Annotated in this window: 49 protein-coding genes (1 of these 49 running past the window's edge); 31 read left to right on the forward strand and 18 right to left on the reverse strand. The window is 60.6% G+C overall.

What is annotated here, in order from left to right; all coding sequences use genetic code 11:
• The first annotated feature begins 299 nt into the window (after positions 1-299).
• Positions 300-1,355: a LysR family transcriptional regulator gene (locus ACFDR6_RS07555; RefSeq protein WP_375857928.1), complete on the forward strand. Its 1,056-nt coding sequence runs from the start codon at positions 300-302 to the stop codon at positions 1,353-1,355.
• 75 nt (positions 1,356-1,430) lie between these two features.
• Here the strand turns inward: ACFDR6_RS07555 and ACFDR6_RS07560 are convergent, their stop codons facing one another.
• The 3 genes from ACFDR6_RS07560 to ACFDR6_RS07570 form a co-directional block, all read right to left on the reverse strand.
• A complete protein-coding gene (locus ACFDR6_RS07560; RefSeq protein WP_212092631.1) occupies positions 1,431-2,018 on the reverse strand; it encodes a TetR/AcrR family transcriptional regulator in 588 nt (195 codons plus the stop codon).
• A 276-nt stretch (positions 2,019-2,294) separates the two neighbouring features.
• Entirely contained in the window at positions 2,295-3,554 is a 1,260-nt protein-coding gene (gene fabF / locus ACFDR6_RS07565; protein WP_375857929.1) for a beta-ketoacyl-ACP synthase II, read from the reverse strand.
• 134 nt (positions 3,555-3,688) lie between these two features.
• Complete coding sequence (locus ACFDR6_RS07570) at positions 3,689-4,426, reverse strand: SDR family NAD(P)-dependent oxidoreductase (protein WP_375857930.1); 738 nt, start codon at positions 4,424-4,426, stop codon at positions 3,689-3,691.
• Positions 4,427-4,560: 134 nt separating this feature from the next.
• On the opposite strand from ACFDR6_RS07570, the gene ACFDR6_RS07575 reads away from it, so the two are divergent.
• Positions 4,561-5,133 carry a TetR/AcrR family transcriptional regulator gene (locus tag ACFDR6_RS07575; RefSeq protein ID WP_375857931.1) on the forward strand — a complete coding sequence of 191 codons (573 nt, stop codon included), beginning with the start codon at positions 4,561-4,563 and terminating at the stop codon, positions 5,131-5,133.
• Positions 5,134-5,478: 345 nt separating this feature from the next.
• Here ACFDR6_RS07575 and ACFDR6_RS07580 read toward each other — a convergent pair whose 3' ends face one another.
• Entirely contained in the window at positions 5,479-6,807 is a 1,329-nt protein-coding gene (locus ACFDR6_RS07580) for an SCP2 sterol-binding domain-containing protein (RefSeq protein WP_375857932.1), read from the reverse strand.
• 177 nt (positions 6,808-6,984) lie between these two features.
• On the opposite strand from ACFDR6_RS07580, the gene ACFDR6_RS07585 reads away from it, so the two are divergent.
• The 5 genes from ACFDR6_RS07585 (at position 6,985) to ACFDR6_RS07605 (ending at position 14,429) form a co-directional block, all read left to right on the forward strand.
• Positions 6,985-7,491, forward strand: a complete 507-nt coding sequence (locus tag ACFDR6_RS07585; protein ID WP_375857933.1) for a MarR family winged helix-turn-helix transcriptional regulator — start codon at positions 6,985-6,987, stop codon at positions 7,489-7,491.
• 332 nt (positions 7,492-7,823) lie between these two features.
• Positions 7,824-8,282 (forward strand): (2Fe-2S)-binding protein, encoded by a 459-nt coding sequence (locus ACFDR6_RS07590; protein ID WP_375857934.1) that lies wholly within the window; start codon positions 7,824-7,826, stop codon positions 8,280-8,282.
• A 1-nt stretch (position 8,283) separates the two neighbouring features.
• The gene (locus tag ACFDR6_RS07595) at positions 8,284-10,533 is read left to right on the forward strand and encodes a xanthine dehydrogenase family protein molybdopterin-binding subunit (protein ID WP_375857935.1); all 2,250 of its coding nucleotides are present in this window, start codon (positions 8,284-8,286) and stop codon (positions 10,531-10,533) included.
• Between the two features lie 727 nt (positions 10,534-11,260).
• Positions 11,261-12,460 (forward strand): ABC transporter substrate-binding protein, encoded by a 1,200-nt coding sequence (locus tag ACFDR6_RS07600; protein ID WP_375857936.1) that lies wholly within the window; start codon positions 11,261-11,263, stop codon positions 12,458-12,460.
• Positions 12,461-12,623: 163 nt separating this feature from the next.
• Positions 12,624-14,429 carry an AMP-binding protein gene (locus ACFDR6_RS07605; protein ID WP_375857937.1) on the forward strand — a complete coding sequence of 602 codons (1,806 nt, stop codon included), beginning with the start codon at positions 12,624-12,626 and terminating at the stop codon, positions 14,427-14,429.
• 117 nt (positions 14,430-14,546) lie between these two features.
• On the opposite strand, the gene ACFDR6_RS07610 is transcribed toward ACFDR6_RS07605, so the two are convergent.
• Positions 14,547-15,065, reverse strand: a complete 519-nt coding sequence (locus ACFDR6_RS07610) for a winged helix-turn-helix transcriptional regulator (RefSeq protein ID WP_375857938.1) — start codon at positions 15,063-15,065, stop codon at positions 14,547-14,549.
• Between the two features lie 200 nt (positions 15,066-15,265).
• Between ACFDR6_RS07610 and ACFDR6_RS07615 the strand changes: the two genes are divergently transcribed.
• The 11 genes from ACFDR6_RS07615 (at position 15,266) to ACFDR6_RS07665 (ending at position 27,400) form a co-directional block, all read left to right on the forward strand.
• Positions 15,266-15,895, forward strand: coding sequence for a 2-hydroxychromene-2-carboxylate isomerase (locus tag ACFDR6_RS07615; RefSeq protein WP_375857939.1), 630 nt, complete (start codon positions 15,266-15,268; stop codon positions 15,893-15,895).
• Positions 15,896-16,273: 378 nt separating this feature from the next.
• Positions 16,274-17,011, forward strand: coding sequence for an SDR family oxidoreductase (locus tag ACFDR6_RS07620; protein WP_375857940.1), 738 nt, complete (start codon positions 16,274-16,276; stop codon positions 17,009-17,011).
• A 12-nt stretch (positions 17,012-17,023) separates the two neighbouring features.
• Entirely contained in the window at positions 17,024-18,205 is a 1,182-nt protein-coding gene (locus tag ACFDR6_RS07625; RefSeq protein ID WP_317240118.1) for an acyl-CoA dehydrogenase family protein, read from the forward strand.
• 23 nt (positions 18,206-18,228) lie between these two features.
• Positions 18,229-19,359 (forward strand): acyl-CoA dehydrogenase family protein, encoded by a 1,131-nt coding sequence (locus ACFDR6_RS07630; protein ID WP_375857941.1) that lies wholly within the window; start codon positions 18,229-18,231, stop codon positions 19,357-19,359.
• A 13-nt stretch (positions 19,360-19,372) separates the two neighbouring features.
• On the forward strand, positions 19,373-20,560 hold the full coding sequence (locus tag ACFDR6_RS07635; RefSeq protein WP_375857942.1) for an acetyl-CoA C-acyltransferase: 1,188 nt from the start codon (positions 19,373-19,375) through the stop codon (positions 20,558-20,560).
• A gap of 21 nt (positions 20,561-20,581) precedes the next feature.
• A complete protein-coding gene (locus ACFDR6_RS07640) occupies positions 20,582-21,595 on the forward strand; it encodes an NAD(P)H-dependent flavin oxidoreductase (protein WP_375857943.1) in 1,014 nt (337 codons plus the stop codon).
• Positions 21,596-22,201: 606 nt separating this feature from the next.
• Positions 22,202-23,191 (forward strand): fumarylacetoacetate hydrolase family protein, encoded by a 990-nt coding sequence (locus ACFDR6_RS07645; protein WP_375857944.1) that lies wholly within the window; start codon positions 22,202-22,204, stop codon positions 23,189-23,191.
• Between the two features lie 85 nt (positions 23,192-23,276).
• On the forward strand, positions 23,277-24,074 hold the full coding sequence (locus ACFDR6_RS07650; RefSeq protein ID WP_212092614.1) for an enoyl-CoA hydratase/isomerase family protein: 798 nt from the start codon (positions 23,277-23,279) through the stop codon (positions 24,072-24,074).
• A 1-nt stretch (position 24,075) separates the two neighbouring features.
• Positions 24,076-25,302, forward strand: coding sequence for a CaiB/BaiF CoA transferase family protein (locus ACFDR6_RS07655; RefSeq protein ID WP_317240113.1), 1,227 nt, complete (start codon positions 24,076-24,078; stop codon positions 25,300-25,302).
• Between the two features lie 283 nt (positions 25,303-25,585).
• A complete protein-coding gene (locus ACFDR6_RS07660) occupies positions 25,586-26,572 on the forward strand; it encodes a Bug family tripartite tricarboxylate transporter substrate binding protein (protein WP_375857945.1) in 987 nt (328 codons plus the stop codon).
• Between the two features lie 279 nt (positions 26,573-26,851).
• Positions 26,852-27,400: a winged helix-turn-helix transcriptional regulator gene (locus ACFDR6_RS07665; protein ID WP_317240111.1), complete on the forward strand. Its 549-nt coding sequence runs from the start codon at positions 26,852-26,854 to the stop codon at positions 27,398-27,400.
• Here the strand turns inward: ACFDR6_RS07665 and ACFDR6_RS07670 are convergent.
• From ACFDR6_RS07670 to ACFDR6_RS07680, 3 genes are read right to left on the reverse strand one after another with little or no spacing between them, the layout of a single operon-like run.
• Complete coding sequence (locus tag ACFDR6_RS07670; RefSeq protein ID WP_375857946.1) at positions 27,380-28,234, reverse strand: FAD binding domain-containing protein; 855 nt, start codon at positions 28,232-28,234, stop codon at positions 27,380-27,382. The two genes, ACFDR6_RS07665 and ACFDR6_RS07670, sit on opposite strands and share 21 nt — an antisense overlap.
• Entirely contained in the window at positions 28,234-30,603 is a 2,370-nt protein-coding gene (locus ACFDR6_RS07675; RefSeq protein ID WP_375857947.1) for a xanthine dehydrogenase family protein molybdopterin-binding subunit, read from the reverse strand. The genes ACFDR6_RS07670 and ACFDR6_RS07675 overlap by 1 nt, the downstream gene beginning before the upstream one ends.
• The gene (locus ACFDR6_RS07680) at positions 30,600-31,091 is read right to left on the reverse strand and encodes a (2Fe-2S)-binding protein (RefSeq protein ID WP_375858537.1); all 492 of its coding nucleotides are present in this window, start codon (positions 31,089-31,091) and stop codon (positions 30,600-30,602) included. Before ACFDR6_RS07680 ends, ACFDR6_RS07675 begins: the two co-directional genes overlap by 4 nt.
• Positions 31,092-31,242: 151 nt before the next feature.
• Here ACFDR6_RS07680 and ACFDR6_RS07685 point away from each other — a divergent pair, with 151 nt between their 5' ends.
• The 3 genes from ACFDR6_RS07685 (at position 31,243) to ACFDR6_RS07695 (ending at position 34,303) form a co-directional block, all read left to right on the forward strand.
• Complete coding sequence (locus ACFDR6_RS07685) at positions 31,243-31,734, forward strand: winged helix-turn-helix transcriptional regulator (protein WP_212092609.1); 492 nt, start codon at positions 31,243-31,245, stop codon at positions 31,732-31,734.
• 135 nt (positions 31,735-31,869) lie between these two features.
• Positions 31,870-33,555: a long-chain-fatty-acid--CoA ligase gene (locus ACFDR6_RS07690; RefSeq protein ID WP_375857948.1), complete on the forward strand. Its 1,686-nt coding sequence runs from the start codon at positions 31,870-31,872 to the stop codon at positions 33,553-33,555.
• A gap of 304 nt (positions 33,556-33,859) precedes the next feature.
• Positions 33,860-34,303: a winged helix-turn-helix transcriptional regulator gene (locus tag ACFDR6_RS07695; RefSeq protein WP_212092607.1), complete on the forward strand. Its 444-nt coding sequence runs from the start codon at positions 33,860-33,862 to the stop codon at positions 34,301-34,303.
• A 50-nt stretch (positions 34,304-34,353) separates the two neighbouring features.
• Here ACFDR6_RS07695 and ACFDR6_RS07700 read toward each other — a convergent pair whose 3' ends face one another.
• Positions 34,354-35,337: an NAD(P)H-binding protein gene (locus tag ACFDR6_RS07700; protein ID WP_375858538.1), complete on the reverse strand. Its 984-nt coding sequence runs from the start codon at positions 35,335-35,337 to the stop codon at positions 34,354-34,356.
• 85 nt (positions 35,338-35,422) lie between these two features.
• Entirely contained in the window at positions 35,423-36,397 is a 975-nt protein-coding gene (locus ACFDR6_RS07705) for an alpha/beta fold hydrolase (RefSeq protein ID WP_375857949.1), read from the reverse strand.
• 182 nt (positions 36,398-36,579) lie between these two features.
• Between ACFDR6_RS07705 and ACFDR6_RS07710 the strand changes: the two genes are divergently transcribed.
• Positions 36,580-37,248: a TetR/AcrR family transcriptional regulator gene (locus tag ACFDR6_RS07710; protein WP_375857950.1), complete on the forward strand. Its 669-nt coding sequence runs from the start codon at positions 36,580-36,582 to the stop codon at positions 37,246-37,248.
• A 44-nt stretch (positions 37,249-37,292) separates the two neighbouring features.
• Here ACFDR6_RS07710 and ACFDR6_RS07715 read toward each other — a convergent pair whose 3' ends face one another.
• Entirely contained in the window at positions 37,293-38,285 is a 993-nt protein-coding gene (locus tag ACFDR6_RS07715; protein WP_375857951.1) for a LysR substrate-binding domain-containing protein, read from the reverse strand.
• 118 nt (positions 38,286-38,403) lie between these two features.
• On the opposite strand from ACFDR6_RS07715, the gene ACFDR6_RS07720 reads away from it, so the two are divergent.
• From ACFDR6_RS07720 to ACFDR6_RS07740, 5 genes are all read left to right on the forward strand, one after another.
• The gene (locus ACFDR6_RS07720; RefSeq protein WP_317240105.1) at positions 38,404-39,225 is read left to right on the forward strand and encodes a class II aldolase/adducin family protein; all 822 of its coding nucleotides are present in this window, start codon (positions 38,404-38,406) and stop codon (positions 39,223-39,225) included.
• A 37-nt stretch (positions 39,226-39,262) separates the two neighbouring features.
• On the forward strand, positions 39,263-40,054 hold the full coding sequence (locus ACFDR6_RS07725; RefSeq protein WP_375857952.1) for a class II aldolase/adducin family protein: 792 nt from the start codon (positions 39,263-39,265) through the stop codon (positions 40,052-40,054).
• 259 nt (positions 40,055-40,313) lie between these two features.
• The gene (locus ACFDR6_RS07730; protein ID WP_375857953.1) at positions 40,314-41,504 is read left to right on the forward strand and encodes an ABC transporter substrate-binding protein; all 1,191 of its coding nucleotides are present in this window, start codon (positions 40,314-40,316) and stop codon (positions 41,502-41,504) included.
• Between the two features lie 120 nt (positions 41,505-41,624).
• The gene (panE, locus tag ACFDR6_RS07735; protein ID WP_375857954.1) at positions 41,625-42,554 is read left to right on the forward strand and encodes a 2-dehydropantoate 2-reductase; all 930 of its coding nucleotides are present in this window, start codon (positions 41,625-41,627) and stop codon (positions 42,552-42,554) included.
• Between the two features lie 160 nt (positions 42,555-42,714).
• On the forward strand, positions 42,715-43,878 hold the full coding sequence (locus ACFDR6_RS07740; protein ID WP_375857955.1) for a lactate 2-monooxygenase: 1,164 nt from the start codon (positions 42,715-42,717) through the stop codon (positions 43,876-43,878).
• Here the strand turns inward: ACFDR6_RS07740 and ACFDR6_RS07745 are convergent, their stop codons facing one another.
• From ACFDR6_RS07745 to ACFDR6_RS07765, 5 genes are all read right to left on the reverse strand, one after another.
• Positions 43,879-44,757 (reverse strand): alpha/beta fold hydrolase, encoded by an 879-nt coding sequence (locus tag ACFDR6_RS07745; protein ID WP_375857956.1) that lies wholly within the window; start codon positions 44,755-44,757, stop codon positions 43,879-43,881. It lies immediately after the preceding gene.
• 131 nt (positions 44,758-44,888) lie between these two features.
• Positions 44,889-46,049, reverse strand: a complete 1,161-nt coding sequence (locus ACFDR6_RS07750) for an iron-containing alcohol dehydrogenase (protein ID WP_212092598.1) — start codon at positions 46,047-46,049, stop codon at positions 44,889-44,891.
• Positions 46,050-46,216: 167 nt separating this feature from the next.
• Entirely contained in the window at positions 46,217-46,486 is a 270-nt protein-coding gene (locus tag ACFDR6_RS07755; RefSeq protein ID WP_375848938.1) for a DUF3551 domain-containing protein, read from the reverse strand.
• Complete coding sequence (locus tag ACFDR6_RS07760; RefSeq protein ID WP_375857957.1) at positions 46,487-49,597, reverse strand: efflux RND transporter permease subunit; 3,111 nt, start codon at positions 49,595-49,597, stop codon at positions 46,487-46,489.
• Positions 49,597-50,700 carry an efflux RND transporter periplasmic adaptor subunit gene (locus ACFDR6_RS07765; RefSeq protein ID WP_375857958.1) on the reverse strand — a complete coding sequence of 368 codons (1,104 nt, stop codon included), beginning with the start codon at positions 50,698-50,700 and terminating at the stop codon, positions 49,597-49,599. Before ACFDR6_RS07765 ends, ACFDR6_RS07760 begins: the two co-directional genes overlap by 1 nt.
• 204 nt (positions 50,701-50,904) lie before the next feature.
• Here ACFDR6_RS07765 and ACFDR6_RS07770 point away from each other — a divergent pair, with 204 nt between their 5' ends.
• Complete coding sequence (locus ACFDR6_RS07770; protein ID WP_375857959.1) at positions 50,905-51,483, forward strand: TetR/AcrR family transcriptional regulator; 579 nt, start codon at positions 50,905-50,907, stop codon at positions 51,481-51,483.
• Positions 51,484-51,551: 68 nt separating this feature from the next.
• Positions 51,552-52,352: an SDR family NAD(P)-dependent oxidoreductase gene (locus ACFDR6_RS07775; protein WP_375857960.1), complete on the forward strand. Its 801-nt coding sequence runs from the start codon at positions 51,552-51,554 to the stop codon at positions 52,350-52,352.
• A 68-nt stretch (positions 52,353-52,420) separates the two neighbouring features.
• Here ACFDR6_RS07775 and glgX read toward each other — a convergent pair whose 3' ends face one another.
• Together glgX and ACFDR6_RS07785 are read right to left on the reverse strand one after the other, a co-directional pair.
• Positions 52,421-54,658 carry a glycogen debranching protein GlgX gene (gene glgX, locus ACFDR6_RS07780; protein WP_212092592.1) on the reverse strand — a complete coding sequence of 746 codons (2,238 nt, stop codon included), beginning with the start codon at positions 54,656-54,658 and terminating at the stop codon, positions 52,421-52,423.
• 78 nt (positions 54,659-54,736) lie between these two features.
• A complete protein-coding gene (locus ACFDR6_RS07785) occupies positions 54,737-54,964 on the reverse strand; it encodes a DUF3606 domain-containing protein (RefSeq protein WP_212092591.1) in 228 nt (75 codons plus the stop codon).
• Between the two features lie 439 nt (positions 54,965-55,403).
• Between ACFDR6_RS07785 and treZ the strand changes: the two genes are divergently transcribed.
• Complete coding sequence (gene treZ, locus ACFDR6_RS07790) at positions 55,404-57,194, forward strand: malto-oligosyltrehalose trehalohydrolase (RefSeq protein WP_375858539.1); 1,791 nt, start codon at positions 55,404-55,406, stop codon at positions 57,192-57,194.
• Positions 57,195-57,468: 274 nt separating this feature from the next.
• A protein-coding gene (locus tag ACFDR6_RS07795) for a TonB-dependent receptor (protein WP_375857961.1) crosses the window boundary here: on the forward strand, positions 57,469-57,671 show its 5' end (the start). It continues 2,137 nt past the right edge of the window; the window shows 203 of its 2,340 coding nt (coding positions 1-203); it begins with the start codon at positions 57,469-57,471; its stop codon lies off the right edge, out of view.

Below are 57,671 nucleotides of genomic sequence, written 5' to 3' on the forward strand. Positions count from 1 at the left end.
ACGCAAGCAAAGCTCGGGCGAAGTCTGTCGCGAGATCGAGAGCTCATGTCCGCGGCTTGAATGGGTGGTCGCTTCACACCCCGGATATGCCCAACGTCGCTCTCGATCTCCACCTGCGCGAAGCGTCGAGCCGTCAAGTCACCGGCTAACGGGACCGCTTCTACGCCGGTTCGGGATTGGTGTTCAGGTCTTCTTGAGGCTGATTCAGAACTTGACGTTCTGCATGATAGGCATCATTCTGTTGGAAAGATGACGAGCATCATTTCAGTTCCGCTCGGACGTTCATGGTGGGGATGGAAATGGAGAACGTGGTGGGCGTCGAACTTGCGCGTGGTGGCCCGTTCTCCGAAGCTGGGCCCCGCGATGTGGGGCCAGAGCCGGCCGGTGGAAACCAGCATAGATCTCGCGTGACGGAAACCAACTGGGATCTGTTCAGGCTCTTCTTTTCGGTGGCGCGAACCGGAAGCGTCAATAGGGCGGCCCGCGAGTTGGGCATGAGCCAGCCGACCCTCAGCAGGCGCCTGAAGGAGCTGGAGCGCAATATCGGCGCGCCGCTGTTCTTTCGCGTATCGTCGGGGGTGAAGCTTACCCAGGAGGGGCAGGACCTGCTCCGCTCGGCGGAAGAGATGGTTCGCTCTTTCGAGGAGTTTCAGCGGGATTTATCCCTGCGCGTCGGCCAGCGTTCGACGGCGGTCAAGATTTCCGCGACTGAAGGTCTGACCAAGCATTGGCTGCTGCCTCGCGTCAAGAAGTTGCGTGCGCTGAGTTCTCAGATCCGCCTCGAAATCAATTCGACGGTTGAGCAGCAGAACCTGGCCACCAGCGATCTCGATCTCGTCATCCGGATCGGGCATCCGGGTGACGGTGAACTGATCGGTCGCCGCGTTGGATCCATCGCCTTTGGTCTGTTTGCATCCGATAGCTATCTGGCGGAGCACGCTGCACCGAAGACGCTGAAAGAGTTGGTCGACCACGAACTGATCGGATGCTCGGTCGAGTACGGGGCAGCCGATAGCGAGCGCACCAGTCAGATTTCGTTGTTGGCGGCTTTCAATTCGGCGGCAAACGCCCATAGCACGCTGAAGCTCATGCCGGTCGTCAATCATTTCGCGGCGACGGCGGAAGGGCTCGGCTTGGCGTTTCTGCCGGTGCCGTTTGCCCTGGCTGAAGGCTTGGTACGTGTGCTCCCGGGCGACACGGCCATGCTGGATTTGTGGTTGCTCCGCCGCCGCGAGAGCGACCTCAGAAAGATGACCAAGCAGGTCTGGCGCTTCCTGGAAGCGGAGTTTGCGAACACCAAGTCGTGGCTGGTCGGTCAGCAGGGGGCTCAGAAGCGCCTGCAGCAGGTTGCATGATCCGTACGCTGCCGGCGAAGATCGACGCAGCATTTCGCGTGGTATGCAGCATGGGTCATGGTCGTTTCTCACCACTCATTCGAGAGCCGACCGGCGGGTTTCGACGAGTTCGAGAATGCTTCGCTGCGCCGCGCGCAATATCTTGTCGGACATCGAGATATCCCTCGTCACCCGTGCAAGAGCGACCGCTCCGACCATCGTGCAAACGATGGCAACCGCCGACTCGTCGGGATGGTCGCCTTCCACCAGGTCAGCCACGTTGTCGAAGTAATGCGAAAGAAATTCCGTCATGACGGCGCGCGTCTTTCGATCGCTTCGTGCGACATCGCCGGCCAGGGCCGCCACCCCACATCCCACGCTCGGATCGTCCCGATGTGCCTTGCTCAGGTAAGTGTTCAGCAGCGCTTTGAGGGTACGCGGACCGTTCGCGCTTCCCGGGCGCACCGCTTCCGGGCCTCCTTCCGAGAGAGCTTTCGCCAAAGCCTCGGAGATCAACTGGTCGCGCGAGTCGAAATGTCCGTAGAATCCGCCATGGGTCAATTTCGCGGACTTCATGAGCTCGGCGATACTGAGGCCGTCCAATCCCAGCTCGCGGATCTGCACTGCGGCCGCATCCAGTATGCGCTGCCGGCTCTTTGCCTTGTCTGCCTGGGAGTGGCCCATCCAGTCGACTCCAGTCCAATAGCTCCGGGAAACGGCATATCAAAGACCGGGGATGACAGCCAACATCCAATCGTCGGGTCACCCCTTCGTGGCTGTCCCGAAACTCCGCCATTCGCGCTTTTTGCCAGTTGGATTGTGGGTGCGAAGGCCGGATCTGAATTGCGGCATCGCAGGAAAGAAATCGAGCTCTCCGCCGCCCTGCCGACGTTCCACCGTCGCGCTTCCTGTTTGTCGATCGCGCGCGGTGAGATCCGGGATACTTTGCGCGCAGGCCTTCTACCAGCGTTTGAAGATGACGCTGGCGTTCACGCCGCCGAAGCCGAAACCATTCGAGATCACATGGTCCATCGCCATGCTTCTGGCCTTTGGACCGACGAGATCGACGCCCTCGGCAGCTTCATCCGGAGTCTCAAGATTCAGAGTGGGTGGGGCCACCTGGTCTCGAAGAGCAAGGACTGCGAAGATGGCCTCGGCCCCCCCTGCGGCACCGAGCAAATGACCGGTCGCGGACTTCGTCGCGCTCACGGCGATGCCGCCATGGGCTCCGAAAACCGATTTGATGGCCGCCAGCTCCGAGATGTCGCCGACCGGGGTCGAGGTCGAGTGAGCATTGAGATGCTGCACGTTGCGCGGATCGAGCTCTGCCTGGCGCAGGGCCGCTTCCATGGCCCGCCGGGCGCCCGAACCGTCTTCGGGGCCCGAGGTGATATGATGGGCGTCAGCGGAAGTTCCGTAGCCGACGAGTTCGGCGATCGGCCGGGCGCCACGGGCGTGAGCGTGCTCGAGGTCTTCGATCACCAGGATCCCGGCCCCTTCACCCATGACGAAGCCGTCCCGGTCCCGATCGAACGGGCGAGACGCCTGCGAGGGCCGGTCGTTGAAGCGGGTGGAGATTGCGCGAGCCGCCGCGAAGCCTCCAAGACTAACAAGATCAATGCAGGCTTCGGCACCGCCGCATACGGCCACATCGGCTTCCCCCGAGCGGATCAACCGAGCGGCATCGCCGATCGCCTGTACGCTGGCGGCGCAGGCCGTCACGGGGGCACCGAGAGGTCCTTTGAAGCCATACTGGATCGAGACGTGTCCGGCGGCGAGATTTGCCAGAAAGGACGGGACGGTGAACGGCGAGAGGCGGCGGATGCCGCGTTGATCGACGGTCCGCACCGCTTCGACGATCGCCGGAAAACCGCCAATTCCAGAAGCGATGATCGTGGCGGTTCGCTCGAGAGCGCGCTCATCGGCCGGAGTCCAGCCAGCTTGCTTGATTGCCTCCGCGGCTGCGACCAATGCGAACTGAATGAACCGATCCATCTTCCGCTGTTCCTTGGGCGGAATCGTCAGGTCGGGGTCGAACCCACCATCGAGGTCGTCGGCTTTGGTCGGCACGAGTCCGGCAACTCTCCCCGGCAACGAGGCGGCCCAGTCGGGCAGGATCGTCAGCCCGGACCGGCCAGCCAGCAGTCTCGACCAGGCCAGCTCTCTGCCGCAGCCGAGCGGAGACACCAGCCCCATTCCCGTAACCACTATTCGGCGCATGCGAGAACCCGATTTCCTGGAGATGAGAGGGTCGATTGCCGAAGCTGACTGCCAGAGTAGATACAGAAATTCAAGTAACTCTTGATAAGAAAGTAGCGACCGAGGTCGACTGGCAACCTCGGCCGCTCTGCGGTCTAATCGATGGCGTGGACCATGGCGGCCAACTTCGCCTGCAACCCCGCCGGGTCCGCTTTGAACGCTGCCGCGGCACCTTCGGAAAGGGCCCCCGGAAAGACCTCGTCCTTTCCGGCTTCGAGGGCATCCAAGGTATGGATCGCAACTTCGCTGGGTTTCAGCTTGGGATCCGGCATCGCCTTTCCAAGCGGAGTATCAACCTGCACCGGCAGTACAGCCAAGACCTGCGATCCGCGTGCCTTCAATTCTGCTCGCAGGACGCGCGTCAGCGACAGTGCCGCCGCCTTGGAAGCCGAATAGGTTCCAGCTTGCGGAATGGTCACGAGCGACAGGAAGCTGAGGATATTGATCATCGCCCCGCCTTTCAGCGCCGGGGTGTTCCTGAATGCCTGCGCAAGAGCCAAAGGTCCAAAATAGTTCACTTCCATCTCCTGGCGCGCCGCCGCAAGATCGCTGACGGACAGTGCGCCGTGGCCGCCGATGAATCCCGCATTGTTCACGAGCAGGGTCACATCGGATGCCGTCACGGCTGCCTTGGCGACCTGGTCGGGCCTACTTACGTCCAGCTGGAGCGCGATCACTCGCGATTGGTCCTCGAAAAGCGATTGCACCGAGCCCGAGCCGCGCACGCCCGCGTAGATCTTCGCTGCGCCTCGCTTGAGCAATTCCTCGACGAGCGCTCTCCCGATCCCACCGTTCGCTCCGGTGACGAGGGCGACTGAACCTTCAACCTTCATCTCGATCTCCAATCCGTGCACGGCCGGCGGCCCGCGTTGGCGTCTCAATATTCATTGCGGTTGCAATGAATATGTTAATTGCGTACGTAATCTATGAATGTCAAGGAGCCCATGAGCATCCGAGCGAGCAAAATATGAAGGTGTCGAAAGCTCAGGCGGCTCAGAACCGATCTTCAATCCTCGAGGTCGCGTCCAGACGGATGCGCAAGGGCGGTTTCGGAGCCATGACGGTGGGGGAGGTCGCCAAGGCCGCAGGACTTACCCACGGTGCGCTCTATAGTCATTTTCCTTCGAAGGAGGCGCTCTCGTCGCAAGCGCTGGCAGAGAGCTTCCGCCAATGTCATTCGGAGTTTTCCCAGCTGCCCCTTGCGGAGCTACTGAGCCAATATCTATCGCTGCAACACCGGGATGTTCCGGAGAGCGGCTGCCCCATGGCCGCGCTGGTCTCGCAGGTCCCTCACGAAGAGGGCGCGATCCAGGAGGAGTTCGCCGCCGGGTTCGACAGATTCGCCGGCTTGATCAAGAATGGGCTGAAAGCTACCGGCAGATCGAATACGGAATCCCGAGATCTGTCGCTTTTTGCCGCCGCAGCGATGGTCGGAGCGCTGGCCATTTCGCGAGCCTTGAAAGACGCAAAGCCGGCCGCTTCTGAAACGATGCTTGGCGCGGTCCGTCGGCAACTGCAACGGCTCCTGAAAACGCCGTAGCAAGAAAGCGACGATCCTGCTCCCGCAGGAGTTTCGCGGATCATCGTCGACAGACCCGGAATCGGAAGCGTTCGAGAAGTTCTGAACTCGATTTTCGATCGAGCACATTGGAGTTGGGGTCTCGTCAAAAAAGAACCGGCTGCTTTCGCAACCGGTTTAGTAGTCCACGTCCATTGCCTCGTCGTGCTGGACCGGACTGGGAGGTCCCAGGATAGAAGACCGCTGCCGCAGGTTAGTCAATTCAAAAAAAGAACTAATCGGGCGGAGCCGCCAGCAAGCGGCTATCGCAGCGAGGTTTGCGCCGCGCCGTGAATGCCAAACCTGAGAGAGTGGTCAGTGAAGCAGCTATCTCGGAAAACAAGCGCCGAATGCCTTGAGCAGTTTCAGGGGCCCCTTGAGTCGGATCTTCCGTTGAGCGAGTGCCAGGATGATGGAGAGCCGTCCCGTGAGCGTCTGTAACCATGCCGTCGAGTCGGCTTGGATCCGCAGGTCGGCAGTCCCGGTCAGGCCAGGGGTGACGGTCAGCTTCTGATTCCTTATGACCACCGTGGCTTCTGCAGGCTGTTCTCCCGTGAACACGAAGTGGTAAGTGGCGTTGAGGCCCTTGGACTTGCCCCGCTGGAAGCTAAGTCCCATCCCGAAAAGAAACGCACCGATGCTCGTCGCACGGGCGCTGCTGCGCACGAACCGAAGCGTCTTGTGCGGGAACATTTTCGCAGCATGACTGGCTGCGTCCGAGTCTCGGACGACGTAGAGAGGCTCGATTTTCTCCTGGAGCGGTTTGAGGATGGTCTCAACGTGGGCCTTCCGATCCGCCAGGTAGTCCGCCATGACATGCTCGCCGGCGGGGCAGACCGCGACGCAATAGGCGGCGTTGTAGTTGGGGCCGTAGGAGAGGCTCTGCCAGCGCTTTACGGTTTCCGCGAGCGGCTGACGGCTCCGGTAATCCTTGGCCGATTTGGCATCGGCGATATCCTCGATCCAGTGTGCGAACCCGCCCATGAACTGCTGATAATTGTGGTTCAGACAAGACGAGAAATCGAAGTATCCGTCCGGTTTGAGTGCGCCGACCGGACAGGCCACGACACACAGCTTGCACTCGAAGCACGGGTTGTAGTCGAGCGCCGTCGCAGGTGCTTCGATTTCGAGGTCGACCAGGACCGTGCCCAACAGGATGAAGCTGCCGAACTTGGGATGAATGACGCTGCGATGGATACCGCGCTTCCCCATGCCGGCTGCCTCGGCCACGAGCTTGTGTGAGACGACCCAGGCCCGTTCAGGATAGCGATCGAACTCCATCGGGAAAGCCATCGGCGGGTTCATCGCCGAGATTCCCATATCCTCGAGCCGACCAACCAATTCACGCGCGATGTCGTCCACGTCGTGGCTGACTTGATGGAATTCGTTGTTGGCCGCCGAACGGGTGGGCGAGCGAATTGGGGCGCGATGCGTTCGGCTCACGATGCTCACCGCCAGCCGAGCTCCCGCGAAGGCGCGGCGGGCATGAACGGCTTCGTCCCGCAGAAGCGGATCGTCAAGGCTCACGACGCCGCAATCGTCGGCACCGCACTCCATGACCAGCGCCTTCAAAGCTTCAAGGCTGAGCGATGCAGGCGGTGCCGGCGGGTTGAGCCGTATGCGGTCGGCGATCGGGTGATCTTTGAGTCCCGCCATGCTGGTCTCCTGATCGAAGGCTGCGTGAGCCCTTGTGCGGTGTATCGTGCAATTACGGGCATATGAGACTATCATTAGACATCAATGCAGGCAAACTGCCATTTCAATTGAAGTCTGCCTCGCGATTTGGTGCTAAGGATCTGGCGCACCGACCCAAACGACCGAGGAAGCCTGAACTTGGCACGACGTTCGATTGCGATGAGTGATCTTCCTCAGAACTGCACTTGCAGCCAGCTCAGGCGGGCGGCCCGGCGCATATCGCGCTATTACGATCTCTGTCTTGCCGGCACCGGGCTCAAGTCAACCCAGTATAGCCTGCTGGGCTTCCTCGCCTCGGAAGGCCCGATGACGATGGCCAGCCTGGCGAACATCATGACGATGGATCGAGCGACCGTTGGCCATAATCTCCGGCCTCTGGAACGCGATGGCCTCCTCAAGATCGAGGTGAGCGAGGAGGATCGGCGGGTGCGGGAGGTTGCCATCACGGATCGCGGGCAGGAAATGTTGCTCGCGGCCTATCCGGCCTGGCAAAAGGCGAGAGCTGGATTCGAAACGGCGTTCGGGGTGCGTGAGGCGGGCCATCTCCGCGAGCTCATGAAGCGGGTCATCGATGCGCCATTGCCCAAAGTCGGGTCGGAGCAGGCCGCCACTTCTGGGCGAGGAGGGCGGCGGAAACTCAGGTAGCTCTGAGTTGCTTTCCGACAATCCATGGCATGGATCGGCTTCGCCGACACGCACCTCGCGGCTATTCAGCGGTAAAGCAAGGTTATTCGATTCTGAATTGGCCGAGGCCGCCGTAACGTCCTAATCATTAAGGATGAAATCAATGGGCGGACGAGGAAAGCAATGCCGCCTTCTCGAAGCCCTGCCGATCTCTGCGCGGCCGTTCATTCATCAACGAAGCGAGAGTGCAGGGATGTGTGCCAAGTCCAGCGCACCGGAACCGGCCGGCCCCAGCCCTCGGGAAGGCCGGTGATCGTTGTTCGCCGTCTTTCGCAGCTACAGGAGCATTCCCAATGCAATTGACCGTCAATGGTAAGCGCCACGACCTGGACGTTGAACCGGAAATGCCGCTCCTTTGGGTGCTGCGCGACGAGCTTGGTATCCCGGGATCGAAGTACGGCTGCGGTGCGGGCCTTTGCGGCGCGTGCACCGTTCATATCGACGGCGAGGTGGTTCGCTCCTGCTCGATCAACGCTGGCGAGGTCCGCGGCAGCATCACGACAATCGAGGGTCTGGGGACTCCGGCAAACCTGCATGTGGTTCAGCAGGCCTGGATCGAGCACCAGGTCGCGCAGTGCGGTTATTGTCAGTCCGGCCAGATGATGACTGCAGCGGCCCTGCTGTCCAAAACCCCCGATCCTTCGGACGCCGAGATCGCCGAAGCCATGGACGGAAATCTCTGTCGATGCGGAACTTACACGCGCATCCACAGCGCCGTCAAAACTGCAGCCCAGATGATGAAGGGGAAATAGCGTGGCTCGGCTCAAGACGATTGCAAGACGCACGTTTTTGATCGGCTCCGCGGCGATCGCCGGCGGCGTCGCGTTCGGCTATTACCAATTGCGCAAGGAGCCTCTCAATCCGCTGCTCGAGGACCTCAAGCCGGGCGAGGCCGCGATCACGCCGTATGTCCGCATCGACGCAAAGGGTGTCACGCTCATCACTCCGCGAGCCGATAAGGGGCAAGGCTCGTATTCCATCCAAGCTCATCTGATCGCCGAAGAGCTCGACGTCGATCCGCACAAGGTTCGCATCCATCCCGGTCCGCCAAGTCCGGCCTACTTCAACAGCCGGGTGATGGACGACAGCCTGCCGTTCTCTACGATCGACGATGGCATGATGGCGCGTGGGGCGCGGGGAGGCGGCGAAGTGTTGAGCCGTCTGCTGGGTATGCAGATCACCGGCGGATCGTCCACCGTACCCGACGGTTATCATAAACTCCGTCTGGCTGGAGCGGTCGCGCGAGAGACTTTGAAGGAGGCGGCCGCCAAGAGGGCGGGAGTGTCCCGATCGCAACTGAAAACCAAGGACGGTCAGGTCATCCTGCCCGACGGCAAGTCTATCAGCTACGCGGAGCTGGCCGTCGAGGCCGCGCAGCTTGCGCCCATTACCGATGTCACGCTCCGACCGGAACAGGAGTGGCGCTACATCGGCAAGAAGATGCGCCGGATCGATATGGTCGCGAAGTCCACGGGTACCCAGCAGTATGGGATTGATGTTCGTCTGGACCGAATGGTGTACGCCACCGTCAGGGCCAATCCGGGCATGGGAGGCACGATCAAACGATATGATGCCTCCAGCGCGGAGAAGATGAGGGGCGTCAAGAAGATCGTCCCGATCAAAGACGGTGTAGGCGTCATCGCCGACAACACGTGGAGAGCTTTTCAGGCCGCTGCCGCCATTAAGATCGAATGGAACGATCCTCCTTATCCAGCCGATTCGGCCGGAATGTGGAAGGTGCTGGAGAATTCGTTCTCCAAAGACCTGCAGGACAGCCGGCTCCGCAATGACGGCGACGTCGAGAAGGCGTTCGCCGGCGCGTCCAAGCCCGTTGAGGCGGAGTATCGGACGCCGTACTTGGCCCACGCCCCACTCGAGCCGATGAATGCGGTTGTACTCTATACGAAGGAACGGCTCGACATCTGGACGGGAACGCAGATCCCGGTGTTCCTCCAGGGGCATGCGGCGAAGCTGACCCAACTGCCGGAAGAGAAAGTTTACGTGCACGCTCAGTCGATCGGCGGCAGCTTCGGAGCACGACTCGACGACACCTACGCGCTACAGGCGATCGAACTCGCGATGGGCATGGAAGGCGTTCCGGTCAAGATGATCTGGAGTCGCGAGGAGAACATGGCGCACGACTATCCGCGCCCGATCCAGCTCTCGCGCGCGAAAGGTACGGTTCGCGACGGCAAGGTCGAGAGCATGGACATCGATGTCGCCGGGCAATCGATGGGCGCCTCCTGGTTCAACCGTCTGCAGGCGCCCGTTCCTCCCGGCCCCGATGTTTCCAGCGTCAACGGTATTTGGGACCAACCTTTCGCAATACCGAACTGCCGCGTGACTGGTTACAAGGCGAAGGAAATGGTGCCAGTCAGCCCGTGGCGATCGGTTGGAGCGTCCGCCAACGGCTTCCACCATGCTTCCTTTCTGGACGAGCTGATCTATGCCGCGGGCGCGGATCCGATGGCAGAGCTCATTCGTCTCTGCAATCATGAGCCGTCTCAGAAGGTGCTGCATACCTTGCGTGATATTTCCGCCTGGAAAGGCTCGCGGATCGACGATCGGCGAGCCCGCGGCGTGGCGCTAACTTTGTCCTTCGGCGTGCCAATGGCTCAAGTCGTCGACGTCAGCGATACGCCTCAGGGCATCAAGATCGACAAGGTGTACGCCGTTTGCGATGTGGGGCGCATTCTGGACCCGGTCAACTTCGAAGCGCAGGTGCGGGGTGGCATCATTTGGGCCTTGGGCCATGCCATGAACTGCGAGCTGACCTACGAAAACTTTGCGCCGGTCCAGACCAATTTTCATCTGTTCGAGGCCATGAGATTTCATCAGGCACCCGAAATCGTCGTCAAGGGATTGGAGCTTGGGGGGGAAGTGCGAGGAATTGGCGAACCGCCGGTCCCGCCAGCCGCACCTGCTCTCGCGAACGCAATCTTCGCTCTTACCGGAAAGCGTGTGCGCGAACTGCCGTTGAACAAGAGCGTCACGTTCGCGTGACGCCTCGAGGCATGAGCAAACCTGCGAGGCGTCCCAGATCGCCTCGATGCTCATTTCGCACGCCGTGGACGTGCTGAATGGTTTGAAGTGAATTCCCGAAATTGCGCCCGGTCGCCGAGCCGGGGACGAAATGGTGGTCGGCGGCTGGGATATGCGTGCGCTCCCATGGGGCGTGCGATGCGAAAAGGGTCGCGCGGCAGGCGCGGGGGCGGGCATTCATCTCTGAATAAGGGCGGCACAAGATTGTTGTAGCCGGCTCCCGAAGCTCATTGTCCACTCGCCCGGGAGAAGGTGCGCTTCCGCGACACGTTCACTGTCTTGCCAGGAGGACGCAACTGGGACCGTGCTCCCTCCAGTTGTTCGTCGGCGGCGCGTAAGTTGGACGTGAGTTCGTCATGCGGGCACGTCAATTCGGCCGGAGCAGGACTCGCTGTCTGAAGAAGTAAGTTCGGTAATAGAAGTGATAAGGGTGACGCACGGGACCCAGTTGTCGAGTGCAAGAATTCCAATGATTCGGCATATCTCTGCTGCATCGAAGAAGATCTCCTAACAGAATAGATTGACGAGTTCTAAAAAAGAACGGTAGGTTGAAGAAAAGCCAATCACGACAAAAAGGGCTGCTTCGGCCTGCTATCCTGAACGACGATGTCGTTCAGGAGATCGCACAGCGGAAGATAAACAAGAGACAGTTCCGTGCCAGGTATGGCGCGCATGGGGAGGACGGTTGATGATGTCCAAATGGAAAATTGCGATAGCCCTCGCTGTACTTCTGAGCGGTTCGGCCTCCGCTGCGGAAGAGCCGGGCATTTCCGATACCGAGATCAAGATTGGTGGGGTTTTTCCCTTCAGCGGACCGGCGTCATCGATCGGGCTCATTGGCAAGGGTCTTATCGCCTATATCCAATCGCTGAACGAGCGAGGCGGCGTCAACGGGCGCAAGATCAACTACATCGCCTACGATGACTCATACAGCCCACCCAAGGCGGTGGAGCACGTGCGCAAGCTGGTCGAGAGCGACGAAATCTCCTTCATGTACGGCCAGCTAGGTACGCCCGGCGTCTCGGCCACGGCGAAGTATCTCAGGGCAAAGGGAGTGCCCAGCATCGCAATCGTCAGTGGTGCATCCAAGTTCACGGACGTCGAGAACTATCCCCTGATGACGACCGGTATCGTGAGTTACGATACCGAAGGGAAGATCTACGCCAAGTATCTGACCAAGGTGCTTCCCAACGCGAAATACGCAATTCTCTATCAGAACGACGATCTCGGCAAAGACTACGTCAATGCGTTCAAGGCGTATCTCGGCAGCGATTTCGACCGAAAGGTCGTGACTGCCGCTTACGAGGTGACCGAGCCGACGATCGACTCGCAGATCACGAACCTGAAGAGTTCAGGAGCCGAGGCTCTCGTGATCGCTGGGACACCGAAGTTTGCGGCGCAGGCGATCAGGCAGGCTTCGGTGATCGGATGGAAGGCGACCATCATCATCAACTTTCCTTCCGCATCTGTTGGCGGGACGCTCGCGCCGGCCGGTCTCGACAAGTCGATCGGCGTGATCGCAGGCACGATCACCAAGGACGTTGGGGACGAGGCTTGGAAGGACGATCCCGGTCTGCGGGATTATCGAAACTTCTTCGAGAAGTATCTACCCGGCGCCGACATCAGCAATGGGACCTACGCGGTCGGATATCAGCAGGGCATTCTGCTCGAGCAAATACTGAAACAATGCGGCAACGATCTGTCCCGCAAGAACATCCTGGCGCAAGCAAAGAATCTGAAGAGCGTCATCGTCCCTGTCGCGCTGCCGGGGATCGAGGTCAATACCAGCGAAAACGTGAACATGATGTGGACTCAAATGAGGCTGCAGCGCTGGACCGGCACGAGCTACAAATTGTTCGGAGACGTGCTCGACGCGAAGTCCGAGTAGCGGTTTCGGGCAGGAAACTGCAAGGCAGCGCGTGATCAAATGCGCTGCCGGAGCTCCTTAGGCAAGTCGCCCGCACGAGTTTCGTGAGGTTGGCGGCAATCAGAAGCCGGATCACACGCGAGCGTGCCGGGACGGCCTGCGGTAAATCATGGGATCATCTTCAATGTCAACGAACACACCTGTCTTCGCGCCCAAAGAGGTCTCACTGCAGCGTCGCGACGACGGTACGCTCATCCTGAGTTCGCCGATCGAGCTCGGAGATTGCGATTGGCGCATTACGGATTTCCTCCCGACCTGGGCGAAAGCGGCTCCGAATCGTATCTTCCTGGCTCAACGCAACTCCAGCGGCGAGTGGGAGGAGATCACCTATGGCCGGGCGTGGGCTCTGGTTCGGGCGGTTGGTCAAAGCCTGATCGAAATGGGGGCCAAGCCTGGGGACAGCCTCGCCATCCTGTCCGGAAACTCGATCGAGAACGCGGTGATTTCCTTCGCCACAATGTCGATCGGCCTGATCCTTGCGCCGGTATCGCCGAACTACACCTTGATGCCCGGCGGCCTTTCTCGCCTGAAGGACATCGCAGAGGTGCTGCGTCCCAAGTTCGTCTTCGTGCAGAGCGGGCAGGCCTTCTCCGCTGGCCGCTCCATTCCCGAACTCGGGGCCGCCACCTGGATCAGCGTCGACGGTGCACCGGACACGGTACCGTATTCGGACCTGACGAAAGAGCGGGACGGCTACGAGGGCTTCGAACGCGCGTCGAACGCGGTATCTTGCGATGCTGTCGCAAAAATTCTCTTCACGTCAGGCTCGACAGGCCTTCCGAAGGGGGTCTTGAACACCCACCGCATGATGGCAAGTTCTCTGCAAATGGGGAGCCTGCTCGTAGCGCCGTCCGAGGCACCGGTCCAGGTTGAGTGGATGCCCTGGCACCACACGATGGGAAGCAACGTCATTCTGCACGGCATACTGAAGAACGGCGGAACGCTCTACATCGATGATGGCCGGCCGCTACCTCAGCTCTTCCACAAAACGCTCCTGAATCTGAAGGAGATTTCACCGACTGCCATGTTCAATGTGCCTGCCGGATATAATTTCCTATGCGATGCGATCGAGAAGGATCCCGAGTTGGGCGCAAGCATACTGAAGCGGTTGGACCGGCTGAGTTACGCGGGCGCGGCCATCTCGCAGAACACGCTCGAGCGGCTTTATCGGTTGATGTCGTCGATCACGGGCCGGCAGATCCCCGTCATGTCGGGATACGGCACGACGGAAACCGCTCCAACGATCAGTACGACCCATTGGGCCACAGACCGTCCCGGGGAGATCGGCCTTCCGGCTCCCGGTTTACAGCTCAAGCTGCTCCCCGTTTCCGATACTTACGAGGTCAGAGTCAAAGGTCCCAACGTCACGCCGGGTTACCTCGGAAGACCGGATTTGACGAAGATGGCCTTCGATGAAGAGGGCTTCTATCGTATCGGCGATACTGTCTCCTTCATGGACCCGGAAAAACCGGAAGCCGGGCTTCGCTTCACAGGCAGGATCTCCGAAAACTTCAAGCTCGCCAACGGGACTTGGGTATCGATTGGAAACATGCGAGCTGCGATCCTGGCGGCGGCGCGCGGCGTGCTGTCAGACATCGTGGTTGCAGGCGCGAACCGCGAATGGTGCGGCCTGCTTTGCTGGCTTAACCCGACGGAAGCCGCCCGGATCGCGGCGCAGCCGTCTGCAGACCTCAACCGCGATGACCGCGTCGTGCAGTTCCTGAAGGACCGCTTCCAGGAATACAACCAAACCGTCGGTAGCAGCGAGAACGTCGGCGCATTCTTGCTGCTCAACGACCCGCCCTCGATGGCTGCGGGAGAAATTACCGACAAGGCGTACGTCAACCAACGTGCCGTTCTGAAACACCGGTCGGACCAGGTCGAAGCTCTCTACAGCTCCGACCCGAGCCGAGGCGTAATCCGGGTTTGAACGTGTTGCTGCTTGATCGCTTCATGGAAGACCAAGACGAAGGGCTCATCGTAGACGCGGAGAGCCGACTACGCCGCAACCTCTCGCAGAACGGCAGAGCTGCCGCGCGGAGCGCTCTCAGGCCGCCTTGCGTCGCGGCTTGGCTTTCGGCGCAGGCCCTTCCGCTGCGTTCCCCGCGAGGGGCCGTCTGGCGCCAGGGCCCGCATGCGTGTGAACCTCTTTGGCTAGAACCGGTTCGCCGCACTCGGAGCACACCATGACGGGATCGAAGTCCTTCCCGCAGTTGCGGTGCTGGTGCAGCAGGGGCCGGCCGCGTTCGTCCACCATGTGAGTATCTCCCCAATGCACGATCGCCATCATGATGGGATAGAGATCCAACCCCTTCTGCGTCAGGATGTACTCGTGACGTTTAGGCGACTCTTGATAGGGAATCCGACGAAGAATGCCTTGCCGCACGAGCTTCTTCAACCGTTCGGCGAGCAGATGGCGCGTAATTCCCAGTGCAGACTGAAAACCTTCGAAGCGGCGTGTGCGCAGAAAACATTCGCGCAGGATAAGCAGGGTCCATCGATCGCCAATGACCCCAATGGTTCGGGCCATTGAGCATGGCTCTTCCTCAAGTTCTTTCCATTTCATCGCGGTCTCCAAATACCGACCGTTCTCCCGAATCCGGGGGATAACGATAGTTTGTCGCATTCTAGATAGGTACTGAACTTCGAACAATACCCTCAGGGAAACTGGCCCGGTATGCGCATGGTCGGTTTGACAGTTCGAAAAAGGAACTATAATCTCATGGGCCAGCTCAACCATCATTAAGTTGTCCGGAGAACGCCGATATGACCCCGAAAGCAGAGTTCATGTTCGATTTCGGCAGCCCGAACGCTTATCTGGCCGAGATCGCCATCCCTGGCATCGAGCAGCGCACCGGCGTCAAGTTCGAGTACGTTCCGGTTCTTCTTGGCGGCATCTACAAGGCGACCGGCAACATGTCGCCCTTCGACTCCCTTCGTGGCATCAAGAACAAGCCCGAGTACCAGGCGCTCGAGACGGAGCGGTTCATCCGCCGGCATAACGTAACCAAATTTCGTTCGAACCCCTTTTTTCCGGTCAATACCCTCATGTTGATGCGGTGCGCCGTCGCCGCGCAATTGGAGGGGATGTTCGAGCCCTATTTCAGGGCGGCCTATCATCATATGTGGGAAGAGCCGAAGAAGATGGACGATCCGGAGGTGTTCCGCACCGCGTTCGTCGCCTCCGGCGTCGATATTGACAGGTTGGCGAAGCGTGCCCAGCAAGACGACGTGAAGAAGAGGCTGATCGATCTGACGAACGACGCGGTAAGCCGCGGAGCGTTTGGCTCGCCGACGTTCTTTGTCGGGAAGGAGATGTTTTTCGGAAAGGACCAGCTTCGGGACGTGGAGGAATCGATTGTCGAGCAATCGAAACTCCATGCTGCGACAGCCTAAGATCCACCAGAAGACCGGCTTGGCCCAAGGTGGCCGCTGATGACCGCGAGCGGTCTCCTCGCTCGCTCATTGAAACTGCAATATGTGCGCTCTGCTTCGTCGAACTGCGTTGCTAAGCGGTCCATCGGTGCGATTGCGGTCGACGGCAAAGCCGCGACTCGCGCGGACGTGTGACTGCGCCTCTCGGTGCTCGTGAGCGAGGCTGTCGTGCGTCGCGGGTAAGCGTCGTTTCGAGAGGGGCCGGTCCAAATATCGATTGACGAGTTCTAAAAAAGAACGTTATGTGCAGGGAAGGTAAGGCGGCCGTTGGCGAGATGATCCAGCGGTTCGCGGCAGAATACTCAGCAAGCGAGATGTAATCTCACAGGGAGCACGCCCGTGCAGAAGAGAAACGCAACCGTGGCCGTGATCGGCGCGGGTGACTTCATCGGCGGCGAGATCGCAAAGAAGTTCGCCTCGGAAGGGTTCACGGTTTTCGCGGGTCGCCGTAACGGCGACAAGCTGGCGCCGCTCGGCAAGGAGATCGAGGCTTCCGGCGGCGAGATCCATGCCCGCTCGCTCGATGCGCGGAAGGAAGATGAGATCATCTCCTTCCTCGGCGATGCCGACAAGCACGCGCCTCTGGAAGTGTGCATCTTCAACATCGGCGCTAACGTCAATTTTCCGATCCTCGAAACGACGGAGCGCGTCTTCCGCAAGGTTTGGGAGATGGCTTGCTACTCCGGATTCCTGGCCGGCCGCGAGGCGGCGAAGCTGATGTTGCCGCGCGGAGGCGGCAATATCTTCTTCACAGGCGCGACGGCGTCACTCCGCGGCGGCTCCGGCTACGCGGCCTTTGCAAGCGCGAAGTTCGGCTTGCGCGCGGTGGCGCAGGCCATGGCGCGTGAGTTGGGGCCCCAGAACATCCACGTCGCTCATCTCATCATCGATTCGGGCGTGGACACCGAGTGGGTGCGGCAACGCCGGCTGGAAGCGCTCGGCCCCACCGCACTCGACGATCCGGATGCCTTGATGCCTCCGTCCTCCGTGGCAACGTCCTACTGGCAGCTCTACCAGCAGCCCAGGAGCGCGTGGACGTTCGAACTGGAAATCCGTCCCTTCGGCGAGAAGTGGTAAGGAGAGCCTTTCATGGAGCTCGCGCTTTCGCCGGAGGACGCCGCATTCCGAGATGAGGTCCGCTCCTTTATCGCGGACAATTATCCGGCGGAGATGCGCGTCCCAAATCCGGAGACCGATTTAACGAAGGAGCAGTCGCTGCTCTGGCACCGCATCCTGCACAAGAAAGGCTGGATCGCGCCGCTCTGGCCCAAGGAATACGGCGGCCCCGGCTGGTCGGTGACACGGCGCTTCGTCTTCGAGCAGGAGACGACCCGTGCAGGTACGTTGCCTCCGCTCGCGTTCAGCGTGACCATGGTCGGGCCGGTGATCTACACCTTCGGCAACGAGGCGCAGAAAAAACGCTTCCTGCCTCGGATTCTGTCGGGTGAGGATTGGTGGTGCCAGGGTTATTCGGAGCCCGGCTCGGGCTCGGACCTCGCGACCGTCAGAACCAAGGCCGTGCGCGACGGCGACCACTACATCGTGAATGGTCACAAGACGTGGACGACGCTTGCGCAGCACGCCGACTGGATCTTCTGCCTGGTGCGGACCGACCCGAATGCGAAGCCGCAATCCGGCATCTCGTTTCTGCTGATCGACATGAAGTCGCCTGGCGTGACGGTGCGGCCGATCATCACGATCGACGGCAGCCATGAGGTCAATGACGTCTTCCTCGAGAACGTCCGCGTGCCCGTCGAGAATCTGGTCGGCGAGGAGAACAAGGGCTGGACCTACGCCAAGTTCCTGCTTGGCAACGAGCGCACCAGCATGGCGGGCATCGGCCGGTCGACCCGTTACATCCAGAAGCTCAAGCAGATCGTGAAGGCCGAGATTCCCGCCGATGATCCGGCGCATGTGGAGTTTCTGCGGGACATCGCCCGCATCGAGCTCGATGTGCTGGCGCTGGAGGCGACCGAACTGCGTGTCGTCGCCCAGATGGCGCGCGGCATCGATCCTGGTCCGGCGGCCTCGCTGTTCAAGATCCGCGGAACCGAGATTTTCCAGAACATTACCGAGCTCACCCATCGCGCGATCGGCAATTATGGCCTTGCGATCCGGGAGCATCCGGTCAGTGCCAACCGCTTCATGCCGGGTCCCGATTACGGTCATACGGCATCGGAGAAATACCTGAACTCGCGCAAGCTCAGCATCTACGGCGGCTCGAACGAGATCCAGCGAAACATCATCGCCAAAGCCGTTCTTGGCCTCTAGCCGCGGCATATCGGGAGGACCGGATGGACATCCAGTTCACGGAAGAGCAGGAATTGCTGCGATCCAGCGTCCAGCGCGTGCTGCGCGATCAGTACGATTTCGATAAGCGGCGCAAGATCCTGGGGAGTGAAGAGGGGCTCAGCCGGACTCAGTGGGAGGCTTTCGCCGAACTCGGTCTGCTCGCTGCGCCATTCTCCGAGGATGCAGGCGGTCTCGGCGGCGGTCCCTTGTCGACCATGATCATCATGCAGGAGTTCGGCCGTCACCTCGTCGTCGAGCCCTTCGTCGAGACGGTGGTGCTGGCAGGCGGCCTGATCGAATCCACGGGCACCGCCGAGCAAAAGCAGGAGTTCATCCCTGGCATTATCGACGGCACGAAGATCTGGGCGCTGGCCTGGACGGAGAAGAAGTCCCGTTTCGATCTTGCCAATGTCACGACGACGGCACGGCGAGACGGAAGCGACTACGTTCTGAGCGGCGGGAAGACCGCAGTGATCGCCGCGCCCTGGGCGGATTATCTGATCGTGTCGGCGCGGACCTCCGGCCGCGACAACGACCGGCCCGGCGTCAGCCTTTTCGTGGTCGACCGTCGCGTCGCCGGTGTCGATCTTCAAAGCTTCAAGACGATCGACGGCCGACGCGCCGCGGAGATCCGCATGCGCGAGGTCCGCGGACAACTGCTGGGAAAGGAAGGCGAGGGCGTTGCGGCACTTGAAGCGTGTCGCGACCGCGCCATCGGGGCGCTCTGCGCGGAGGCCGTCGGCGCCATTGGCGAGCTGAATTCCGCCACGCTGGAATATTCCAAGACCCGCAAGCAGTTTGGCACGACCATCGGTTCCTTCCAGGTGCTGCAGCATAGGATGGTCGATATGTTCATCGCGCATCAGGAGGCGCTCTCCCTGATGCAACATCTCAACCTCAGCCTCGCCGCCGGCGATGCGGGGCTTCCGCGGCTTGCCTCGGGCGCCAAGTCGAAGATTGGTTATGCCGGCAAGTTCGTCGCCGACCAGGCGGTGCAGCTTCACGGCGGCATGGGAATGACCGACGAGCTGAACGTCGGACATTATTTCAAGCGTATCTCCTCCATCAACATCCAGTTCGGCGATCCCGCGTTCCATGTGCTGCGTTACGCGCAGCTCGACGCGGCAGCGTAAGCAGAGAGGCAATATGACGACTGAAGCAGTAATCGTTTCCACCGCTCGCACGGCGGTCGGCAAAGCTTACCGTGGGTCCCTCAACAATACCGAGGGGCCGACCCTGGCCGGTCACGTCATGGCCGAGGCAGTGAAGCGCGCCGGCATCGCCCCTGGTGAAGTCGAAGACGTGGTGATGGGCTGCGCCATGCAGCAAGGCACCATGGTGATGAACGTGGCCCGCAAGGGGGCGATCCGTGCGGGCATGCCGGTGAGCGTCGCCGGGACGACGATCGATCGGCAATGCGCCTCTGGCCTGCAGGCGATCGCGGTGGCGGCACGTGCCGTGATGCTGGACGGCGTGGACGTCGCGATCGGAGGCGGCATCGAGTCGATCAGCCTGGTGCAGAACGAGCACATGAACAAGTTTCACATGGTCGACGATGAATTGATGGCGATGAAGCCGGACATGTACATGTCGATGCTCGAGACGGCGGAAACGGTCGCCGAGCGCTACAAGATCGGCCGTGACAAGCAGGATGAATACAGCCTGGAGAGCCAGCGTCGCGTCGGGGCTGCTCTTCAAAGTGGTCGGTTCGATGAGGAGATCGTTCCGATCACGACCAAAATGGCGCTCGTCAACAAGGAGACCAAGCAGGTCACCTTCGAGCAAGTGACGCTCACGAAGGATGAAGGTCCGCGTCCCGACACGACCGCAGATGGCCTCGCCAAGATCAAGCCGGTGTTCGAAGGCAAGACCATCAGTGCGGGCAATGCGAGCCAGCTTTCGGACGGCGCTTCGGCATGCGTGATCATGAGCGACAAGATCGCGGCCAAGAAGGGACTCAAGCCGCTCGGTATCTTCCGAGGCTTCGTTGCCGCGGGCGTCGAGCCGGATGAGATGGGTATCGGCCCGGTCGTCGCGATCCCGCGGCTTCTGAAGCGCCACAACCTCAGGATCGACGACATCGATCTCTGGGAGCTCAATGAGGCTTATGCCGTTCAGGTGATCTATTGCCGGGACAAGCTCGGCATCGATCCGAACAAGCTCAACGTCAATGGTGGCTCGATCGCGATTGGTCATCCCTATGGCATGACCGGCGCCCGCCTCACAGGCCACCTTCTGCTCGAAGGGCGGCGACGAAAGGCCAAGTACGGCGTCGTGACCATGTGCATTGGCGGCGGCATGGGTGCGGCGGGTCTTTTCGAAATCATCCATTGAGCGAAGCAGCGGGAGTTCATCGTGAAAACAGCGATTACTGAACTGTTCGGAATCGAGCATCCGATCATCCAGGGCGGGATGCACTATGTCGGGTTCGCCGAACTCGCAGCCGCGGTGTCGAACGCCGGCGGTCTCGGCCTCATTACCGGCCTGACCCAAAAGACGCCCGAGCTGTTGGCCAAGGAAATCGCGCGATGCCGCGATATGACCGACAAGCCTTTTGGGGTGAATCTCACTTTTCTGCCCAGCTTCACCGCGCCGCCTTATCCCGAATACATCGCGGCGATCAAGGAAGGCGGCATCAAGGCGGTCGAGACTGCCGGCCGGAGCCCGGAAGAGTACATGCCGGCGCTGAAGGCGGCCGGCATCAAGGTGATCCATAAGTGCACTTCGGTCCGGCATTCGCTGAAGGCGGAAAGAATCGGCTGCGACGCGGTCAGCGTCGATGGCTTCGAGTGCGGCGGTCATCCCGGCGAGGATGACATGCCGAACATGATCCTGCTGCCTCGCGCCGCCGATGAGCTCAAGATTCCGTTCGTCGCCTCGGGCGGCATGGCGGATGCGCGAAGCCTCGTCGCGGCTCTTGCGATGGGGGCGGCCGGCATGAACATGGGCACTCGCTTCGTCGCCACCAAGGAGGCGCCTGTCCATGACAACGTGAAGCAGGCACTGGTCAAGGCGACCGAGCTTGACACGGTGCTTGTCATGCGCGCGCTGCGGAACACCGAGCGCGTCCTGAAGAACAAGGGTGTCGACGAGCTGCTCGAGATCGAGCGCGAGAAGGGCGCAAGCTTGAAGATCGAGGACATTCTCGACCAGGTTGCCGGCGTCTACCCGAAGGTGATGATAAACGGCGACATGGATGCGGGGGCCTGGAGCTGTGGCATGGTCGTGGGGCTGATCAACGACATCCCGACCGTCAAGGAGCTGATCGATCGCATCATGGCGGATGCGGAACGTATCATCCGGCAGCGGCTGACGGGCTTCCTCGACGGTGCGGGCAAGGGGTCCGTCCCGGCACGCGCAATCGCCTAACGCCTCTGGAATAGCAGGGATAACCAGACTGGACGCTCATTGGTCTCAGCGTCCAGTCCACTTATGAGTCTGTCGCATATTCTTCAGTCATGCCGATCGCCGGAAAGAGAAGCCCGTTGCTTCCTCGGCTGATTTTGGCGCTGGATTGGAGCGCGAATACCGCGCAAGTCCGAGCGACAAATGCCAGAGTTGCCAAGTCCCCGCTCGTGCAACTGATGGACGCGGCGTTCAGTCCCGAGCCACCAAATGACGCATCGGATAGTGCTCATCATGACCGGCGCCATTCTTCACGACGGGATCCTGTGAGGTTATCGCTTCGATGCTCTCATCGTCGGCGATCTGGTAGAGTGAAACGCCATAACCGCCACCCGGCCTGCCGGTGAGACGTACTGACGGGCACCGGCGGCGAGCCGATTAAGAGCATATAAGACAAAAGCTTATGCGCTGGCTATGTAGGGTCGGCAACGATGCCGCTCATCCTGATGCGGGGGCAGTCATGCAATGGTCGACAACACGCCGCTGGTCCGCTTGTCGTATGACTTGCAAAACGAAAGTTATAAGATATGCTTCGATCGACAAGGAAGACGCAAATCAGGGGAGGGGCTGTTGAAGTTGGCCACCTATCGATCGAACGGTCGGAGCAAAGTCGCGCTGGTTCATGCCAGCGACACACGTTTGTTCGATCTCGCTTCCGCAACCGAGCGAGCCGGCAAACCAAATCCGGCTTTCAATTCAATGCTTGATCTCATCGACGACTGCGACGCTTCGCTCGATGCAGCGTCGGACCTGTTCAGTCGATACGGGCAGGACCAGGATCTGTCGTCCGATGTCGCCGCATCGGAGCTTCTCGCACCGCTGCCGGAGCCGCGCCAAATGCGCGACGGTATGTCGTTCCCGGTGCACATCGTTCAAGCTCCGATTGGACACCTCAAGCTCCAGGCACGAAAAGCCGGCGATGCGGTTGAACTCGCCCGCCTTCAGGCGGCGCCTCTGCCTGAATTGCCGGAAATCTATCGCAAGCAGCCGATCTACTACATCACGAACCGCTTCAGCGTCGGAGGCCCCAACACCACCGTGAGATGGCCGCGCTATAGCCGAATGATGGACTACGAGTTGGAGTTCGGCATCATCACCAAGAACAGGGGCGCGAACATCTCTGCAGCGAAAGCGCGCGATCACATATTCGGATTCACGATCTTCAATGATTTTTCCGCGCGCGATGCCCAGCGGCTTGAGATGGAAGGCAAGCTGGGGCCCGCCAAAGGCAAGAGCTTCGATGGCGGCAACGTGCTCGGGCCCTGGATCGTGACGCCAGATGAAATAGGCGATCCCTACAAGCTCACCATGGAAGCGCGCGTCAACGGGGAGACCCGGTCGCGAGGCGCCAGCGAAGGCATGCTTTTCTCGTTCGAGGAAATCATCGCCCATGTGACGCAGGACGAGACGTTGATGCCGGGCGAGTTCATCGGCTCCGGTACTGTGGGCAATGGCTGCGGCCTCGAACTTGGTTGGTTCCTCGAGCACGGCGACAGCATCGAACTCGAGGTCGAGAGCATCGGGATCTTGAAAAATCGGGTTGAGCGCCAGACGGCCTGATCGAAATGCAACTTGCAAAACGAAAGTTAACGTGTAGTCTCAGCTTAAGGGATGGTCGCAAGAGCCATCAGTACAGGAGGCAGCTTTGTCCGAGGATGCATTGGTGACGCGCGAGCAGCGCGGCAATATCTCCGTTTTGACGATGGTCTATCGGCCATACAATTTGCTTGGCCCCAAGCTCATCAACGCGATCGTCGAACAGGTGGAGGGTGCGCAGCAGGCCGGAAGTCGAGCCATCGTCATCCGAAGTGGCTTGCGGCATTTCTCCGCCGGGGCAGATCTGGACATCTTCGACAAGCGGGTGGAAGCGGGTAGCGCCGACCAGGCCAACGAAAATCGACGGTTGAACGGCGTCGAATTTCTTCGCTTCATGGAGTTGCTGCCAATCCCGTTGATCGCCAGTGTTCACGGCGTTTGCCTCGGGGGCGGTCTCGAGCTCGCGCTCTCGTGCGATTACATCATCGCAGCTTCATCGGCTAAGATCGGCTCGGTCGAGGCGACGCTCGGGCTACATCCGTTGCTGGGTGGAATTCAGCGTCAAGTGCAACGGATCGGTGCGCAGCGCGCCAAGGAGATGTCGATGCTGGCCCGGCGCTACGATGCGCCGACGCTGGAGAAGTGGGGATTGATCAATCTAACGGTCCCGGAGGAGTCGCTCGAGACCGCCACGATGTCGATCGCCGAAGAGTTTGCGCAGGGACCGACCGTGGCGCACGCGGCGACGAAGCAACTCGCGCACATCGCTGTGAACGAAGGCGTCGCGGCCGCCGACGAGGCCATGGCTAGAGTTCAGGCGCCGATCTGGGCCTCGGAAGATTTGAAGGCTGGCCTGGCGTCATTCCGGAAGAATGGACCCGGCCTTGCCAAGTTCGCGGGGCGCTGACATGAGTGGTCCGTTGAGCGGAATCCGTGTGGTCGATTTCTCCCGGGTGCTTGCCGGTCCGCTATGCGCCCGGACGTTGCAAGATCTTGGGGCCGAGGTCATCAAGATCGAACCACCAAGTCCGGATGTCTCGCGTTTCGCCTTTCCGTCGACTGACGGGATGTCAGGTTACTACGCCCAGCAAAATGCTGGCAAACGCAATGTCAGCATCAATCTCAACGTTCCCGGAGCGTACGAACTGGCGCTGAAGCTCTGCGATACGGCAGACATTATCGTCGAGAATTTCCGTGCAGGCACGCTGGGGTTCTTCGGCCTGGATTACGAAACCCTGTCCAGGCGCAACCCGCGCCTGATCTATGCGTCCATTACCGGCTATGGCCAGGGCGGCCCTTGGCGTAGCCGGATGGCCTACGCACCGACCGTGCAGGCCGAGGCCGGCTTCACCGAAAACAGCGTCCGTCACTACGGTAGCGCGCTGACCGAACCGCGGACAGACAGCCTGTCGCATGCCGACGTCTATGCGGGACTGCAGGCGGTGATCGCGATTCTTGCGGCGTTGAACAGCCGGCAGAAAACCGGGCAGGGCCAATACATCGATGTCGCGATGGCAGCAACCCTGCTCGCGGTCAACGAGCGCGCGCATGTCGACCTTTCGGACGACGACATTGGTGCGGAGCCTGCGGTGCTTGGGGCCACCGACTGTTCTTTCTTCACGGGACCGCAAGGCGAGGAGTTCACGGTTGCCACGAGCATCGTCGGTAGCCGGACCTTTCCATCCTGGTTGCGCGCCATGCGTCGGGTCGATCTTCTGGACGATCCGAGGTTCTCCTCCGCGGCAGCGCGCCGTCTCAATTTCGGCCTGCTGCACCAGATGATTCAATCCTGGATATTGACTTTTCCGGATATGGCGACCCTCGACGCGCAGTTCGATGAGGCCAAGATCGCGATGGGCGAGATCCGGTCGATCAAGGAGCTTACGGCGTCGGATTGGAGCGATTACTGGGGCGCGGTGCAGCACGTTCCTGATCGCAGTGGTGGCGAATATCGCCTGCCGGGACGGCCGTGGCGGTTCTCGGTGGACGAGTTGACGCCGATCGGCGCGCCCGCTTTCCAGGGCGAGCACAACGCAGCGGTCTTCGGCGAGCTTGGCATCAGCGAAGCGGAGTTGAAACGCCTGAGCGATGCCGGAGTTCTCGTCTCGCATCCGCGCGCCCCTCTTTCCACCTGAACTCGATTTCGGCCGTCAGGTCGGTTGAAACCGCGGGCGAGATTAGCTCCAGCAACACCTTTGAGACGTGGCTCTTCGTTCGTTCTCCGACGACCGAAGCTCTATCAGGAGTGTCCAGCCGATGGTGCAAATTGATGGAGGCATGGAGTTCAAGCAGACCGAGGGTGCGCCGCAGCCTTGGACGATCATCATGATGGGTTGGAGTGTCACAATCATAACGTTCGTTGCGTTCCTTGTCGCAGCTTCATAGCGCGGGAACGGACCGGGCTTTGGGAGGTCCAGAATGAAAGGTCGCATGAAGAGACCGTTGCTGAGCGCTGCGTTGCTTTTGATTTGGGCGACGGAGCCGTCAGTCGCACAGGACTTCCCCGCCAAGCCCATCACCGTAAAAGTGGCGTTCCCCGCCGGCGGGCCGGCGGACGTATCAATCCGCGCCGCGAACGTGGTGATGGAGCGGGATCTCGGCAAATCCTTCGTGACGGAGAATGTTCCGGGAGCGAATGGTTCGATTGCTGTGAGCGCTGTACTGAAGGCTCCGGCAGACGGTTATACGCTGCTGGGTACCACAGGTTCGGACTTCATCACGGCGCCAGTCACCTTGCCATCGGCGAAGTACGACCCAGCAAAGTTCAAGCTCATCGGCATCGTGGGCGATTCCGATTTCCTGCTGGTGTCGAGCAGAGCCCATTCCTTCAAGTCGGCAGATGAGCTTGTCGACTATGCGCTCAAGCCGGACGGCAAGGAATTGACCCTTGCGCATTGGGGGTCCGGTTCTTCGTCACAGGTCGTCGGAGCCGACTTCCAGCAGCGGACGGGGGCAAAATTCCTGGAAGTCCCGTACAAGGGCGCCGCGCCGGTGATCGCAGACCTGCTGGGCGGGCATATTGACCTCGCCTTTGTCCCCATGGGCACTGGAGCGCTGAGCCTCATCCGGACCGGAGAGCTCAAGGCGATTGCCGTCGCTAGCTCGGAGCGCAATCCGATGTTACCCATGGTGCCGACCATCAGCGAAAGCGCGAGCGTTGGCAGATTCGAGTACAGCATCTGGTCTGCGCTGTTCGCGGCGCCGGATACGCCTGACGAGGTCGTCGCGCGCTTGAATAGGGCAATGAACGTCTGGAGCGCGAGCGATGAGAATGTCGAAAGAATCAAGGCCAGCGCCGCGCGACCGGTCGCGCCCATGGACGTGTCTCAGGCAATGACGTTCTTCAAAAGCGAGCGTGAGAAGTATCTCAGGGTCATCGGGTCGATGTCCCTGAAATTGCAATAGGCAATCGATCGTCCTCTATTGGCTGCATCAAGCCGGCGGAGCTCCAAGTCCATGTTCCCCACAACGTGCGTGGGACATGGAGATCCACGTCGTTTACCGCCTGAGAACGCCCCCGCCGGCGCGGTCCTGCCGGGCGCAGCCTTTCATGGCCGGGGCCGCAAAAATCCTGATTGAGCTGTTTCTGCAGCTCGGTCCGAGGTAGATTGCGAGAGTAGCGCTGGACATGCGCGAATTCGGCATCAATATGGTAGAGCTGATATTGGCGGCAGAAGGATGGCTATGTCCGGTGTGAAGCAAAGTCGGCTTGCGAACAAGGAATGCTCCATGGCTCGGGCTATGGAGGTTGTTGGCGATCGCTGGTCGATCTTGATCCTGCGCGAAGCGTATTACGGAGTGAAGCGCTTCGACGAATTCGAGTTCTACATCGGCGTGGCGCCGAACATTCTGAGTTCGCGGCTGAAAAAATTGGTCGATGCTGGGATCATGGCTCGTGTCCGATTGCCTGAACATGCCGGACGATATGAATACGTCCTCACCGAGAAAGGACGTGATTTCTTCCCGGCCTATCTCGCGCTGAAGAAATGGGGCGACGACTGGCTGGCAGAGCCGGAAGGCCCGCAAGTCGTGTTTCTCGATCGCGCGGCGGGACGTCCGATTGAGTATCCGAAGCTGAAAAGGGCGGACGGCCGGCCTTTGCGGCTCGAGGACGTTGAGATCGTCCCCGGCGCGGGTGCCGTGTCTTTCAACCGAAAGCGATTTGGCGGCACTTCAGGCGACCGTAATGTCGCCAAGCCGGTCAGTGCCGTCTCAAGAGGAAAGCGCAAGTAGAGCCCGCCCGAGCTCGACCCGGATCAAGTCCGCGCGATATTCGGCCGGCGCATATCGGTCCGAGAGGCATTCGGTGATCTCGCCGACCACTTTGGCGGCTTCGTCGATGTTGTCCTGAGAGAGAGCCTTGCCCGTCAAGAATTCGGACGCAGCCTTGCCCACGAAAGCGTGGTTCGCTGCACCGGTAATGCCGATGGAAACATCGTTGACGATACCGCCCTGTATTCGCACTCCTATCGCGACTCCCACGACGGCAAACCCGCTCGCCGGATGCCGGATTTTCCGATAGGTGTAACGCGTGCCGAGTTTCGGCCTCGGGATGCGGATTGCGGCAAGAACTTCGTCAGGCTCGAGGGCCGTCGTGAAGATATCGACGAAAAAGTCCTCCGCCGGTACGGTGCGACGTCCAGCTGCGCCGGCGATCTCGATGTCCGCTCGCAGCGCCAAGACGACGGCTGGCCAGTCCGCTGCCGGGTCAGCATTGGCCAGCGAACCGCCGATCGTGCCGTGGTTACGTACCTGGGGATCGGCCAGAACGTTGGCGGCCTCCCGGAAGACCGGGAATATTTGATTTAGCGGTTCGGAAGCGAGCAACTCGGCGTGGGTCGTGAGCGCGCCGATCTTGACATGGGTTTCGCCGATCTCGATCCCCTTGATCTCGGTGATACCTCGGATGTCGATCAGAAGCTCGGGCGAAGCCAGCCGCAACTTCAACGCTGGGAGCAGGGTATGGCCACCGGCCAGGAGCTTCGCTCCGTCGGGATTGTCGCGTAACAGCTCAATCGCCTGGGCGAGGGAAGACGCGCGGACATAGTCGAATGCAGCGGGGATCATCAGGCGGCTCCTGCGCGTGCGTTGCGTACTGCGGCCCAGATTCGTGGCGGCGTGAGAGGCATATCGAGATGCTTGATGCCGAATGGCGACAACGCATCGAGCACGGCGTGGACCATGCAGGGCGGAGCAGCAATCGAGCCGCTCTCACCGATGCCCTTCACGCCGATTGGGTTGGTCGGCGACGGCGTTTCCTGGAACAGCGATCTGATGTTGGGAACATGCTCGGCGCGGGGAACGGCGTAGTCCAGCAGCGAACCGGTCAGGAGCTGTCCGTTGTCGGGGTCGTAGCTGACCTCTTCATAAAGGGCCTGAGCAATGCCCTGCGCGACACCGCCATGGATCTGGCCGGCCGCAAGAAGCGGGTTGATCAACGTCCCGACATCGTCCACCGCGACATAATCGAGAATGTCGACCGTTCCGGTCTGGGGATCGACCTCGACGTAAGCGAGATGGACGCCCGACGGTGCGCCCATGCCGGTCGGATCATAGAAAATCGTCTCGTCGAGGCCGGGGGCCACGCCGTCGGGCAGCTTATGGCCGACATATGCCATACGGGCCACCTTGGAGAAGGACAGCGGCGCGATATCGGTGCCGGGTACGGTGAATGCGCCCGCCGTGTAGGAGACATCCTTCTCATCCACTTCCAGCATGCCCGCGGCGATCTTCCTGGCCTTGGCGATGACCTGGTGGGCAGAGACATGGACGCTCGATCCGCCGACCGCCATCGACCGTGAGTTGAACGTGCCGTGGCCCGCCTGCACCTGGCGGGTGTCGCCCTGGACGATCTCGATATCCTCGATCGGAATTTGGAGAACGTCCGCAGCGATCTGCGAGAGCGACGTGGCATGGCCTTGTCCCTGGCTCATCGAGCCCGAATAGATCGTGGCTCGCCCGCTGGAATCGATACTAACCCGTGCGCTTTCCCAGCCGCCACGGTTGAAGCCGCCGGCGGCCAACCGGCGGGATGGCGCCATGCCGCACATATGAGTGTAGGCGGCAACTCCAACGCCGCGATAAATGCCGCGCCCGCGCAAGGCCTCGCACTCCGCGCGACGTCCTTCGTAACCAAATGCCGCAAGTGCCTTGTCCAGCAGCGCTTGATAGTCGCCGCTGTCGTACATCACGCCGGTGCTGTTGTAAGGGCGGTAGGGGAAATCGGACGAGTGAATGAAGTTCTTTCGCCGGACGTCCACCTGGTCGAGATTGAGATGGCGCGCCACCGCATCGATGGCGCGCTCGGCGATGTAGGCCCCTTCGGGGCGACCGTAACCGCGATAAGCGTCCACCGGAACCGTGTTGGTGACGACTACCCGGGAAAGAGCTTCGTAGTTCTCAATCTTGTAGGTGCCGGTGCCGAAATTGACCGTGTTCACGGTCGGCCCGCCGGTTGCCATGTTGGACAGATATGCACCTGCATTGCCCAGTGTGCTGACTTTGAGGCCGAGAATCCTTCCGTCGTCGTTGAAGGCGATCTCGATATCTTCCGTATGCGCCCGGCCATGGCTGGTCGATTGATGGCTCTCCGAGCGGGACTCCCACCATTTGACCGGCGCGTTGAGTTCGCGAGCAAGGTACGGGCAGAGCAGATCTTCAGGGTACAGATGCATTTTGGCGCCGAAGCCGCCCCCGATATCCGGCGCGACCACGCGCAATTGATTCTCGGGAATACCGACCGTCTCCGCGATCCAGCGGCGGTGCATATGCGGGACCTGACTTCCGATATAGACAGTGAGCGTGCCGTCCGGTTCCGGTGCCGCGACGATCGCGCGGGTTTCCATGCACGTCGGAATGAGGCGGTTATTGAGTACGCGGAGGCTGATGACCTGATCAGCCTCTCGATTCGCCTTGTCGTAGTCGCCGCCCTTGACCTTGTAGAAGGTGGTAACGTTGCCCGGTACGTTGTCATGAAGCTGCGGCGCGTCCTTTCCGATGGCGGACGCCTCGTCGGTCACCGCGGACAACACCTCGTAGTCGACCTCGATCAGCTCGAGTGCGTCGCAGGCCTGCGCGAACGTTTCCGCCACGACCAGCGCCACGCATTCTCCGACAAAGCGAACGCGATCGGTCGCGATCACCGGGCGGACCGGCACCTTGCTACCGGGAATAATCCAGTTCGGCACGATCGGGCCGATCTTGTCGACGAGCTCATTGCCGGAGAGAACCAAGCGAACACCGGGAGCTTTCTTCGCGTTCGACGGATCGATGCCGTTTATCGCGGCGTGAGCGTGCGGCGATCGCAGCATCGCCACATGCAGCATGCCGGCCAAGTTCAAATCGTCGACGTAGCGCCCTCTGCCGGCGAGCAGCTTGAGATCCTCCCGTCGTCTGAGCGGCTGGCCGATGTGTCGCATTCCGGTCGGAAGGGTCACGCCACACCGCCTTTCGATGCGAGGCTTTCCACAGCGCGAACGATGTTGTGATAGCCGGTGCACCGACAGATATTGCCGGCCAGGCCGTGCCGGATTTCGCGCTCGTCGGGATTGGGGTTTTCCTTCAACAGGCTCCGGACGCTCATCACCATGCCCGGCGTGCAGAAGCCACATTGGAGCGCATGGTGGTCGTGAAATGCCATCTGAACAGGACTGAGTTCGCCGCCGCTGCCGGTCACCCCCTCAATCGTCGTAATCGACGCGCCGTCCGCCATGACGGCGAGCACCGTACAGGATTTCACGGCTTTTCCATCGATCTCGACGGTACAGGCGCCGCATTGAGACGTGTCGCAGCCGACGTGCGTGCCGGTGAGGCCGAGATCCTCCCTTATGAGATGGACCAGGAGCCTCCGCGCCTCGACGGTCGCGGTCCTGCGCGATCCATTGATTTCGATTGTCACGGTGTGCGGGCTTGCTGGGGTAGGCATGGTTCCTCCCGCGCCGAAGCGCGATTCCTTTATTAAAGTCACTTTAATAATAATAGTGACTTGTATCAAGCTATTTTTTGCTGACGCTTGGTGATATCGAATGCAAGCTCCTGGCGCGCGCTTGGAATACAGTTTGTTCGGACGAAGACGGATGCGATTGAAGAGCTTTGAAGGAATGGCATGCTCGATCGCCGGGGCACTCGATGCCGTTGGCGACCGCTGGGCATTCTTGATCTTGCGTGATTTATCGCTGGGCGTGCGCAGGTACGATGATCTGAGAAAATCGACCGGCATTACCGATGCCACGCTCTCTGATCGGCTGAAGCATCTCGAACGAAACGAATTGATCGGACGGCGCCTCTATCGGACCGGCCCCGATCGCTACGAGTACTTCTTGTCCGGTAAAGGCTGGGACATGATCCTCGTCATCCAGGCGCTTGCTCAGGTCGGTGATAAATGGGGAGTGACTGGAGATGCCGGAGCTCCACTCGAATTCGTCAACAAGAACGGAGGGCGACGGGTGAAGTTGGAGATTGTTGATGAGGAATCGGGCGCGACCGTCCGCTTGAGGGATGTTCGTCCAAAGGCGGGTCCGGGGGCCGACGACTTGGTGAGATGGCGCATAGCAAAGTTCGGGCAATAGCCTGTCCATTGGCCAAACGGCGGCTTCGACTGAGTGCATCGTGCCCGGACGCCGACTGCCTGTCTTTTCTGGCTGCGGCGCATTCGGCGGAGAAATAGAGACTGCAAAGGCGGTCCTTGTTGGGGAGGGAGTAACGTGGAACGGTTTTGGCTTGGGAAGTATCCCGACGGCGTGCCGGCGGACGTCGACGTTGATCAGTTTCCGTCATTGATCGAAATGTTCGAAGAAAGCTTTGCCAGATTTGGAGATCGTAAAGCGGCCATCTGTATGGACAAGGCAATCACCTACCGTGAGCTCGACGAAATGTCGGCCGCAATCGGCGCCTATCTGCAGGGCAAAGGTCTGGTCATGGGAAGTCGAGTTGCGGTGATGATGCCGAACGTTCTCCAGAACCCGATCGCTGGGGCGGCGGCATTGCGTGCGGGCTGCACGGTGGTGAACGTCAACCCTCTCTACACGCCTCAAGAACTCGAGCATCAGTTGAACGATTCGGGAGCGGAGGCCATCTTCATTCTGGAGAATTTTGCCGCGACTTTGGAAAAGGTGCTGCCAAGAACGAACATCAAGCACATCATCATCTGCTCCACGGGGGAGTTGCTCGGTCCGAGGGGCATTCTCGTCAACTTTGTCGTGCGCAAGGTGAAGAAGATGGTCCCCACCTTCACTCTGCCCGGCGCAGTCTCGTTCAATCATGCCCTATCGGCCGGTCGAAGGATGGCGCTGAGGAGGCCCGATATCGGCCCGCACGACGTTGCCTTCCTGCAATACACGGGAGGCACCACCGGTGCTTCGAAGGGAGCGACCCTGCTCCATCGCAATATGGTGGCAAACGTCCTTCAAATCACTGCGTGGAGCGAGCCCGCGTTCCGCAACCACCGCGTGGGCGAGTCTCTTATGACGGTCTGCGCGCTGCCGCTGTATCATATCTTCGCGCTCACCGTTTGTTTCCTGTTCTCCGTCCGGGTCGGCGGCGTCAATCTTCTGATCGTAAACCCGCGTGACATCGATGGATTCGTTCGAGAACTCCGCAAATACAGAATTCACAGCTTTCCGGCCGTCAACACGCTATTCAATGGTCTGCTGCGCCATCCCGACTTCAAGAATGTGGATTTCTCGGAGTTACAGATGGCCATCGGCGGCGGTATGGCGACCCAAAAGGGGGTCGCAGACATGTGGCGCGCGGTGACGGGTTGTATCCTTTCCGAAGGCTACGGACTTTCGGAGACTTCGCCAACGCTGACCTCCACATTGCCGAATATGACCGAGTTCTCCGGAACGATCGGTTTGCCTCTGCCATCGACCTATGTCTCGATCCGCGACGATGAAGGAAACGAACTGCCGATCGGAGAGGCCGGCGAAATCTGCGGAAAAGGCCCGCAGGTGATGGCTGGCTATTGGAACAGACCGGATGAGACCGCCCGGGTGATGACGAATGACGGGTTCTTCCGAACGGGCGATATCGGCGTTATGTCCGCCGACGGCTTCATCAAGATCGTGGACCGCAAGAAGGACATGATCATCGTCTCGGGATTCAATGTTTATCCGAACGAGGTCGAAGCAGTCATATCGAGTCACCCCGGGGTTCTGGAGTGCGCCGCGATGGGTGTGCCAGACCCGAAATCCACCGAGGCGGTGAAAGCCTTCGTCGTTCGTCTCGATCCTCGACTGACGGCAGAGGAGCTCGTCAGTTTTGCAGGGACACAGTTGACGCCCTACAAGGTTCCGAAGCAGATCGAGTTCAGGTCTGAACTTCCGAAGAGCAATGTAGGTAAGATTCTGCGCCGCGAGTTGAGGAGTGAAGCGCAAGAAGGCAGCGGCTGACGGGATCGTCGAACCCTACCAGGCGCCGTTTTCGGTCGAGGGAATCTACGACTCAGCCTCGATCCGGACGTTGGTCTGGCCGTTCAATGGGACCTACCGTCCGGTTACAATCCGGCTGGGGGCGATGATCGGTCCGCTGAGACCCCTTGGCTGCACATGGCTTCCGAGCCATTGACAGGCCCCCTTGCGCTTTCGAAGAACCTTCCAGAATCCGAGGTGGCATGGCCGCCGGGAGTTTGCGGATAGTTTCAATTCCCGGAATATGGACTATATTTGGACAAGGTAGGAATTTGGACCATATTGGATGGCAAGAAACAGTCTGGATGCATCTTGTCCTGTAGCCCGCACGCTCGATATCGTCGGCGCGCGCTGGACGCTTCTCATCGTCCGGGACTTGCTTCCCGGCACCATGCGCTTCCAGGATCTTCAGGAGCGTCTGCCCGGCATGGCGCCCAATGTCCTCTCCGATCGTCTAAAGACACTTGAGGAGCACGGCCTCGTGCGCCGCGAGTTCTATAGCGATCATCCGCCCAGGGCGGCCTATACCCTGACGGACTCGGGCCGCGAGCTTGGCGTCGTCGTTCTGGCTCTCGGTCAGTGGGGCGTCCGGCACGTCAACGGGAGATTGAAGCCTGGCCTGCAGCACGACGAGTGCATTCGCCACCTACAGCAAGCCTCCGATGCCTTGATCCGCCGTCCGGTCCGACGCGTAAAATCCGGTGGCAAATCGGCAGCGAAAGCCGGTTAGAGACGCGAGACGTAGCCCGAGCTTCAGTTGAATGACGGGAGATCCTGCCGTCATGGCGTGCCGAGCGCTTCGCGGAGCCGCGGGGATCGCGCCAGCGCCCATTTGAAGGTCTTGGGAGCGCGTCCGAGCAGCCGCTCGAGCTCGCCAGTCGCGCCCTCGTACCGTCCACCGGCCGCGAGGCGGGTGATGGTTCTCAAGTGCTCCGCGGTATGGGGAACGCGAGCTGCGAGTGGTCCATTGATGTAAGCCTCGATCCACGCATCCAGATCCTGAGGAACATACGAAATGGGTCTTCCCAACGTGGCGGCGTAGTCCTCGGAGAAGCCTTCCATGTCCTTCGACTCGGGACCGGTGAGCTCGTAGGTCTTCGATACGTGCGCCGCAGGATCGATCAGGATCCTGGTGCAGACCTCCGCGACATCATAAGCGGCAATCGGTGCGATCTTTTGCCTGCCGAAGGGCAGATGAAGCTCGCCTGCACCCAGCAACTGCTTGAGCGGGAACCAGGCGAGAATGGGATTTTCGACGAACATGGTGGCGCGAACATTGACGACCGGCAGGCGCGACCAATTCAGGGCCTGTTCAGAGGCCCAATGGGCTCTCTGCTGCGGCGACCAGTCCGTGACAAGCCCTCCCAACCACTCTCGCCGCACCTCGGAAGGAGCCGTCATCCGAGAGAAGTTCATGTAGGACTGCTCGAACTCCGAAATGTTGACGAAGACCTCGAGATCTCCTTGCGCTCGCGCAGCGGCCGCCATCAAGACCGTTGCGTCGGTGTAGTAGTGGTTCAAGCTCATGCTGAAGTAGACACGGCGACAGCCTTTCAGCGCAGCTGCGACATCGGCGACGTTGAGCAGATCGCCCACGAATACCTCGGCACCCATTTGCCTGAGCGCTTGCGCCCGCTCGTCGTCCTTCCTTACGAAGGCGCGCACCGGATACTCGTCCTCGATGAGCATATTGATCATCGTCTTGCTTACGGAGCCGACGTCGCCGCCGGCGCCGGTAATCAGAATGGGGCTCGGTTTCGACATCGCAACTTCCTTTTCGAGGAGATGACGGGGCGTTCCTTTTGAGTGGAAAGGCAGTCCGCCGTAGCAGGACCGCGCCTTGCGGCGATCAGGTCTTGAGGAAAGGCAGAATGTGACCCAAAACAACCTCGGGCTTTTCAAGATGCAGGAAATGGCCGACGCCGGGCAGAACGACGCGTTCGAAGCCTTTCGTGAACGCCGCTGTCATGTCGTCGCTGAGCCGAGCTGACATGCAACCGTCTTCCTCCCCGTGCAGGTAGAGCGAGGGGACAGCGATCGGGCCGTTCGCGCGAGCTTCAAGGGCCTGAGCTTCCGCTTCGGGCGGCGGTGTGAACAGCTGGCGGTAGTAGGCAAGCGTCTGAGGCAGGACGCCAGGCTGTTTGAACGTCTCGATCAACGCGCTGCGATCCGAAGCCGGCATCTTGTAGCTGGGCGACCATTCCCGCCAGAGCCGATCGAGAAATGCGAACTCGTTGAGCTGAACGGCCGGCTCCGCAAAGCGCGTGTGAAAGAAGAACATGTACCAGCTTCGTCGCTGTTGCTCGCCATCGGCTACGAATGCCTGCGGCAGACCCTTCCCATAGGGGACCGCCAGCCCGACAAGCTTGCGGATCCGCGACGAGTCGAGGCTTGCTGCGGAGTAGGCTGCCCGCGCTCCGAAATCGTGGCCGACGACATGAGCCTGATCGGCCCCCAAGGCCTCGATCAGGGCGAGGACGTCCTGCCCGATCGCGGCGGCACGGTAGGATCCGTCAGGTGCTGCGCCACCAGCCCAATATCCGCGCAAGGCGGGAGCGACGGCCCGATATCCCTCCTGCGCGAGGCGATCCAGTATGTGGATCCAGCTTTGCGCATGATCGGGAAAGCCATGCAAGCATAGCACCAGAGGACCGCTCCCGGCTTCGAGGACCGGAAAATCGAGTCCATTGGCCCGAACCGTCCGCTTGCATATATCGCCCGACCGAGTCTGGCCCGCCTGCGCAGGAGCACCGGGGCGGTCGTCCAAAGGCGCAGAAATTCTCGTCATTGTCCCGTCCCTTGCGATCTGCATGATATCTAACATCCAGAAATTGGAGGGCGTAATTCAATGTTGAATAGGCGTAGCACCAGCTTTGCCATGTCGAGCCGCATCGGCATGAATTACGGTGGTCCAGAGCGCGGCAGAACCAGCGGATGCAGGACGGGTGCGGCAACATTGTCGCGCGGATTTTTCGGTCGTCGAGTCGCTCGTGACCGCGAGACAATATGCGATACGAAAAAGGACATAGAGCCGAAACATCCGCACGTATCGTGGATCGCGCTTCGGCTCGAATCCGCGAGCGAGGAGTTGAAGGCGTCAAGGTGGCCGGGCTCATGAAGGCCGCCGGTCTGACGCACGGCGGCTTCTATCTCCATTTCAAATCTCGGAGCGATCTGATCGAAAGAGCTTTCGCCCGGGCCATGAACGTATCAGTAGAGCAATGGCGGAAGCTGGCCGATCGATCCAGTCCCGGCGAACGCCTTTTGAATATCGTCGATTACTATCTCACGGACCGACACCGTGACGATGTCGCGAACGGTTGCGCTCTTCCGGCGCTCGGTGCCGAGGTTTCCCGGACCGGCGCCGGCGTCAGACGGACGTTTTCAAACGGTCTGAGAGGGATGATCGCCATTTTGTCCGAGGACATGAACGGCCCATCGAAGCGAGAAGCGATCGCCATCGTGTCTGAAATCGTGGGCGCATTGCTGTTGGCCCGCGCGGCGGATCATCGGGAATTCGCCTCGGAAATCATGAGCGTGGCTCGCGAACATGTCCTCGGCAACGAGCGGCAACTCCTCGGAACTACGAAAGCATCCCGTAAATCCTCGGTGCGGACCAGGCCCCCGGGTTCGAAAAGGCCCCACAAGCGCAAGAGATCCAATCATCTGGCGTGAGGCCCCGTTTGTCACCGGAGCGCACTTCCAACGGTGGCAGTGTTCTACACTCCGAGCTTTCCAGCATCGGTTTCCAAGGCCTTGGCCACGACTTTCAGCCATTTGTGGACAGCCTTGATCTTCTCGGACGAGCCATCGACCTTCCGATGGGTAAAGTAAAAGTCCCTCAGCGCGATGCTTTTCGAGCCCCAGTGCGCTATGACCGTCAAAGCGCCGCTGCTGACCAGCGGAGCGATCAGAGGGAAAGGCGCCAGGACTACGCCCATCGATGACCTGGCCATCTGTATGGCCGTCAAGAGGCTGTCGCCGACGAGGTCCGGTTCCTTCGTCGCGACTTGCGGTTCGTACTCCGCGAACCATCTCTGCCAAAGGTCTGGCGCAGTGGCGAACTTTATCAACGGCAGCCTCGTCAAGTCTTCCGGATGCCGAATGGGACCGCGGCGGTCCAACAGCTTCGGGTCAGCGCATGGGGCGGCGCGCGACCTGAGCAGCCGATGATAGGTCAGGCTGCCGAAAGGAGGCTCGCCGAACTGGACCGCGGCGTCGATATTGTCTCGCTCGAAATCGGCCGGGGTATTCTTCGCCTCCAGCCTCAGATCAAGCCCCGGATTATCGATACGGAATCTCTCGAGGTGCGGGAGCGCAGCGAGCATCGCAAACGTCGGCGTTACGCTGACCCTGACGATCGGGCCGCGCTTGCGATCCTCAAGGAGGTCGCTGGCGCGAAACAGTTCGTCGAAGGCGCTGAGCACGGCGCTGGCGTAAATCGCGCCGCTTTCAGTGAGTTCGACATTCCGGCCGCTGCGTCGCACGAGTTGAACGCCGAAGTGCGCCTCCAGCGTACGAATTTGATGGCTGATCGCAGATGGGGTGAGGTTTAGACTTTCGGAAGCAAGCTTGACGCTACCGGACCGTGCGAGAGCTTCGAACGCACGAAGGCTTGCCAAGGGCGGGAGGGTTGATCGGGCATTCGACATTTTGCGCTGAGCCAAATTCAACGATCCACAATCGATTTCAATTGTTTTTCCGCGGCTCACTGCCAGTCTAATGGTAGCCGCGGACACTCCGAACTTAACCTCATATCAGCGCCGCGTCGAACAATTCCCGTCACTGTGCCGTGGGCTTACGCGGCATATTGAATACGAAGGCAAAACGATGAGCGAGCACCCCCTTCAGGATCGACATGCCGGAGCCGTAGCGAAGATCGGCGTGGGCCTGCCACAGCCTCCTGTTTTCAAGACTCTGGTTGAAGAGAGACGGCACAGAAAGGAGCGCCTGGCTGCTGGATTGAGGCTCTTTTCGAAATTCGGATTCGACGAGGGGGTCGCGGGCCACATCACTGTGCGTGACCCGGAGTTCACGGACACGTTTTGGGTGAACGGCTTCGGGATGAGCTTCGGGTTGATTAAGGCCTCAGACCTCATTCGGGTCAACCACAAAGGCGAAGTCGTCGAGGGCAACTACCCCGTCAATGCCGCCGCTTTCGCGATTCACGCAAGTGTTCATGCGGCTCGTCCGGATTCGATTGGTGCAGCGCATTCGCACTCCACCCATGGCCGGGCGTTCTCAACGCTGGCTCGGAAACTGGAGCCGATTACGCAAGATGCCTGTGCCTTCTACAACGATCACGCTCTATACGAGGACTACGGTGGCGTGGCAGTCGAAGTGGACGAAGGCCAGCAAATCGCTCAGGCGCTGGGGCCGCACAAGGCGGCTATCTTGCAGAACCATGGACTTCTGACTGTCGGACAGAGCGTGGATGAGGCGGTCTGGTGGTTCATCACGATGGAACGGTCGTGCCAGGTTCAACTGCTTGCCGAAGCGGCGGCGGCGCGAACCGGCCAGGCTCTCAAGATCATTCCCGAGGAATCTGCGAAGCAGGCTTTCTCTATCCTCGGCTCACCGAGGACTGGATGGTTTCAGTTCCAGACGCTCTATTCGAAGATCGTGAAAGAGCAGCCGGATCTGCTCAACTGACGTGCCGACCAGCGATAAAGTCACTCGGAGGAATCGCATGAACGTCCAGACTTCACCTGGAAACATCAGCCACAACGCCATGGCCGCCGAAGAGCGGCTGGTCCGTCAGGATCTCGCTGCGCTGTATCATGTCTTCTTCGATCTGGGTTGGTGCGAGCACATCTATAATCATATCACGGCTCGCGTGCCGGGTCCTGATAAGAACTTTCTGATCAATTCGTTCGGGCTGGCGTACAACGAAGTCACAGCCTCCAATCTCATCAAGATCGATCTTGATGGGAACAAGGTTATGGACGTTCCGGGGCGTGTCAACGCGCCGGGCTTCACGATCCATTCTTCGGTTCATGCCGCGCGCGATGATGCCCATTTCATCGCCCATACGCACACGACGGCCGGTGTCGCTGTTGCTTGCACGGAAGAGGGGCTCTCGCATCACAGCTTCTACGGCGCGATGCTCTATGAGCAAATTGCGTACCATGATTTCGAGGGTATTTCGACGGATCTCGGCGAGCGCGAGCGCCTCGTGAAGTCTCTGGGCAACAAGAACTACATGATCTTGAGACACCACGGTCTTCTGACGTGTGGGAGGACGGCCGCGGAGGCGCTGTTCCGCATGACGGTCCTGCAACGCGCGTGCGAAGTGCAGATCGCCGCTGCAACTTTCGGCAAGGGCTGGCGGCCGCTGCCGGAAGAGATTTTGCGTCGCACGACGCAGCAGATGCAGAGCGAGGTTGCAAAGGGCTTCGACGAAAAAACCTCCTTTGGGCAAGATTCGTTCGAGGCATATCGTCGTGCTCTTGATGCAAGGGGCTCGCGCTACAGAGACTAGAACGTAACCGGCGCGGGCTGGTTGGACGCGGCCAGCTTTCGCATCGCAAGATCAAACAACATTCATCGTCCGGCACGCCTACCGCGACTGTTTCACGCGAGAGGACGCCGAGTGCTGCCTGCCGGAAGCCAGGCAAGGGCGAGTCAAAGCCGATCTCAAATGTGACCCCGGCGTCAGATGCGGGGCGCAGAACGGAAACGCCATTCGACGCCGTGAGCGTCTCATTGGAGGGAAAAGATCGATGTGGAAGGGGAAATTCATGCTCGCGACGCTGCTGCTTGCAACTGCACTGGCGTTTGCGCGGAAGGCCGAGGCCGAGGAGCCAGTCGGGGTTACCGCGACGGAGATCAAGGTCGGATCGACGTTTCCCTTCAGTGGCCCTGCCTCGGCGCTCGGCAACGTAGGCAAGGCATTGATGGCCTATGTCGAGTTCATCAATGACAAGGGAGGTATCAACGGCCGCAAGATCAAGCTGATTGCCCTCGACGATGCATACTCACCGAGCAAATCCGTCGAGCAAACCCGCAAGCTGGTCGAAAGCGAGGAGGTCGCATTTCTGTTCAGCCCGCTTGGGACAGCGAGCATTTCTGCGAACCTGAAATACGCCAATGCCAAGAAGGTGCCGCACCTCTTCGTTCTCTCAGGCGCGAACAAATTCACCAATCATGCCGAGTACCCTTACACCACGACCGGGCTGCCGAGCTATGATACCGAGGGCAAGGTGTATGCGAAATTCATAACTGAAAAGATGCCCGGTTCGCGCATTGCCATACTCTATCAGAACGATGATCTCGGGAAGGATTTTGTCGGCGCGTTCCGTTCATACATGAAGGACGATTTCGGCAAGCTGGTCGTGACAAAGTCCTACGAAGCGACCGATCCGACCGTCGATTCTCAGGTCGTGTCGTTCAAGAGCTCGGGATCAGAAGCGTTGTTCATCGCCGGATCACCGAAGTTCACGGCGCAAGCTCTCCGTAAAATCCGCGAAATCGGCTGGAGCCCTCTGACGGTCATCATCAATTCCACCACGTCGGTCGCGGGGACCCTTGCAGCCGCGGGACTCGACAACGCCAAAGGGGTGGTATCAAGCACGTTCCTGAAAGATCCGATGGATCCGGCGTGGGAGCACGACCCGGCAGTCAAAAGCTATCGTGCGTTTCTTGCCAAGTACATTCCAACGGGCGACGTGGCAGAGACACTTTACGTGGCTGGTGTCGTCCAGGGTGAAATGCTCGAGAAGATCCTTCAGCAATGCGGCGATGATCTGACGCGCGGCAACATCATGAAGCAGGCGCTGAACTTGAGGAATTTCTCGCCTTCGATGGCGCTCCCGGGGAGCGCGATCAATACCAGCGAGAAAAACAACCAGGCGTGGACGTCACTTCAGTTCGAGAGCTTCGACGGGAAAAGCTGGATTCCTTTTGGGAAGCTCGTCAGCGCCGTGGACTAGTCAGGCCTGTCGGTACCGGTGACGGTCACTGAGGCGCAACCTTCGGCGCTGCGGAGCCAGACGTCGGGTCCCGCCGTCAGCACGGAACGACGATCTTCCACGTCAAACAGGAGATGAATCTTGCGGATACTGGTAATCGGAGCGGGAGCCCTAGGCGGCTATTTCGGAGCAAGGCTCCTGGCTGCCGGGCGCGATGTCACTTTCCTCGTCAGGCCAGCTCGCGCGGAGGCGCTTCGCAAGAAGGGGCTCGAGGTCAAGAGCCGGACCGGCGATCTATATCTGGTATCCCCGCCGACCGTGATCTCCGAACGGCTCGAGGGGCCCTACGATCTGATCTTTTTGAGTTGCAAGGCCTACGATCTCGACGATGCCATACGGTCCTTCGCGCCTGCGGTTGGAGACGACACCGTCATCATCCCGTTCTTGAACGGCCTGCGTCATATTGACGTACTGAACGCCCGCTTTGGGAAGGAGAAGGTGTTCGGAGGTCAATGCGCCATCTCCGCGGCACTTTCCAGCAACGGCGAGATACTCCATCTCGTCGATCTGCATACGCTCAGCTTCGGCGAGCAGGACGGGAAGCGATCGAAGCGCCGCGACAAGATCCTCGCGGCATTATCGAACGCGAATTTCGATGCCGAAGCCAGCGATGACATCCTGCAGAACATGTGGGAGAAATGGGTGTTCATCGCCACCGCCGCGGGCGTGACCTGCCTGATGCGCGCCTCGATCGGAGACATCGTCGCCGCCGGCGCTTCGGGACTTATCGTGAAGCTTCTCGATGAATGCAGCAAGATTGCCGCGGACGCCGGCTTTGCACCTCGTCCAGCCTATCTGGAGCGCACGCGACCGCTCCTCACGGCGCCCGGATCTCCGCTGATGGCGTCCATGCTGCGCGACATCGAGAAAGGATCGCGGACAGAAGGCGACCACGTTCTGGGTGACCTCCTGGGACGGGCAGAACATGGCGCGGATGCCGTGCTTCTAAGCGCGGCCTACACCCATGTGAAGTCTTACGAGGCGCGTCGCACGAGAGAAACCATCAAGTAGAAGAGCAGGAGGTCGCACCGCTCTTGCGATCGACCGAGATTCGGTTCGGACGCCCCATCTGTGGGACGCGAAAAGGAAAATCGAGCGCGTTGGAGCGCCGTCCGAAGGGCTCCGTTCATGCTGGCTGCCGTCACGCCGATCAACAGAGGGGGAGAACACGTTGGGTCACTACGGCGACTATCAGACCGAAATCTATTTCGGCGGTCTCGGCGGCAAGCTGCCGAAACTGCCGGTCGGCTTCCGCGAATTGGAGGCCCGCGCGCATGCGGCGATGGCTCCCGGGCTCGTGGCCTACGTAGCCGGCGGTTGCGGCAACGAGCATACGCAAAACGTCAATGTCTCGGCATTTGAGCAATGGGGTTTGATGCCTCGCATGCTGGTTGGTGCTGCGAAGCGAGACCTGTCGATCGATCTGTTCGGGATGCGGTTTCCTACTCCGCTCTTCTTGAGTCCAATCGGCGTCATCGGATTATGCTCGCAAGACATGCACGGTGACATTGCGACTGCGAAGGCCGCGCAGAAGGCCGGCGTGCCGATGATGGCTTCGACCTTCAGCATCGATCCCCTTGAGACGGTGGCCGCCAAATTCGGAGATACGCCGGGTTTCTTTCAGCTCTATACGCCCACCGATCGGGAAGTTGCGGAGAGCCTGGTCCGTAGGGCCGAGGCGGCGGGATTCAAGGCGCTCGTGGTCACTTTGGATACATGGATCACCGGGTGGCGCCCGCGGGACCTCGACCTGGCGAACTTCCCTCAGTTTCACGGGGACGTTCTTAGCAACTATTTTTCGGATCCCGTGTTTCGCGGCCGGCTGCAAAAGCCTCCCGAGGAAGATCTTCCGGCCGCAATCATGCAATGGGCGAAAATCTTCGGAAATCCTCTGACTTGGAACGATCTTCCCTGGTTGAGTTCCCTGACCAGGCTTCCTCTCGTGCTCAAAGGCATCTGCCACCCTGATGATGCCCGGCGTGCGATCGATGCGGGGGTCGACGGCATCTTTTGCTCCAACCACGGCGGCCGCCAGGCAAACGGCGGCATTGCGGCGGTGGATCTGCTGCCCGGCATTGTCAGGGCCTCCGGCGACACGCCCGTTCTGTTCGACTCTGGGATACGATCAGGCACGGATGTTGTTAAAGCGTTGGCTCTGGGCGCGACGGCCGTCGGAATCGGCCGACCGTATGCCTACGGACTCGCGCTTGATGGAGTCGACGGGATCGTTCACGTGCTGCGATGCATTTTGGCGGAGGCGGACTTGCTGATGGCCGTCGATGGATACCCTCGAATCGCCGATCTTCAACCGTCCGCGCTGCTGGCGGTTCGCTGATTAACCCGCAAGGAACTTCAGGATAGCTCTCTGCGTGGCGTCGTGAGCTTCCTCGCACAGGAAGTGACCGGCCTCGACTGCTTCTCCTGTGACCTGCTTTGCCCAATGGCTCCAAATGATCAGCGGCTGAGCGCCCGCCGCGGCGATACCTCGGCTTCCGCAGATCACATGAAGGGGCGTCGTGATCTTTCGACCGGCATCAAGATCGCTCTTGTCATGCTCGAAGTCCGCATAGGCGCCGGCTCGGTAGTCTTCGCAAAGCCCATGCACGCGCTCGGGATCGCGCAACGCGCTTAGGTAGTGTTCCACGGCCCTGGGATCGAAACCCTCCGCGAACACCGGGCCGAAGAATCCGTCTGGGTCTCGCGAGATCAGCGTTTCGGGTAAAGGATGGGGCTGAGCCAGAAACGTCCAATGATAGATGCGAAGCGCCGAAAGACGGCTTAGATTCGTCCAGTAATTGTAAGTAGGCAAAATGTCGAGGACGACGAGCCGCGAAAGTCGTTCCGGATGATCGAGCGCCAAACGATAGCCGACACGTCCTCCCCGGTCATGGCCGGCCAAGGAGAAACGAGAGTGGCCGAGACTTTCCATCACCTCGACCATCGTCCGGGCCATTGCCCGTTTCGTATAGGGAGTATGGTTTGCATCAGTCGTGGGAACGTCGGACGCGCCGTATCCTGGAAGGTCGGCGATGACGAGCGAGAACCGTTCGGCGAGTGCCGGCGCCAAATGATGCCACATCGCATGGGTTTGAGGAAATCCATGCAACAGGAGAAGCGGCGGCCCCTTGCCGCCAACGCGCGCAAAGATGCGACCCGAACTTGTTTCGGCATTCACCGACGCAAAGCCGGGGAATAAATCAGTGAGAGCAGTCATCCTCACTCCGTATCAAGAGTGGCTCGAAGACACGTGAACGCTGTCTGCAAAGGGCCTGCATCAAACTGGCTCCCGCCGATCCTCTGCCGATCGCACGCACCTTAACCCATGAATCGCGCAAACCGGTTCAATCAAGCAGCCATTCGCAGCAGATCGACGATGTCGGCTTCGCTCTTGAACGGCCTCGGATTGGCTTGAACGAAGCGGTGATTGATCGCAATCTTGCTGATCTTCTCGAACTTGTCCTCGCCGACGCCGACGTCGGCCAGACGAGTAGGTAGTCCGAGGGCTTTGACGAAGCCGGCGAAAGCATCTCCAGCTTCCATATCGGGGCTGCCGAGAGCTGCCGCCAAGCGCTTCTGCGCATCCTCCGTAAAGGCTTTGTTGTACCGAAGCAGGCTCGGCATGATGACGGGCGTGCAGTAATAGTGAGGAACATCGAAAGTGCCGCCAAGCACGTGTCCGATCCCGTGGCTTGCCCCCATCGGAACGCGTGCCTGCAGACCGAAAGCGGCGAGCCACGAGCCTTGTTGCGATTGGCGTCGCGCTTCCAGATCATCCGGATGCTGCAGAGTGCGGAGCATGCCCTCGCGCAAAAGACGGATGCCCGCCAAGACCACTTCATCCGCCAATGGCGTGCCAGCCGGCGAGCATAGGGCTTCGATGCCGTGATCCATCGAGCGTGTCCCGGATCCCATCCACAGATTCATAGGCGTATTGAGGCTCAGGTCGGGATCAAGGATGACTGCCACGGGTGACATCTGCGGGTGGAAGAATATCTGCTTCAGCTTGGTGCGCTCGTCCGTGACGAGCGCTCCGGCATTGTATTCGCCGCCATTCAGCGTCGATGGCACTGCGATCTGCCGCACCTTGGGCGCGCGGAATGGAGAGAAGGGCACGCCGGGACCCATAACGAACGGGTCGAAACCTGCCTCATCGCGGATATCATGTTCCACGGCCATGATGACGATCTTCGCGAGGTCGACGGCAGAACCTCCACCGACGGCAACGATCAGATCAGCTTGAGCGTCGTTCGCTTGACACGCGACTTCAGCAGCTTGTTTTCGGGTCGTGTGCTGCGCAATTCCGTCGAAGGTCGCCACATGCTTGTTGCCGAGCGCGCGGCGAATCTTTTCGATCTCGTCGGTCTTCGTATTCAAGGTACGGCTGACCAGGAGGAAAACGCGGTTGGCATTCAGCCGCACGGCTTCATCATTCAAGGCCTCAGCTGCAGGCTTGCCGTAGACTACACGATCGATTTCGGGAAAGTGGTGTATCCCAACCTTGCGCATTCGTTTCCCCTGGATTGTTTGTTGATGTAAGTCACTTTAGTATTAATAGTGACTGGGCGCAACGGCCATCTTTTCTGGCGCCGGATCGAGGCCAGTCATGTGGTTGCGAGCCGAGCTCCGCCTCGGCGAAGCCCGGCTCGACCAAAATATGGCGGACAGCCTTTGGTTCAGTCCGCCGCCATGGCGGATCCCTCGGATGGCCACGGGTGGCGAGCGCAGCTCCCACCGCGACCGGAAATGAGGATGATGCACTGCTCGAGTGTATCGAAGCTGCATTTCGGCGTGTCGGAGGAATGGTCTTGAAGACAGTATCCGTAGGCGTTTGTTGAAGCCGCCGGTGCAACGCTCAAGTAGTCTGCGCCAGCCAAGCCGGCGAAGACAATCGAGAGGAGAGTGAAGAGCTTGCTCAATATGGTCTCCTGCGCTCGAGCCGTCATCTATTCGGCAGCCATTGCCGGTTGTGCATGCGCCTCTTCCGTCGTTCCCGCATGCGTCCCGTCAGCGGTCGGCTTGACTCGGAACCACGCGGCATAGAGCGCCGGGAGGAACAGCAGGATCAGCACCGTTCCGACTGCGGTGCCGCCGATCAGCGTGTAAGCCATCGATCCCCAGAAGACGGAGTGCGTGAGCGGGATGAAGGCCAGCACCGCAGCAAGCGCCGTGAGGATCACGGGCCTGGTGCGTTGCACGGTGGCCTCGATGACGGCGTGATAGTCGTCAAGTCCGGCGGCAAGGTTTTCCTTGATCTGTTCGGTCAGGATCAGAGTGTTGCGCATCAGGATGCCGGCCAGTCCGATCAGGCCCAGGATCGCGTTGAATCCGAACGGCTGGTTGAAGAGGAGCAGTGCCGGCACGACGCCGACGAGGCCGAGCGGTCCCGTCAGAACGACCATGGCCATCATCGAGAAGGATCGCACCTGCAGCATGATGACGATCAGCATGGCGGCAATCATGGCCGGAAAGATCGTCGCGAGCGCGTCGTTGGCCTTGGTTGCCTCCTCGATCGATCCGCCCAGCTCGATACGATACCCGGCGGGAAGGGAGGCGATCAGGGGCTGGAGGGCCGTCCTGATTTCCTTGGAGACCTCCGGAGGTTGGGTCGCCTCATTGATATCAGAACGAATTGTGACGACCGGCGTGCGATCGCGCCGCTTCATGATCGGCTCTTCGAGCCGGATTTCGGAATGGCCGACCTGGTCGAGCGGAATCGCGCGGCCGTCCCTGCTCATCAATGAGAAATCCGCCAGACGCGACGGATCCAGCCGTTCGCCGCCGGCGCTACGCGCCACGATGGGGACATTGCGGATATCCTCGCGAACCTGTGTCACGGCGATGCCGGTGAGCAGGAACTGGAGTTGACGGCCGACCTCGGCCGGCGAAAGGCCGATCAGGTTCAGCCGATCCTGATCCGGGATGAAGCGGAGCACGGGCGTGCGATCGCCCCAATCCCGATTTGCCTGCCGTGCGTCATGAACGCCACGCATGACTTCGAGAGCCTTCTGAGAGATGGCATACAATTGAGCGGGATCCGGTCCCATGATCCGGAACTCCACCGGGAAGGGCGTGTAAGGTCCGAACACGAGTTGGGTGACGCGCACATTGGCCTCGGGTGCGAGGCCCTGTGACAGGGTCTGTCGGAGCCGGTGCTTCAAAGTCTCGCGCGCCTCTGCGTCAGGCGTCAGGACGACGATCTTTGCGAAGGCCGGATCGGGCAGCTCGGGCGCCATCGCGAAGAAGAAGCGGGGCGCACCCTGACCGACATAGCTCGTGACGATCTTGGCCTCGGGTTGATCGTGCAACCAATGCTCGAGCTTCTCGACGGTGGCCGTCGTCGTCTCGATGCTGGTGCCTTCCGGCAGGCGAACCTCCACCAGCACTTCCGGGCGATCCGAGGTCGGGAAGAACTGCTGCTTGACGCCACTCATGCCGACGATGGAAAGTGCGAAGGCGACGGCGACGATGCTGCAGGTCAGGAATTTGTGGCGGACGGCGAGGGTGATGAGGCCGCGCAGGCGCCGATAGTTGGGCGTGCCGTAAATTGCATGGTGGCCGCCCTCGACCGGCTTGATCGCCGGCAGCATCTTGACGCCAAGATACGGGGTGAAGATCACCGCGACGATCCAGGAGACGATGAGGGCGAACCCCACGACCCAGAAGATGTTTCCGGCGTATTCGCCGGCCGTCGAGCGCGCAAAACCCACCGGCAGGAAGCCTGCGATCGTTACGAGCGTTCCGGACAGCATCGGCGCCGCGGTGTGGCTCCACGCATAGGCCGCCGCCGAGATGCGGTCCATGCCCTCTTCCATTTTCACCACCATGACCTCGATCGCGATGATGGCGTCGTCAACGAGGAGACCGAGCGCCAGGATGAGGGCGCCGAGCGTGATGCGGTCGAAGAACCGGCCGATTTCCAGCATGATGAGGAACACGACGGCGAGCGTCAGTGGCACTGCCGCCGCCACGACGATGCCGACACGCCAGCCGAGGCTCAGCAGGCTCACCAGCAGCACCACGCCGAGCGCCATCGCAAATTTCATCATGAATTCGTCGACCGCCGAGGTGATGTTGACGGCCTGATCGCTGACCTTGGCCAGGGTCATCCCGAGCGGCAGTGTCCCGGCGATGGCTGCGGATCGCTCCTCCAGCGCCTTGCCGAGCGCCAGACCATTCCAGCCCTCCTGCATCACCGCTGCGAGCATGATGGTGGGCTCACCCTGGTGCCTGATGATGTAGGTGGGCGGATCCTCGTAGCCGCGTCGGACCTCGGCAATGTCGGAAAGCTTCAGCGTCCGCCCGGCCGCGACAATCGGCGTGTCGGCAATCGCCTGGACGCTGTCGTAAGCGCCATCGACCCTGATGAAGACCTGCGGCCCCTTGGTGTCGATGGAGCCTGCTGGTGTCAACGTGTTCTGCCGCTGCAAAGCGGCAACGATATCCGTTGCTGATACGCCGAGGGTTGCCAGCTTGGCATAAGAAAATTCGACGAAGATCTGTTCGGGACGCTCGCCGAGGATGTTGATTTTCTTGACGCCGGGCACGTGCAGGAGGTCCTGACGGATGGTCTCGGCTTGCCTGGCGAGCTCGCGCATCGGCATGCCCTTGGCCTTGAGCGCGTAAAGGGCGAAGCTCACGTCCGAATATTCGTCGTTGACGAAGGGGCCGAGCACGCCGGAGGGCAGCTTGCGGGCTTCATCTCCCAGCTTCTTGCGGGCTTGATAGAACTCTTCCTGCACGCTCGATGGCGGCGTGCTGTCCTTCAGCGTCACCGTCATGTAGGCATAGCCGGGCCGCGTCGTCGTCTCCACCCGGTCATACCAGGTCAGTTCCTGAATTCGCTTCTCCAGGGGCTCGGCGACCTGATCCTGCATCTCGCGTGCCGTCGCGCCCGGCCAGACCGTCGTGACCGTCAGGGTCTTGATGGTGAAGGACGGATCCTCGGCCCGCCCGAGCATGAAGAAGGCATAGGCGCCGGCGGCTGCCAGCAAGAGGATGAAGAACAGGGTGACGGCGCGTTCGCGAACGGCGAGGGCGGAGAGATTGAAGCTCATCAGTTGCTCCTGTTTTCCGGCGCGGTCCTGACGCGGGCGCCCTCGTGCAGAAGATGTGCGCCGAGGGAAACAATCTGGTCACCGGACTTCGATCCGGAGATAACGGCCGTTTCGCTGGTCACACGCAGAAGCTTGACGGGCTGCAGGCGCACGGTTGAGGTCGCGCTGTCGAAGACCCAAACGCCGGTCGTTCGGCCGTCATCGAGCACGGCTCCTAGCGGCACCTGAACCTCCGGCTGATGATCCTGGCTTGCAAGCCGAATAGTGACCGTTGCGCCGAGCGGTGCCGCCGCAGCCTCACCATCGAGCACGTAGCGGGCTTCATAGGTGCGGGTCTGGGGATCTGCGGAATCCGACAACTGGCGCAGATGCGCGCTGTGGCGGCGCCCATCGCTCCCATAGAGGCTTGCATCGGCAAGCGAACCAATCGCCGGCCGGATCGTTTCGGGAAGCGCGACCACAGCTTCGCGAGGACCGGACTGTGCCAGCCGAACCACCGCCTGGCCGGCAGCGACGACTTGCCCCGGCTCGCCAAGCGTCTGGGTGACCGTTCCGTTCGCATCCGCCACCAGGACCGAATAGGTCGCCTGGTTCTCCGCAACCTCTGCGTCGGCTTCCGCCGCGGCAAGCTGCGCTTTGGCGGTGTCCGATGCGGCCTTCGCCTGTTCGTAGCGCTGCTTCGAAGTCCATCCGTCGCTCACCAAGTTGGCGTAGCGCCGCTCGTCGGCGTCGGTCTGAACGACAACTGCACGCGCCGCTGCGACGGCATTGCGCTTCGCTGTGACCGCGAGGCGCAGGTCGGTTTCGTCGATCCGCATCAAGGGCTGCCCGGATTTGACCTGCTCACCGACATTCACGAGCCGTTCGACGATCTTACCGGCGACGCGAAAACCGAGATTGCTCTCCACGCGCGCGCCGATCGTCCCGGTAAACCCTCGTTCGGATCCGCTGACCCGCGCGGCCGCGACGAGACGGACCATCGGGGCCTCCTGCCTGGGGTCAGCGACCGCGGAGGCTTCATGGGAGGGAATCGCAAGAGCAACGAAGGTTGCCACCCCAGCTGGGACCAGAATACCCGCGAGCACCGCAACACCCCTTTTCATGACCGTCTCCTTTCGAGAATTAGATTTCATGCGAACTCTATATCTAAATTAGATTTCGATCACAATCTAAAAGTTCGAGCGATAACGGCAGCGTGACCCTCGGTCCGGATATCGGTGTTTAGATACCGGGATCTGGATTGATAGATTGCAAATCAACTCTATATTGGATATAGAGGTCGTACGAAATCCAAATGGAGATCCACGATGCGAGTGAGTCGCACACAGGCGGCTGAGAACCGCCAAACCGTGATCAATGTGGCCAGCCGCCTTTTCAGGGAGCGCGGCTTTGATGGCATCGGCCTCAAGGATCTGATGAAGGGGGCCGGGCTGACCCAAGGCGCCTTTTACAAGCAGTTCGCATCAAAAGAGGATCTGGCGGTGGAGGCGTCCAGGCGCGCATTGGAAAGCGCATCCGGCCGATGGTCGGACGCGGCCGCGGCACATCCTGACGATCCACTCGGCGCAGTGATCGGGTTTTACCTCAGCGGCGATCATCGCGGAGAGAAGATGGACGGCTGCCCGATCGTGGCCCTCGGCTCGGATGCCGCCCGACAGGGCCCCGAGGTGAAGGCGGAATTCGAAGCAGGAATCAAAGCGCATCTCGACGTGCTCGCCCGCTTTCTCGGCGGAGCTGGCGACGAGGCCTCCCGCAGCAAGGCCATGGCCATTCTCGCGACGATGGTCGGCGCGGTGACGCTATCGCGCACGATCAACGATCCTGATCTGGCTCAGGCCGTTCTGGATGCCGCGGCGAAACAGGTTCGAGACGCCGCTGCCGCTTGAAAGGATGGGCCGGCATTCTGATTGAGAATGTGCCCGAGCTCCATTTCAAATAGATGAGGACGAGAACGATGTCGCATGAAGCAATGAACAGCTTCGCCGGAAAATGGGCTCTGATCACGGGGGCCTCAAGCGGCTTCGGCCTTGAATTCGCAGATCTGCTGGCGGCGCAGAAGGTCAATCTCGTCTTGGCGGCCCGACGGCAGGTTCCCATGGAAAAGCTTGCCTCCGATCTCCGCCGCAAATACGGGGTGGATGTGCTGGTCGAGGCGATCGACCTTGCGGCGCCGGGCGCGGCTAGCCGCCTCAAGAGCAATCTCGACGCGAAGTCGGTGGCGATCGACATCTTGCTGAACAATGCCGGATACGGTTTGCACGGCGATTTTTTGGACACGTCAATCGAGCGCACCGCGGACATGATCCAGCTCAACATCACGACCGTCACGGAGCTGACCTATCTGTTCGGCCGGGACATGGCCAAGCGGCGATCCGGCCATATTCTTCTCATCGCCAGCCTTCTCGGCTTTCAGGCCGTTCCCAGTTACGCAGCCTATGCAGCAACCAAGGCTTATGTACTCGCTTTTGGCGAGGCCCTGCATGACGAACTCCGCCCGCACGGCGTGGTCGTCACCAGTCTCTGCCCTGGGCACACCGCGACGGGTTTCGATGCTGCTGCCGGCGCAACCGCCTCGGGCTTGCTGCGCCTCCTCACCATGAAGCCGCGTCCGGTCGCCGAGACGGGTATTCGGGCGCTCATGCAAGGAAAGGCCATGGTGATCCCGGGCCTGGCGAACAACATGGCTGCCTTTTCAAATCGCCTGACGCCGCGATCAATGCAAAGAGCCACTATGAAAAAGATAATGGACGCTTGACCTGGAGCGGCCACGTGTGGGCGCTCATCGAAACAGCGTAGGCCCTGACTGCAACCGAGACCGTTGATCTAGCCGGACAGAGGTGTGTCAGCGATATCCAGCAGCGCGCCAAGACCCTGGCGTAAGCGGCGCGTGGCGATATTGTCGTTGGCAAGCCCGAACACCAGCAGCGATCGCCCCGTCACGGCATAAGCGTGCCCGAACTCGAACTCGGCCATCCGCTCGTCCGGCCGGTTGGTGTCGATCAGGCCCAGCCAACTCAGACCGTCGGCGACGGCGGGCAATGTGAAGTTCACGACGTCGTGGTGCGCGTTGTAGACCAGAAGCATGGTGGCATCCGAGCCGCGGCGCCGGATTCCGGTCTCTTGCGCTCGCCCGTCGAGCAACATGCCGAAGCATTTGGCGTTGCCGTCCTGCCACTGCTCCGTCGTCATCTCCTCGCCGGATGGAGACAGCCAGGCCACGTCCTTGACGTCGAGCTCTTCGTTGTGCGAGCCAACCAGGAAGCGGCTGCGGTAGAGAATGGGGAAGGCTTTGCGTGTGGCGATCAGCTTGCGCGCGAATTCGCGAAGGCTGCGACCATTGGCGGTGATGCCCATCCAGTCCAGCCAGGTGGTCTCGTTGTCCTGCGCATAGGCATTGTTGTTGCCCTTCTGCGTATGCCCGAATTCGTCACCGGCGAGCAGCATCGGCGTGCCATGCGAGAGCAGCATCGTCGCGAGCAGATTTCGTTTTTGGCGCTCGCGCAGCACCGTGATCTCGGGGTCGTCGGTCGGCCCCTCTGCACCGCAGTTCCAGGAATGGTTGTTGCTGTGACCGTCGCGATTGTCCTCGCCATTCGCCTCGTTGTGCTTCTCATTATACGATACGAGATCGTTGAGATTGAAGCCGTCATGGGCCGTGACGAAGTTGACGCTGGCCCAGGGCCGGCGGCCGCGCTTGTTGAAGAGATCACCCGACCCGGAAATGCGTTTGGCAAAGTCGGCGATCGTGCCCGGATCGCCTTTCCAGAAGGAACGTGCGGTATCCCTGAACTTGTCGTTCCACTCTGCCCATCCCGGCGGAAACTGGCCGACCTGATAGCCGCCCGGCCCGATGTCCCAGGGCTCGGCGATCAGCTTCACACTGGAGAGTACGGGATCCTGGCGGCACGCATCGAGGAAGCCACCGCCTTCATCGAAGCCGTAGGGCTCTCGCGCCAGGATGGTTGCCAGGTCGAAGCGGAAGCCATCGACCCGCATCTCGGTGGCCCAGTAGCGCAGGGAATCGGCGACCAACTGGAGCACGCGCTGGTGTGAGAGGTTCACCGTGTTTCCGGTGCCGGTGTCGTTGATGTAGTAGCGCTTCTTGTCCGGCAGCAGGCGGTAGTAGCTGGCGTTGTCGATGCCCTTGAACGACAGCGTCGGGCCGAGCTCGTTTCCCTCCGCGGTGTGATTATAGACGACGTCGAGGATGACCTCGATGCCATGGGCATGAAACTGGTTGACCATGGCCTTGAATTCGTTCGCGGCCGGCGTCTTGAGGTAGCGCGGCTCCGGTGCGAAGAAGGCGATGGAATTGTAGCCCCAATAGTTGCGCAGGCCCTTCTCGACCAGGTAGCTGTCGTCGACGAAGGCGTGGATCGGCAACAGCTCGGCGCTGGTGATGCCGAGCGAGCGCAGATAGGCCGGGATTTCGAAGTGCGCGAGCCCCGAGAACGTGCCGCGGTCTGCCTCGGGGACGAGCGGATGGAGCTGGGTAAAACCCTTGACGTGCATCTCGTAGACGATGGTCCGTTCCCACGGTACTTCCGGCTTGCGCGCTGCGCCCCAGGTGAAGGCCGGATCGATGACCGCACACTTCTGCATTAAAGGCGCGCTGTCGCGTTCGTCGTAGGACAGATCCTTGTCAGCATGGTCAAGGACGTAGCCGAACAACTCGGGCCCCCAGCGCAGTTGGCCGATCAACTGGCGGGCATAGGGATCGAGCACGAGCTTGTTGGGATTGAAGCGGTGTCCGGCATCTGGTTCGTAGGGGCCATGGACGCGGTAGCCGTAGACGGTGCCGGGACGGGCAGAGGGCAGATAGCCGTGCCAGACTTCGTCTGTGTATTCCGGGAGCTCGATCCGCTCCAGCTCGGTCTCGCCGCTATCGTCAAACAGGCAGAGCTCGACTTTGGTGGCATGGGCCGAAAACAGAGCGAAGTTCACGCCAAGGCCGTCCCAGGTGGCACCGAGCGGAAACGGTCTGCCCTCGGTGATCCGGGAACGGCGTAGGCTCGACACCGCCCTCGCCAGGGCGTCGTCTGAATGTACTGGCCGATCCATGTCTTTCCCCCAGGAATTGAGTCCGTCAGGACGCCGGCGCGATTGTCGCGGCTTCGCCAACCGCTTGGTCCGTGGCGGCTACGGGGGGATCACCGCGGCAGCAGACGCATCGGCCGACGGCGTCAGCGCCCGGGCCCTTTGCTGCTCGGCTTCCTTGTTGATTGCCGAAATGGAGTTGCCGATTCGACCAACGATCGCGGTCAGCTCGGCGTCGGAAAGACGCAGTCGCTTCTTGACCAGGCGCACCTGAGCCCGATCGGTCAGGTCCAGCTTATTGCGGATCGGCGGCCGTTTAGCGCGCTGCATGGGGATGACTCCTGTCTGTTGGAGCAACCGCCGGGCCGGCCGTTCTGTTCCAGAACAGCCTGCCGAATGCACGGAGGCGCGCTTATGTTTCCTGGATCGATACCTGGTACAGGCTTCGTATGAGCTCCCTGAATCCACCCGACCGAAGGCCCGGCCGATGGTGGCCCACCGCATGTGATCGAGCGGTCATTCATGCCGGAGGTCGAGAACGCCAGGCCAGGACTTCCCCAAGTTGTGCCACCGAGGAGGCTTTCTTCCAGCTTCGGTCCAAAAGTGCACACAGCTCCCAACCCCCAATCCGATGCCGTCTTCGAGGAACGAATGCGTGCATCTCAGCTTTCCCGTGCTGAGCATGCTTAAGGCGATCGTGAAATAGAGCCTGCCGGAGAATGTCAAAGCATGCAGGCGAAAGGCGAGCAGGTTGAATCAAAGACTGGGAATAGCCGAACAGGCGCGGCGTCATGGTCCTCAAATCATCGACCACGGCGTCTCGTTCAATCTCTGGGCGCCGACCGCTCGGTCTGTCGAATTACTCGAAGTCGGCCAGCCGCCACGCTCCATGCCTCGCGACGATGAGGGGTGGCATCAGTTGCTCAGTCCGACCGCACGTGCCGGGACGCGCTACCAGTTCAGGATCGACGGCGATCTGACCGTTCCCGATCCTGCCTCCCGTTTCCAGCCTGACGATGTCGGTCAGCCCAGTGAAGTGATAGACACGGCGCTGTTGCGGGACCCGATCTTATACCCGGGCCGCCCTTGGTCGGAAGCCGTTATCTACGAGCTGCATGTCGGTGCCTTCAGCGAGGAGGGTACCTATGCCGGCGTCGAGAAAAGGTTGCCCTATCTGCGCGATCTCGGCATCACCGCGATCGAGCTGATGCCGCTCAACGATGTGCCGGGACGGCACAACTGGGGTTACGATGGCGTGCTGCTGAACGCGCCGAATGCACGCTACGGCCGACCGGAGGATCTCAAACGGTTGCTGCGCGCTGCGCACGCCCTCGACATCATGGTCTATCTCGACGTCGTCTATAACCATTTCGGGCCGCAACTGAACTATCTGCACAGCTATGCCGAGAACTTCTTCACCAAGCGCCATGCCACGGGTTGGGGCCCTGCCGTCAACCTCGAAGGCCGTGATGGCGCGTTCGTGCGCGAGTTCCTGATCGAAAACGCGCTCATGTGGCTTCGCGACTACGGCTTCGACGGACTTCGTCTCGACGCGGTGCATGCCTTGAAGGACGATTCCGAACGTCATTTTCTCATCGAGCTGGCAGAGACCGTGCGCGGCCAACTGGCAGGCCGGCGCGTGCATCTGATGCTGGAGAACGAGGCCAACCAGGCGCACCTTCTCGATCGCCGGCAGGGCCGGGTCGCGCACTACGATGCGCAGTGGGGTGACGATTTCCACAATGCGCTCCACGTGCTGCTGACGGGAGAGAACGAGGGATATTACCGCGCCTTCGCAGACAAGCCGCTCGACCATCTTGCGCGCTCCCTCACCGAGGGCTTTGCCTATCAGGGCGAGGTCTTTCCGCTGCACGATGCTCCGCGCGGAGAGCCGAGTGCGCACCTGCCGCCGGAGGCCACGATCTTCTTCGCCCAGAACCACGATCAGATCGGCAATCGCGCGCTGGGAGAGCGGCTATCGGTGCTGGTCAGTTCCGAAAAGCTCAGGCAGGCTCTTGCGCTCGTTTTGCTCAATCCTCACGTCCCGATGCTGTTCATGGGAGAGGAGGCAGCCGCCGACACACCATTTCTGTTCTTTGCGGACTGGTCCGGCGAGGCGGCGGATCTGACGCGCGAGGGCCGGCGCAGGGAGTTCGCGCATTTCAAGGCGTTCTCGACGCCGGAGTTGCGCGCCCGGATTCCGGATCCTTGTGACGATCGAACATTCCTCGCTTCCAAGCTGAACTGGGCGGGCATCGACAGCGCATCCGAATTTCGGGCGCTGACGGCCGAGCTGCTGAGGATTCGGCGGGAAAAGATCATTCCGCTGATCAAGGAGGGATTTGTCTCAGCCGCGCGTGGAACGATTCAGAATGGCGGTCTCGATATCCGCTGGCGGACGGGTGGCGGCGAGACGCTGCAGATTGTGGCGAGCTTTGCCGAGTGCGAGCTTCCGATGCCGGCACCTGTCGACGGAATCGTCTTGTGGCGATCACGGGCCGACTCGGCCAACGTGCTGTTTCCAAATGACATCGTCGTTCGACTCTATCGGGAAGCCTGACGGGCGTGGAAGCTGCCAGTCCAGGCCATGGGAGCTCGCCGCCGGTTTGACGCAAAGTGTCGTCGACGTGCCGTATGCGGCTCGACGATTAGAACGATTACAAAATAGAAGAATTAAAAATCGGATGACGCAATTGGAATGAAGATCGATCCTCCAATCGCGACGGTTTGTCGTGCAACCTTAGATAATTTCTAGTTCTCAATTCCTTCTCGCAGCACCCTCGCATGTTAGGAAGCGTGGGGACTTGCTTGCGAGTGGAAATTGGGGTGCAGGAATGAGGCGTGAACTCTCGACCAGGAAAATCGTACGGACGCTATCGCTGGGAGCGGTGAGCTATCTCGCGCTGTCGCTGGAACCCTCGGGTGAATTTCAGCAGGCGCTTGCGCAAACGAATTTGCCGCCGGTGACCGTCGATGCTCCCAGGCCGAGAGTTCGTCAGCCGATCCAGAGATCGCAGTCGACCCGCGCCTCGCGAGG

Origin of the sequence: Bradyrhizobium tunisiense, from assembly GCF_042263385.1 — a bacterium.
Classification (GTDB): domain Bacteria; phylum Pseudomonadota; class Alphaproteobacteria; order Rhizobiales; family Xanthobacteraceae; genus Bradyrhizobium; species Bradyrhizobium tunisiense.

Coding starts and splice junctions, on each gene's coding strand:
- ACFDR6_RS07555 (WP_375857928.1), top strand. CDS start 300: ATGGAGAACGTGGTGGGCGTCGAACTTGCGCGTGGTGGCCCGTTCTCC.
- ACFDR6_RS07560 (WP_212092631.1), bottom strand. CDS start 2,018: ATGGGCCACTCCCAGGCAGACAAGGCAAAGAGCCGGCAGCGCATACTG.
- fabF (WP_375857929.1), bottom strand. CDS start 3,554: ATGCGCCGAATAGTGGTTACGGGAATGGGGCTGGTGTCTCCGCTCGGC.
- ACFDR6_RS07570 (WP_375857930.1), bottom strand. CDS start 4,426: ATGAAGGTTGAAGGTTCAGTCGCCCTCGTCACCGGAGCGAACGGTGGG.
- ACFDR6_RS07575 (WP_375857931.1), top strand. CDS start 4,561: ATGAAGGTGTCGAAAGCTCAGGCGGCTCAGAACCGATCTTCAATCCTC.
- ACFDR6_RS07580 (WP_375857932.1), bottom strand. CDS start 6,807: ATGGCGGGACTCAAAGATCACCCGATCGCCGACCGCATACGGCTCAAC.
- ACFDR6_RS07590 (WP_375857934.1), top strand. CDS start 7,824: ATGCAATTGACCGTCAATGGTAAGCGCCACGACCTGGACGTTGAACCG.
- ACFDR6_RS07600 (WP_375857936.1), top strand. CDS start 11,261: ATGATGTCCAAATGGAAAATTGCGATAGCCCTCGCTGTACTTCTGAGC.
- ACFDR6_RS07605 (WP_375857937.1), top strand. CDS start 12,624: ATGTCAACGAACACACCTGTCTTCGCGCCCAAAGAGGTCTCACTGCAG.
- ACFDR6_RS07610 (WP_375857938.1), bottom strand. CDS start 15,065: ATGAAATGGAAAGAACTTGAGGAAGAGCCATGCTCAATGGCCCGAACC.
- ACFDR6_RS07615 (WP_375857939.1), top strand. CDS start 15,266: ATGACCCCGAAAGCAGAGTTCATGTTCGATTTCGGCAGCCCGAACGCT.
- ACFDR6_RS07625 (WP_317240118.1), top strand. CDS start 17,024: ATGGAGCTCGCGCTTTCGCCGGAGGACGCCGCATTCCGAGATGAGGTC.
- ACFDR6_RS07630 (WP_375857941.1), top strand. CDS start 18,229: ATGGACATCCAGTTCACGGAAGAGCAGGAATTGCTGCGATCCAGCGTC.
- ACFDR6_RS07635 (WP_375857942.1), top strand. CDS start 19,373: ATGACGACTGAAGCAGTAATCGTTTCCACCGCTCGCACGGCGGTCGGC.
- ACFDR6_RS07655 (WP_317240113.1), top strand. CDS start 24,076: ATGAGTGGTCCGTTGAGCGGAATCCGTGTGGTCGATTTCTCCCGGGTG.
- ACFDR6_RS07660 (WP_375857945.1), top strand. CDS start 25,586: ATGAAAGGTCGCATGAAGAGACCGTTGCTGAGCGCTGCGTTGCTTTTG.
- ACFDR6_RS07665 (WP_317240111.1), top strand. CDS start 26,852: ATGTCCGGTGTGAAGCAAAGTCGGCTTGCGAACAAGGAATGCTCCATG.
- ACFDR6_RS07670 (WP_375857946.1), bottom strand. CDS start 28,234: ATGATCCCCGCTGCATTCGACTATGTCCGCGCGTCTTCCCTCGCCCAG.
- ACFDR6_RS07680 (WP_375858537.1), bottom strand. CDS start 31,091: ATGCCTACCCCAGCAAGCCCGCACACCGTGACAATCGAAATCAATGGA.
- ACFDR6_RS07685 (WP_212092609.1), top strand. CDS start 31,243: ATGCGATTGAAGAGCTTTGAAGGAATGGCATGCTCGATCGCCGGGGCA.
- ACFDR6_RS07695 (WP_212092607.1), top strand. CDS start 33,860: ATGGCAAGAAACAGTCTGGATGCATCTTGTCCTGTAGCCCGCACGCTC.
- ACFDR6_RS07700 (WP_375858538.1), bottom strand. CDS start 35,337: ATGTCGAAACCGAGCCCCATTCTGATTACCGGCGCCGGCGGCGACGTC.
- ACFDR6_RS07705 (WP_375857949.1), bottom strand. CDS start 36,397: ATGTTAGATATCATGCAGATCGCAAGGGACGGGACAATGACGAGAATT.
- ACFDR6_RS07710 (WP_375857950.1), top strand. CDS start 36,580: ATGCGATACGAAAAAGGACATAGAGCCGAAACATCCGCACGTATCGTG.
- ACFDR6_RS07720 (WP_317240105.1), top strand. CDS start 38,404: ATGAGCGAGCACCCCCTTCAGGATCGACATGCCGGAGCCGTAGCGAAG.
- ACFDR6_RS07725 (WP_375857952.1), top strand. CDS start 39,263: ATGAACGTCCAGACTTCACCTGGAAACATCAGCCACAACGCCATGGCC.
- ACFDR6_RS07730 (WP_375857953.1), top strand. CDS start 40,314: ATGCTCGCGACGCTGCTGCTTGCAACTGCACTGGCGTTTGCGCGGAAG.
- ACFDR6_RS07745 (WP_375857956.1), bottom strand. CDS start 44,757: ATGACTGCTCTCACTGATTTATTCCCCGGCTTTGCGTCGGTGAATGCC.
- ACFDR6_RS07750 (WP_212092598.1), bottom strand. CDS start 46,049: ATGCGCAAGGTTGGGATACACCACTTTCCCGAAATCGATCGTGTAGTC.
- ACFDR6_RS07755 (WP_375848938.1), bottom strand. CDS start 46,486: ATGACGGCTCGAGCGCAGGAGACCATATTGAGCAAGCTCTTCACTCTC.
- ACFDR6_RS07760 (WP_375857957.1), bottom strand. CDS start 49,597: ATGAGCTTCAATCTCTCCGCCCTCGCCGTTCGCGAACGCGCCGTCACC.
- ACFDR6_RS07765 (WP_375857958.1), bottom strand. CDS start 50,700: ATGAAAAGGGGTGTTGCGGTGCTCGCGGGTATTCTGGTCCCAGCTGGG.
- ACFDR6_RS07770 (WP_375857959.1), top strand. CDS start 50,905: ATGCGAGTGAGTCGCACACAGGCGGCTGAGAACCGCCAAACCGTGATC.
- ACFDR6_RS07775 (WP_375857960.1), top strand. CDS start 51,552: ATGTCGCATGAAGCAATGAACAGCTTCGCCGGAAAATGGGCTCTGATC.
- glgX (WP_212092592.1), bottom strand. CDS start 54,658: ATGGATCGGCCAGTACATTCAGACGACGCCCTGGCGAGGGCGGTGTCG.
- ACFDR6_RS07785 (WP_212092591.1), bottom strand. CDS start 54,964: ATGCAGCGCGCTAAACGGCCGCCGATCCGCAATAAGCTGGACCTGACC.